Annotated in this window: 58 protein-coding genes and 3 pseudogenes (1 of these 61 running past the window's edge); 35 read left to right on the top strand and 26 right to left on the bottom strand. The window is 42.2% G+C overall.

From position 1 onward, the window contains the following. Positions 1-379: 379 nt before the first annotated feature. The 6 genes and pseudogenes from NBH15_RS29400 to NBH15_RS19570 all read left to right on the top strand — a co-directional run bounded on the left by NBH15_RS29400 (position 380) and on the right by NBH15_RS19570 (position 4,473). Positions 380-616: a GNAT family N-acetyltransferase gene (locus NBH15_RS29400; protein ID WP_350472287.1), complete on the top strand. Its 237-nt coding sequence runs from the start codon at positions 380-382 to the stop codon at positions 614-616. Further along, positions 613-1,545 carry a hypothetical protein gene (locus NBH15_RS19550; protein ID WP_250823338.1) on the top strand — a complete coding sequence of 311 codons (933 nt, stop codon included), beginning with the start codon at positions 613-615 and terminating at the stop codon, positions 1,543-1,545. The genes NBH15_RS29400 and NBH15_RS19550 overlap by 4 nt, the downstream gene beginning before the upstream one ends. Positions 1,546-1,547: 2 nt before the next feature. Continuing rightward, positions 1,548-1,967: a DUF6597 domain-containing transcriptional factor gene (locus NBH15_RS19555; protein ID WP_250823339.1), complete on the top strand. Its 420-nt coding sequence runs from the start codon at positions 1,548-1,550 to the stop codon at positions 1,965-1,967. Positions 1,968-2,147: 180 nt separating this feature from the next. Next, positions 2,148-2,510 (top strand): annotated as a pseudogene (locus tag NBH15_RS19560) (DUF6463 family protein); the annotation flags it as partial. Positions 2,511-2,647: 137 nt separating this feature from the next. Continuing rightward, on the top strand, positions 2,648-3,775 hold the full coding sequence (locus NBH15_RS19565; RefSeq protein WP_250823340.1) for a GyrI-like domain-containing protein: 1,128 nt from the start codon (positions 2,648-2,650) through the stop codon (positions 3,773-3,775). Beyond that, positions 3,772-4,473 (top strand): epoxyqueuosine reductase, encoded by a 702-nt coding sequence (locus tag NBH15_RS19570; protein WP_250823341.1) that lies wholly within the window; start codon positions 3,772-3,774, stop codon positions 4,471-4,473. The genes NBH15_RS19565 and NBH15_RS19570 overlap by 4 nt, the downstream gene beginning before the upstream one ends. Before the next feature lie 105 nt (positions 4,474-4,578). Here NBH15_RS19570 and NBH15_RS19575 read toward each other — a convergent pair whose 3' ends face one another. From NBH15_RS19575 to NBH15_RS29530, 4 genes are all read right to left on the bottom strand, one after another. Beyond that, positions 4,579-5,100 (bottom strand): DapH/DapD/GlmU-related protein, encoded by a 522-nt coding sequence (locus tag NBH15_RS19575; protein WP_250823342.1) that lies wholly within the window; start codon positions 5,098-5,100, stop codon positions 4,579-4,581. A gap of 15 nt (positions 5,101-5,115) precedes the next feature. After that, positions 5,116-5,676, bottom strand: a complete 561-nt coding sequence (locus NBH15_RS19580) for a flavin reductase family protein (RefSeq protein WP_244051067.1) — start codon at positions 5,674-5,676, stop codon at positions 5,116-5,118. Positions 5,677-5,682: 6 nt separating this feature from the next. Next, positions 5,683-6,219: a flavodoxin gene (locus NBH15_RS19585; RefSeq protein ID WP_128134264.1), complete on the bottom strand. Its 537-nt coding sequence runs from the start codon at positions 6,217-6,219 to the stop codon at positions 5,683-5,685. 158 nt (positions 6,220-6,377) lie between these two features. Beyond that, positions 6,378-6,626, bottom strand: a complete 249-nt coding sequence (locus tag NBH15_RS29530; protein ID WP_441342877.1) for an HU family DNA-binding protein — start codon at positions 6,624-6,626, stop codon at positions 6,378-6,380. A 233-nt stretch (positions 6,627-6,859) separates the two neighbouring features. Between NBH15_RS29530 and NBH15_RS19595 the strand changes: the two genes are divergently transcribed. From NBH15_RS19595 to NBH15_RS19615, 5 genes are all read left to right on the top strand, one after another. Then, a complete protein-coding gene (locus NBH15_RS19595; protein WP_128134254.1) occupies positions 6,860-7,501 on the top strand; it encodes a hypothetical protein in 642 nt (213 codons plus the stop codon). Positions 7,502-7,506: 5 nt separating this feature from the next. Further along, positions 7,507-8,241, top strand: coding sequence for a DUF3307 domain-containing protein (locus tag NBH15_RS19600; RefSeq protein ID WP_128134253.1), 735 nt, complete (start codon positions 7,507-7,509; stop codon positions 8,239-8,241). Between the two features lie 66 nt (positions 8,242-8,307). Next, positions 8,308-9,759 carry a sensor histidine kinase gene (locus NBH15_RS19605; protein WP_128134252.1) on the top strand — a complete coding sequence of 484 codons (1,452 nt, stop codon included), beginning with the start codon at positions 8,308-8,310 and terminating at the stop codon, positions 9,757-9,759. Positions 9,760-9,781: 22 nt separating this feature from the next. Beyond that, positions 9,782-10,465 (top strand): response regulator transcription factor, encoded by a 684-nt coding sequence (locus NBH15_RS19610; protein ID WP_028729143.1) that lies wholly within the window; start codon positions 9,782-9,784, stop codon positions 10,463-10,465. Positions 10,466-10,541: 76 nt separating this feature from the next. Then, positions 10,542-12,284, top strand: coding sequence for an SUMF1/EgtB/PvdO family nonheme iron enzyme (locus NBH15_RS19615; RefSeq protein ID WP_250823343.1), 1,743 nt, complete (start codon positions 10,542-10,544; stop codon positions 12,282-12,284). 30 nt (positions 12,285-12,314) lie between these two features. On the opposite strand, the gene NBH15_RS19620 is transcribed toward NBH15_RS19615, so the two are convergent. Then, on the bottom strand, positions 12,315-12,569 hold the full coding sequence (locus NBH15_RS19620; RefSeq protein ID WP_128134250.1) for a TIGR03905 family TSCPD domain-containing protein: 255 nt from the start codon (positions 12,567-12,569) through the stop codon (positions 12,315-12,317). Between the two features lie 80 nt (positions 12,570-12,649). Between NBH15_RS19620 and NBH15_RS19625 the strand changes: the two genes are divergently transcribed. The 6 genes from NBH15_RS19625 to NBH15_RS19650 all read left to right on the top strand — a co-directional run bounded on the left by NBH15_RS19625 (position 12,650) and on the right by NBH15_RS19650 (position 20,480). After that, a complete protein-coding gene (locus NBH15_RS19625; protein ID WP_128134249.1) occupies positions 12,650-13,957 on the top strand; it encodes a bifunctional folylpolyglutamate synthase/dihydrofolate synthase in 1,308 nt (435 codons plus the stop codon). A gap of 24 nt (positions 13,958-13,981) precedes the next feature. Further along, a complete protein-coding gene (locus NBH15_RS19630) occupies positions 13,982-15,418 on the top strand; it encodes an MFS transporter (RefSeq protein ID WP_186961004.1) in 1,437 nt (478 codons plus the stop codon). Between the two features lie 418 nt (positions 15,419-15,836). Continuing rightward, positions 15,837-16,346: an RNA polymerase sigma factor gene (locus NBH15_RS19635; protein ID WP_007656255.1), complete on the top strand. Its 510-nt coding sequence runs from the start codon at positions 15,837-15,839 to the stop codon at positions 16,344-16,346. Positions 16,347-16,590: 244 nt separating this feature from the next. Next, entirely contained in the window at positions 16,591-17,400 is an 810-nt protein-coding gene (gene ispE / locus NBH15_RS19640) for a 4-(cytidine 5'-diphospho)-2-C-methyl-D-erythritol kinase (RefSeq protein WP_128134248.1), read from the top strand. After that, positions 17,379-17,972 carry a class I SAM-dependent methyltransferase gene (locus NBH15_RS19645; protein WP_244051068.1) on the top strand — a complete coding sequence of 198 codons (594 nt, stop codon included), beginning with the start codon at positions 17,379-17,381 and terminating at the stop codon, positions 17,970-17,972. The genes ispE and NBH15_RS19645 overlap by 22 nt, the downstream gene beginning before the upstream one ends. A gap of 15 nt (positions 17,973-17,987) precedes the next feature. Then, on the top strand, positions 17,988-20,480 hold the full coding sequence (locus tag NBH15_RS19650) for a S9 family peptidase (protein ID WP_128134247.1): 2,493 nt from the start codon (positions 17,988-17,990) through the stop codon (positions 20,478-20,480). A 76-nt stretch (positions 20,481-20,556) separates the two neighbouring features. On the opposite strand, the gene NBH15_RS19655 is transcribed toward NBH15_RS19650, so the two are convergent. Beyond that, positions 20,557-21,558, bottom strand: a complete 1,002-nt coding sequence (locus tag NBH15_RS19655) for a malate dehydrogenase (RefSeq protein ID WP_128134246.1) — start codon at positions 21,556-21,558, stop codon at positions 20,557-20,559. Positions 21,559-21,740: 182 nt separating this feature from the next. On the opposite strand from NBH15_RS19655, the gene NBH15_RS19660 reads away from it, so the two are divergent. Further along, entirely contained in the window at positions 21,741-23,555 is a 1,815-nt protein-coding gene (locus tag NBH15_RS19660; protein WP_244051069.1) for a YgiQ family radical SAM protein, read from the top strand. 75 nt (positions 23,556-23,630) lie between these two features. After that, positions 23,631-25,193, top strand: a complete 1,563-nt coding sequence (locus NBH15_RS19665; protein WP_250823344.1) for a TlpA disulfide reductase family protein — start codon at positions 23,631-23,633, stop codon at positions 25,191-25,193. A gap of 116 nt (positions 25,194-25,309) precedes the next feature. Here the strand turns inward: NBH15_RS19665 and NBH15_RS19670 are convergent, their stop codons facing one another. The 14 genes from NBH15_RS19670 to rpmB all read right to left on the bottom strand — a co-directional run bounded on the left by NBH15_RS19670 (position 25,310) and on the right by rpmB (position 36,013). Further along, complete coding sequence (locus NBH15_RS19670) at positions 25,310-25,690, bottom strand: RidA family protein (protein WP_122327662.1); 381 nt, start codon at positions 25,688-25,690, stop codon at positions 25,310-25,312. Between the two features lie 13 nt (positions 25,691-25,703). Then, the gene (rlmB, locus tag NBH15_RS19675; protein ID WP_250823345.1) at positions 25,704-26,456 is read right to left on the bottom strand and encodes a 23S rRNA (guanosine(2251)-2'-O)-methyltransferase RlmB; all 753 of its coding nucleotides are present in this window, start codon (positions 26,454-26,456) and stop codon (positions 25,704-25,706) included. A gap of 55 nt (positions 26,457-26,511) precedes the next feature. Then, positions 26,512-26,937, bottom strand: a complete 426-nt coding sequence (locus NBH15_RS19680) for a hypothetical protein (RefSeq protein WP_128134244.1) — start codon at positions 26,935-26,937, stop codon at positions 26,512-26,514. A gap of 62 nt (positions 26,938-26,999) precedes the next feature. Further along, complete coding sequence (locus NBH15_RS19685) at positions 27,000-27,347, bottom strand: DUF1622 domain-containing protein (protein WP_250823346.1); 348 nt, start codon at positions 27,345-27,347, stop codon at positions 27,000-27,002. A 58-nt stretch (positions 27,348-27,405) separates the two neighbouring features. Further along, positions 27,406-28,167, bottom strand: a complete 762-nt coding sequence (locus tag NBH15_RS19690) for a hypothetical protein (protein ID WP_250823347.1) — start codon at positions 28,165-28,167, stop codon at positions 27,406-27,408. A 68-nt stretch (positions 28,168-28,235) separates the two neighbouring features. Then, complete coding sequence (recN, locus tag NBH15_RS19695; protein ID WP_250823348.1) at positions 28,236-29,900, bottom strand: DNA repair protein RecN; 1,665 nt, start codon at positions 29,898-29,900, stop codon at positions 28,236-28,238. Between the two features lie 9 nt (positions 29,901-29,909). Further along, positions 29,910-30,824 carry a type IX secretion system protein PorD gene (gene porD, locus NBH15_RS19700; protein WP_046147001.1) on the bottom strand — a complete coding sequence of 305 codons (915 nt, stop codon included), beginning with the start codon at positions 30,822-30,824 and terminating at the stop codon, positions 29,910-29,912. Beyond that, positions 30,821-32,023, bottom strand: coding sequence for a bifunctional phosphopantothenoylcysteine decarboxylase/phosphopantothenate--cysteine ligase CoaBC (gene coaBC / locus NBH15_RS19705; protein WP_250823372.1), 1,203 nt, complete (start codon positions 32,021-32,023; stop codon positions 30,821-30,823). The genes porD and coaBC overlap by 4 nt, the downstream gene beginning before the upstream one ends. A 113-nt stretch (positions 32,024-32,136) precedes the next feature. Further along, entirely contained in the window at positions 32,137-33,288 is a 1,152-nt protein-coding gene (locus NBH15_RS19710; RefSeq protein WP_128134241.1) for an iron-containing alcohol dehydrogenase, read from the bottom strand. A 4-nt stretch (positions 33,289-33,292) separates the two neighbouring features. Beyond that, positions 33,293-34,066 (bottom strand): 3'-5' exonuclease, encoded by a 774-nt coding sequence (locus tag NBH15_RS19715; RefSeq protein ID WP_007657182.1) that lies wholly within the window; start codon positions 34,064-34,066, stop codon positions 33,293-33,295. Between the two features lie 10 nt (positions 34,067-34,076). Then, positions 34,077-35,201: a DNA polymerase III subunit beta gene (dnaN, locus tag NBH15_RS19720; RefSeq protein ID WP_007657184.1), complete on the bottom strand. Its 1,125-nt coding sequence runs from the start codon at positions 35,199-35,201 to the stop codon at positions 34,077-34,079. 196 nt (positions 35,202-35,397) lie between these two features. Beyond that, positions 35,398-35,550 (bottom strand): DUF4295 domain-containing protein, encoded by a 153-nt coding sequence (locus NBH15_RS19725; protein ID WP_005638125.1) that lies wholly within the window; start codon positions 35,548-35,550, stop codon positions 35,398-35,400. A gap of 16 nt (positions 35,551-35,566) precedes the next feature. After that, positions 35,567-35,755 carry a 50S ribosomal protein L33 gene (rpmG, locus tag NBH15_RS19730; RefSeq protein ID WP_007657199.1) on the bottom strand — a complete coding sequence of 63 codons (189 nt, stop codon included), beginning with the start codon at positions 35,753-35,755 and terminating at the stop codon, positions 35,567-35,569. Between the two features lie 18 nt (positions 35,756-35,773). Next, a complete protein-coding gene (gene rpmB, locus NBH15_RS19735; protein ID WP_005638129.1) occupies positions 35,774-36,013 on the bottom strand; it encodes a 50S ribosomal protein L28 in 240 nt (79 codons plus the stop codon). Positions 36,014-36,278: 265 nt separating this feature from the next. On the opposite strand from rpmB, the gene NBH15_RS19740 reads away from it, so the two are divergent. The 7 genes and pseudogenes from NBH15_RS19740 to NBH15_RS19765 all read left to right on the top strand — a co-directional run bounded on the left by NBH15_RS19740 (position 36,279) and on the right by NBH15_RS19765 (position 43,081). Further along, positions 36,279-36,881 carry a nitroreductase family protein gene (locus NBH15_RS19740; RefSeq protein WP_010803279.1) on the top strand — a complete coding sequence of 201 codons (603 nt, stop codon included), beginning with the start codon at positions 36,279-36,281 and terminating at the stop codon, positions 36,879-36,881. 15 nt (positions 36,882-36,896) lie between these two features. Then, complete coding sequence (gene lpdA / locus NBH15_RS19745; RefSeq protein WP_128134240.1) at positions 36,897-38,246, top strand: dihydrolipoyl dehydrogenase; 1,350 nt, start codon at positions 36,897-36,899, stop codon at positions 38,244-38,246. Beyond that, entirely contained in the window at positions 38,246-38,986 is a 741-nt protein-coding gene (locus NBH15_RS19750; protein WP_250823349.1) for a lipoate--protein ligase family protein, read from the top strand. The genes lpdA and NBH15_RS19750 overlap by 1 nt, the downstream gene beginning before the upstream one ends. 114 nt (positions 38,987-39,100) lie before the next feature. Then, a pseudogene (locus NBH15_RS29535) lies at positions 39,101-39,605 on the top strand (biotin/lipoyl-containing protein); the annotation flags it as partial. Further along, entirely contained in the window at positions 39,593-40,471 is an 879-nt protein-coding gene (locus NBH15_RS29540) for a dihydrolipoamide acetyltransferase family protein (protein ID WP_443146951.1), read from the top strand. The pseudogene NBH15_RS29535 and the gene NBH15_RS29540, both read left to right, overlap by 13 nt. A gap of 18 nt (positions 40,472-40,489) precedes the next feature. Next, positions 40,490-42,523 carry an alpha-ketoacid dehydrogenase subunit alpha/beta gene (locus NBH15_RS19760; RefSeq protein ID WP_186960991.1) on the top strand — a complete coding sequence of 678 codons (2,034 nt, stop codon included), beginning with the start codon at positions 40,490-40,492 and terminating at the stop codon, positions 42,521-42,523. Between the two features lie 15 nt (positions 42,524-42,538). Then, on the top strand, positions 42,539-43,081 hold the full coding sequence (locus tag NBH15_RS19765; RefSeq protein ID WP_250823351.1) for a flavodoxin: 543 nt from the start codon (positions 42,539-42,541) through the stop codon (positions 43,079-43,081). A gap of 10 nt (positions 43,082-43,091) precedes the next feature. On the opposite strand, the gene NBH15_RS19770 is transcribed toward NBH15_RS19765, so the two are convergent. The 3 genes from NBH15_RS19770 to NBH15_RS19780 form a co-directional block, all read right to left on the bottom strand. Then, positions 43,092-43,532: a helix-turn-helix domain-containing protein gene (locus tag NBH15_RS19770; RefSeq protein ID WP_250823352.1), complete on the bottom strand. Its 441-nt coding sequence runs from the start codon at positions 43,530-43,532 to the stop codon at positions 43,092-43,094. Between the two features lie 233 nt (positions 43,533-43,765). Further along, positions 43,766-45,322 carry an alpha-L-fucosidase gene (locus NBH15_RS19775; RefSeq protein WP_250823353.1) on the bottom strand — a complete coding sequence of 519 codons (1,557 nt, stop codon included), beginning with the start codon at positions 45,320-45,322 and terminating at the stop codon, positions 43,766-43,768. Positions 45,323-45,535: 213 nt separating this feature from the next. Beyond that, positions 45,536-45,880 carry a hypothetical protein gene (locus NBH15_RS19780; RefSeq protein WP_443146950.1) on the bottom strand — a complete coding sequence of 115 codons (345 nt, stop codon included), beginning with the start codon at positions 45,878-45,880 and terminating at the stop codon, positions 45,536-45,538. On the opposite strand from NBH15_RS19780, the pseudogene NBH15_RS19785 reads away from it, so the two are divergent. After that, positions 45,867-46,070 (top strand): annotated as a pseudogene (locus tag NBH15_RS19785) (helix-turn-helix domain-containing protein); the annotation flags it as partial. The gene NBH15_RS19780 and the pseudogene NBH15_RS19785 sit on opposite strands and share 14 nt — an antisense overlap. A gap of 61 nt (positions 46,071-46,131) precedes the next feature. After that, entirely contained in the window at positions 46,132-46,638 is a 507-nt protein-coding gene (locus tag NBH15_RS19790) for a hypothetical protein (RefSeq protein ID WP_128134236.1), read from the top strand. An 84-nt stretch (positions 46,639-46,722) separates the two neighbouring features. On the opposite strand, the gene NBH15_RS19795 is transcribed toward NBH15_RS19790, so the two are convergent. The 3 genes from NBH15_RS19795 to NBH15_RS19805 all read right to left on the bottom strand — a co-directional run bounded on the left by NBH15_RS19795 (position 46,723) and on the right by NBH15_RS19805 (position 49,257). Next, a complete protein-coding gene (locus tag NBH15_RS19795; RefSeq protein WP_128134235.1) occupies positions 46,723-47,619 on the bottom strand; it encodes a helix-turn-helix domain-containing protein in 897 nt (298 codons plus the stop codon). A gap of 65 nt (positions 47,620-47,684) precedes the next feature. Beyond that, a complete protein-coding gene (locus tag NBH15_RS19800) occupies positions 47,685-48,197 on the bottom strand; it encodes a cupin domain-containing protein (RefSeq protein WP_250823354.1) in 513 nt (170 codons plus the stop codon). A 142-nt stretch (positions 48,198-48,339) separates the two neighbouring features. Beyond that, on the bottom strand, positions 48,340-49,257 hold the full coding sequence (locus NBH15_RS19805) for a cation diffusion facilitator family transporter (RefSeq protein ID WP_128134233.1): 918 nt from the start codon (positions 49,255-49,257) through the stop codon (positions 48,340-48,342). A gap of 557 nt (positions 49,258-49,814) precedes the next feature. Between NBH15_RS19805 and NBH15_RS19810 the strand changes: the two genes are divergently transcribed. From NBH15_RS19810 to NBH15_RS19840, 7 genes are all read left to right on the top strand, one after another. Further along, positions 49,815-50,927: an MraY family glycosyltransferase gene (locus NBH15_RS19810; RefSeq protein ID WP_250823355.1), complete on the top strand. Its 1,113-nt coding sequence runs from the start codon at positions 49,815-49,817 to the stop codon at positions 50,925-50,927. 137 nt (positions 50,928-51,064) lie between these two features. After that, complete coding sequence (locus tag NBH15_RS19815; protein WP_250823356.1) at positions 51,065-51,475, top strand: nucleotidyltransferase domain-containing protein; 411 nt, start codon at positions 51,065-51,067, stop codon at positions 51,473-51,475. A gap of 328 nt (positions 51,476-51,803) precedes the next feature. Further along, a complete protein-coding gene (locus NBH15_RS19820) occupies positions 51,804-53,354 on the top strand; it encodes a lipopolysaccharide biosynthesis protein (protein WP_250823357.1) in 1,551 nt (516 codons plus the stop codon). Next, positions 53,355-54,371, top strand: coding sequence for a glycosyltransferase family 2 protein (locus tag NBH15_RS19825; protein ID WP_250823358.1), 1,017 nt, complete (start codon positions 53,355-53,357; stop codon positions 54,369-54,371). 5 nt (positions 54,372-54,376) lie between these two features. Further along, positions 54,377-55,564, top strand: coding sequence for an O-antigen polymerase (locus NBH15_RS19830; RefSeq protein ID WP_250823359.1), 1,188 nt, complete (start codon positions 54,377-54,379; stop codon positions 55,562-55,564). Beyond that, complete coding sequence (locus NBH15_RS19835) at positions 55,564-57,549, top strand: hypothetical protein (protein WP_250823360.1); 1,986 nt, start codon at positions 55,564-55,566, stop codon at positions 57,547-57,549. The genes NBH15_RS19830 and NBH15_RS19835 overlap by 1 nt, the downstream gene beginning before the upstream one ends. A 90-nt stretch (positions 57,550-57,639) precedes the next feature. Beyond that, a protein-coding gene (locus NBH15_RS19840) for an IspD/TarI family cytidylyltransferase (RefSeq protein WP_250823361.1) crosses the window boundary here: on the top strand, positions 57,640-57,671 show its start. The gene runs 685 nt beyond the window's last position; 32 of the gene's 717 nt are visible here — the first part of the coding sequence; the start codon lies at positions 57,640-57,642; its stop codon lies beyond the right edge, outside the window.

Consider the following 57,671-nt stretch of genomic DNA (forward strand, 5'->3'; position numbering starts at 1 on the left):
CGCATTTACAAGAGCTGTTTAATAAGACTAATTTCAATGATGTCAAAGAACAATTTAATCCCCTTATTCCGGGATTATTTGATTAATTAATAACTCGTCCCGATTTTAACGGGACACTAGTGTTACAAAATATAAACCTAACTCCACCTGAGGATATACAGCAATTAGCAAATAATCACGCTATCGCTGTAAACTTACGGGATACTTTTCTATATCCTTATAAGATTGAAGATGCTACTACATTTCTTGATTTAGCTACAAATGGATCATTAGGAAACGTCTTCGGGATATATGAGAATAATACATTCGTTGGTTATTGCAGCCTAATACCAATACCACAGTATGATGTATATCGTATTAATGCAGAAATTGGATATGGATTGGAGAACCTTATTGGGGCAAAGGATATGCCACCGAAGCGGTAAGGTTATTGATAAAATTTGCTTTTGAAGAACTTGACTTATTGAGGATTTATGCGAAAATTTACGAGTATAATATAGGCTCAATGAAAGTTTTGGAAAAAACAGGTTTTGAAAAGGAAGCCATTATTAAGTCCTCGGTTATAAAAGAGGGACAAATAGTTGATGAACATTTATATAGTATTAGGAAAAAATGAAAAAAGATATAGGCGATCACATTATTAGTAAATTAGATTTGCAGGATATAGTTAAAGTGTTGTCTGATGAATTAAGCGGGTCGGAACTGAACACTGTTTTACTGGACGTGTTCAACAAGCGTGTTCAACAGGTAACTCCCTCGTCTTTACTAAGTAAATATGAGGGTAACAAGCTTGTTAAGCCCGCCTTATTAGAAGATGTTTTAGAATATAAAGAAAATGAATTATGGTGCTATAAATTAATAGCAGGTAGAGGATTTGAACCCATAGAACTTTCCCCGGTCGCTCAGTTTGGGACAAGTAGTGTTATAGCAACAGTAGATCAGAAAAAAGTCCTTACTTCTTTAAGAAACACAGAAGTACAGGCAGACCCGACGAATGCAATAGCATTACATTACGCATCGTTAAAGAAAAAAGGAGAATTAGATAACAAAACCTATAATTACAGTAACATTTCACGGGTAATAAGGACACAGGTATTTAATAATCCTAATTTCACTCCTCATTTTACTGTTCTCGCCCTTATTTCATGCGGTAGAGATACTGGTAGCTTTAATTTTGAGAAAGAAGAACTATTAAAACATTTAACTACATCGTATGAAATATGTAAAAGTTACGGTGTGGAGAAAATATATTATGAGATTATTCCATGCAAAGGTTATGACAGTCAAAGCCCGCTTATAATGGAATCAATATCGTATGTCCGGGAAAAGAATAGTAATCTTGAGGTCTTGGTTATAGCACCGGAACATGATAATAACTATTATCATGGTTTCAGAATAAAGCAGCAAATAGTGATCGGCGGCAATACTATTGAAATTGCTGACGGTGGATTGCTTGATTGGACACAACAGCTATTAACCAACAAAAAAGAGCGAATGATGACATTCGGGCTTGGTATTCAGGTATTATATCACCTAACTAAATAAACATGGTAAAGAGTAAAGTCATATTTGAAGATGAAGAACAAGTAGAAATTAAATATCCTTGTTTTGAATTAAAGAATATTGTTGAGTATTATTTTGAAATATGTACTCCTAACAATTCTATAACTCCATTTTCACTTGTGGCTTTGCCCAATGCTAATATCTTAGTTTCAATTTATATCTCCGATAGTAGTCAGACATTCAAAGCACATCGTGAACATGGTATAATTGATACATCGGGTGATAAGATATCTGGTAGCTTAACAGAAGCGATCACTGTAATACACGCTCCCGGAACCCATGAATTTTCAATAAAATTCAAGCCGGGAGTTTTGTACTCCTGTTTATCTAAAGATATTTCAACTTTGGTGGATAATCACCCAAACAATGCAGTTTTAAAGCGTAAAGCTTTAAAACTGCATTGAAGAACTATCGTGCAAATGGTAGTTATGATTTATACGACGAATTGGGATATACCGACTTTTCCCATTTTGTAAAAGAAGCTAAAAATTTGGCAAACACAACTCCATCAGAACTATAAGAAAAAGTAATAAAGACTATAAAAGCACATTAATAAAATATTATCTATGACAATGAATAAAAATATGAAACTTTGGAAATACAGTGGGACATTTCTTGTTATAACAGGAGTAATCCACACAGTATATGCACTATTACTTGGGAAAGAGGACTTTACGGACATGATAAAAGATGGATTAATAAACTCCACAGATGACAGTTACAGCCGTGCTTTCGCCCTTTGGTTTTTAGTATGTGGGATTATACTTATTCTTTGGGGGCTAACACTCCAATGCTATATCAAAAAAGAGCAGAAACCCGCACCTTTGGTTTTGGGGTATTGTATTTTGGCGTTTGCTGTGGTTGGATGTATCATAGAGCCGATTTCCGGTTTTTGGCTGTTTTTGCCGCAAGCATTGATAATAATTACTGCAAATAAGAAAATGGAAACATTAAATAAATACAGGAAATCACAGCTAAGAACTAACAAAAATAGATTCTTGCAGCTAAAAAACAAAAGAAGGCTATTTATGGTAACTTTTTGCATAACATATTGACTAACTTTGCACTCAACAATTAAAAGCTTATGAAAATCAATACTGAAACAAAATATTGCCAAACGTGTGGAATCCCTTTAGACATAGATTATACAAATCTTAAGGCAAGCCAAAATGTGGAGTATTGCGACTATTGTTTGCATAACGGGGTTAAACTCTATGATTTCTCAATGGATTATCTCATTTATCTTTGGGGGCTTTTCCCCGAAGAATATTATAAAGAGACAGGAGTCAACCTCACGTCGGAAGAATTGAGAGCGGAGATGTCCAAACGACTTCCAAATATCAAGAGATGGAAACAAAAGATCAATACGGCTCATGTACAATATGATTTGATTATAAGAGTTCAGGAGTATATCAACCGCCATTTGTTTGACGACCTTGATTCCGACAAGCTATCGTATGTTGCAGGTATCTCCAAATATTATTTTCGCAGGCTTTTCAAGGCTGTTTGTGGCGAAAATATGGGAACTTACATTCAACGACTGAGATTAGAGTACATTGCATTTAAGCTAATAACAACTGACGTAAGTGTACCGAAGCTTCTCGATCAAATCAATTATCAGAACAAACACACACTTTCGAGGGCATTCAAAAGTTATTTCAATTGTTCCATTCCGGAATTTCGCAAAAAGCATTCAAACGTCAATCCCGAAAGGAAAAATCCGATACGAATTGAACCAAGTATTGAAAAAATATCTGGTATCCGAATCGCATACTTGAAATTGGAAAGAACAAATAATGTCAGTCATAGCTACTCTGTTTTGTGGAAGCAGTTGCTACAATTTTTCGAAAAATATGAATTGTCTTCAAAAGGATGTAAATACGTGAGCTTGACTCTCGATTATCCGTATATCACGCCTGAAGAACAAAGTCGTTTTATGATTGGGGTTACATTGCCGCAATCATTTGAAGCGCCGAAAGGCTTTGGCGTTTATGAAATTCATGCGGGAGAATATGCAATCTTTCGTTTCAAAGGGTTTTATCATGAACTGAATAAAGTGTACTGTCATATTTATCTTGACTGGTTGCCGACAAGCGATTATACCCTGCGAGAACAGCTCACCTTTGAGACTTACATCAACACTCCCCAAAAAACTCCGGCTTCGGAACTTATAACAGATATTTATATCCCTATTACAAAAAAAGAAACATGAAATACTTAAACCAAGAGATAGAAAACGAATTAAAAAATCAAGGAGCAGAACTGATACGTTTTGTCAGTATATCGCATTTAGACGAAAAGCAAAACAGACAACTCCCGAACGCCATTGTTTTTGCACTTCCGCTAACCGCAGAATATGCTAAAATGGTATTTAATATTCCCGACTACGTACAAGCACGGATAGCGGATAATTACAATTTCGACGATGATGAATATTCGCTAACCGAACATAAAGCGGGAGAAATAGCAGACGAATTGGCCAAGTTCATCACCGGGAAGGGGTATAAAGCCATATCGCAATCCGATACAGGATTAGTGGCCGACGGCGTTTTCGATCATGAAACAAAAAAATCAGTATTGCCCCATAAAACCGTTGCACTACTTGGCGGATTAGGGTGGATTGGAAAAAACAACCTGTTAATTACCCCTGAATATGGCGCAGCGCAATGTCTCGGTACGGTTTTAACTGATGCTCCACTGGAAACGGTATTGCATGAACCTCTATCTCCAAAATGCGGTAATTGCATTACTTGTGTCAAGATCTGCGAGAGAAAAGTCCTTAAAGGTAAGATTTGGAGTAAATCTGTTTCAAGAGATGATATCGTTAACATACATGGATGTAGTACCTGTTTGAAATGCCTTGTGCATTGTCCCAGAACACAAACATATATAAAGAGGAATATTGTCTGAGTTTCTACAAGTGACAAACGAGGGTTCACAAAAATAAAAACGGAAGAGAAATCAATCCCTTCCGTTTTTATTCTTATATTTTTCCATAACCAATAATCGAAAAATCTAAATCTTCCGAATTACTCTGGCGGGATTACCTGCCACAATCGTGTTCGGTTCTACGTCCCTGGTCACAACACTGCCCGCCCCTACAACACTATTCTCACCGATTGTAACTCCCGGAAGGATCGTAGCCCCTGCTCCTATCCATGCCCTACGGCAAATATGCACTGGCTTACAAGTAATAATCGAGCGATTGTCGAGATCATGATTATTCGATATAAGTTGTACGTTGGCGGCTATCTGAACATCATCGTCAATCGTGATGCCACCGGCAGACATCATCAGGCAACCATTCATTATAATGACATGACGGCCAATCTTCACCTCATGGGGACGAACGACAGTAAGCGGGGTATTCACACGACTACCTTCTCCCATATCCGGGAAAAGACGATGAAGCAGCTCATCATATTCGTCCGTCATCGGCATAGTATGGTTCAGGCGGAATACCAATTGTGCCTGTTCTTTCGCTAAAGCAAGTTCCGCCTCACTCTGATGTGCGCAGTCTATTCTTATTTCTTTCATATATATTACTACTCCTTATTTCAATCTCTTACCATCCGAAAAGGCATTACCTACCTTTTTACCCACTTCCAGGTAATCGTTATTGAACGGGTCGAATATAATAGGAGACACTTTGGATACATCTACTTTTCCGTTTTCGTCAAGAGCACGTTCGTCTACACTTACGTTTATTATTTCGCCACGCAAAATACAGGTTTCTGAATTATAATCCTTCAATTTACATTCCAGCACTACAGATAATTCGTCAATCAACGGTGCATCTACAAACTCCGAACGGGTAGCATGGAAACCTGCACGAGCAAATTTATCCGGAACCTTATTACCGGAAACAATACCCACGTAATCACAGGCTATCACCTGTCCGACCTCTGCCATACTCACGGTAAAAGCCTTACGCTTCAGTATATTGGCTGTCGTTTTATGTCCCTCACTAATACAAATACTAATTTCATGCATCTCGCTGATACCACCCCAAGCCGCATTCATAGCGTTGGGAGTACCATTTTCATCATAAGCAGCGATAATAAACACCGGCTGCGGATAAGTAAAGGGCTTTGCCCCAAAATTCTTTCTCATAACAATTTATTTTTTAGTCCATTTCTTAATATCTTCCTTCGTCGCACCATTCAAAAGCCGGCCCTTTTGCCATTTCAGATCAGGATAGGTTTCCTGCAACTCTTTTTCCGCATTAGAAATACTGCTGCTACCCGATGTTGCAAACGGAATAATTGTCTTGCCGGCAAAATCACCGCTTTCAATAAAAGTATTGATGATTCTCGGAGCTGAATTCCACCAAATAGGGAAACCTATATAAATGATATCGTAATCTGCAAGATTCTCCGGTTTAGATTTTAATGCAGGACGTGATTTAGCATTTGACATCTCCACACTGCTACGTGAAGATTTGTCATGCCAATCCAAATCAGCAGTGACGTATTCTTTTTCAGGTTGTATTTCGTAGAGCGTTCCACCTGTAACTTCTACAATCAACTTCGCTGCTTTTTCCGTCGTTCCTGTTGCCGAGAAATAAACCACCAATGTCTTATCACTTTGCGTCTGTGCATTTATGGGGATACATAACATCATGATCACTACCATAATCATACCTTTAACCTTCATTGCTGTCATATGTAATTCTTATTTTTATTGTTATGACACAAAATTACAGAATAGTATTCAATATAAAAGTATATAAATCACTGATTATCTAACCCAAATTACTGATCGTAAACCGCCAGCATATACGATTGTATTATTATTTATTTTTCAATAGCTCTTCACCCTCCGCAAAACTCCACCACCGTCGTCTTCCCTGCCAACACCAGCACCTCTTCACAGGCAATCTCCCCTTTGCCGATATGCCAGGCCAACGTACCGATCTTTCCGCAAATCTGAAAACAAAACTTTCCGGGTTTGAACTTGACACTTGTACGTGCCGGTATTGCACAAGAGATACCGGTACGGGGATTACGGCCGATACGCTCTTTTTGCAACCACGGAATAAAAGTACCGAAAACTTGAAGCAAACAGGATTATTCTGTTTCATTGCAATCCGCAAAGGATCAGTTAGAAAGTAATAGAAAAGAGTATTTCCGCCTGGAACTTTCCATAATCGATCGTTTCAACAAGAATCAACCTATTCCGGTTGTTTTTCCAAAATCAACCCAAACAGGTTGTTTTTATTAAATCAACCCAAATAGGTTGTTCTTTTAATAAATATCAGTATATTTGCTTCCGGATAAAACCTTTCCATAAATATATGAAAATAAAAGGAGTAATTACAGGAGATATCATTCAGTCCACTCACATAAATCCAGCAGACAGAAATCTATTGCTGGACACTATTCAGGGTATTATACAATGCACCCGAAAATGGGGAGAGAACCGACTGGATATCTATCGCGGCGACAGCTTTCAAATACTAGTGGACAACCCCATACAAGCATTAAGGATTACTCTGTTGATACGAGCTGGATTGCAGGCTAAGTCACCCACCGCTTTCCGATGGGACGCACGGGTTGCATTAGGTCTGGGAACGATTGATTTTGAAAGAGAACAAAGTGTAATCGAATCCGATGGAGAAGCTTTCCGTAACTCCGGTTGGGAGTTTGATAAATTAGGTCGTTCAAAAAAGCTGGCAATCAGAACTCCCTGGGAAAACTTCAATGAAGAATTTATAGTCAGCACCGCTTTGGTTGACGATATTGTTTCGAATTGGACGATCACACAGGCTCAGGCAATATTTTTGTTTCTATCAACCGGTAAAACACAAAAAGAGATTGCCGATGATTTACAAAAATCATCACAAGCAATCAGTAAACTATTAATTGGGGGAAAAGTAAACTTAATAGAACTTTACCTGAATCGCTATGAACAATTGACAACAACCTTAATACAATAATAATTATGGAATTAACAGACCTGAATCTTTTACTAAAACTATTATTCTCCCATTTGATTGTAGATTTCATTTTACAAACAAATAAAATTGTAAGAAAAAAACGGGAAGGTAAATACCAATATCATATCATCCACAGCCTGACACAAGCCTTGGTTACTTATATTGTTGCAGGACTATGGAATTGTTGGTTCATCATTCCTGTTATTTTCATAACACATTTCGCCATCGACTTATGGAAAATCACTCAGAAAGAGAAACTATATTCATTTATCATAGATCAGGTCTTACACATCCTGGTACTTTGTACGTTATGGGTGGTAATAACCAAACAATATGCAGCTGTCGGAGATATACTTCAAAACATTATGAAATGTGACAAATGTTGGATATATCTGATCGGTTATCTGCTTATACTAAAACCTGCATCTATATTCCTCGGACTGTTCACCAAAAGATGGAGAGATAAAGGTAACGTATCTGAAAGTCTTCAAAATGCAGGTCAATGGATTGGCTATCTCGAACGAATATTGATTATAACTTTTATATTGATTGGAAAAATTGAAGCAATAGGATTTCTTCTAGCGGCCAAATCTATTTTTCGATTTGGAGAATTGAATAAAAGTAAAGAAATCAAAACTACTGAGTATGTTCTGATCGGGACACTTGCCAGTTTCACCATTGCCATAATTATAGGGCTTATTATGAATTGGCTTTCTACTCATCCGGGAAGTGTTATTTAGTCTTATCATACCCCCGAAACTCCCGAACTTATCCATTACTTTTGTCTGAAAGAAGAGGTTTTAGACATGAAAACAAAATTAAGCTTCAAGATTATAGCCGCATTGATCAGTATATCACTGGCGGCACTGTTGTTCTCGCAGGGATACTGGCTGAAAGGATTGTATGACTCGACCTGGATACAAATCAATGGTAACATAGAGGAAGCTATGCGTATGGCTGATTATAAGGAAATATTTATCCGCATCGACGAATTGACCCAAGGAGAAACCCATGGAGAGATAAGTCAAAGTTTTACCTTTTCAAAAGAAGAGGATGAAGAAACTGAAAAAGCAGGAATGATGGATACTTTTGCCGTCCATACGGATAAGAATCCATTCAAAAATAAGGATATATCTAAATCGCTGAATGAATATCTTAGTTTGCTTACCGACCTGGAAGGGCAAATACAACAAGCACTCCACATGAAAATAGATTCACTCATGCCAGTCAACTATAATAAATACGACAGCCTCCTTTCCATAGAACTCAAACAGCATGATATTTTTGTACCTCACAAGCTGGAAGTCGTACAATTGGTCGACAGCTTGCCGAAAGTAGTAATGAGCATCCAGTCCACCGACTCTGTTATTGCGACAGAGAACTGGGATAAAGCCTCCCAATTCAACTATCCGATCTCTACACAATCGGAGCAATATTACCGATTAACATTAAAAACTCCTTTTCAACTGGTATTCAAACAAATGGCAGGAATACTCATCTCCTCCCTCCTGCTCGTGATCCTGATCCTGATAGCATTTATCTATCTGATCCATACTATTCTCCGGCAAAAAACCGTAGAAGAATTGAAAACGGACTTCACCAACAATATGACACACGAACTGAAAACACCGATCTCCGTTGCTTATGCGGCCAACGACGTATTACTCAATTACGACAACAACGCCAACGAAAAACAAAAGAAATACCTCGGAATTATCCGTGAACAACTGACCCAGCTAAGCGGCCTGGTCGAACAGATCCTTACGCTTTCGGTAGAGAATCGCAATACATTCCGTCTGAAACAGGAATCGATTCCTATCACGGATATCATTCCCCCGCTCATTGAACAACATAAGTTAAAGGCCGGTAAGCCTGTCAACTTCACCGTAAATATCCCGAACAACATTGCAGTATTTGCAGACCGCACGCATTTCTATAATATGTTGGGAAACCTGATCGATAATGCCGTGAAATATTCGGGAGACAAACCTTATTGTAATATCTCCATACAAGCAGAGACACAGACAAACGGGATCCGTATCTCCGTTACCGACAACGGAATCGGTATCAGTGAAGCCAGCCTGCCACATATATTCGATAAGTTTTACCGGGTACCCAGCGGTAACCTGCATAATGTAAAAGGATTCGGCCTGGGACTTTATTACGTAAAGGACATGATGAGCAAACACGGAGGATCGGTATCTGTAAAAAGCCAACCGGGCAAAGGAACCACATTTACCCTCCATTTTAAAAACTGAAAAAGAAAAGAAAAGAAAGACTATGGCAAAAATAAAAGTATTACTGGTTGAAGACGAACCGACCCTTGCAATGATCATCAAAGATACATTGGATGGCGAAGAGTTCGACATCGTGTTGGCAGCCGACGGCGAAGAAGGCCTGGCTCTTTACAAAGAAGTAAAACCGGATATCATTGTAACAGATATCATGATGCCGAAGATAGACGGCTTCACCCTGATACGCCATATCCGCAAGACCGACAGCCAGATCCCTGTCCTTTTCCTTTCGGCCCGTTCAGCAGCGAATGATGTGGTCGAAGGCTTCGAACTGGGCGGTAACGATTACCTCAAAAAGCCCTTCGGCATGGCCGAGCTGATCATCCGTATCAAAGCCCTGCTGAATAAGATCACCGTCCGTAAAGAAGAAAAGTCGACCTTCAACCTCGGACAATACACATTCGACTCCATCACGCAAACCCTGCAATACTGTGGAGAAAAGCAACTGTTAAGCAACCGCGAGTCGGAAATACTCAAACGTCTTTGCGAAAACAAGGATCATGTATTACCGATGAAAGATGTCCTACTCGACCTTTGGGGCGACGACTCTTTCTTTAATGCCCGCAGCCTTCATGTTTTCATTACAAAGCTGCGTCATAAACTATCGGACGATCCCAGTATAAAGATACTGAATGTACGGGGAATCGGTTACAAACTTATTATTGACTAAAAGTGCATTACCTATGCCAAGACAGTGGCATAAGTAAGGAATAACTATAAATGAACCATAGAATATACTGATAAATATGAAAATACTGATAAGCTTGTTACTTCTCTGCTGTACCTCATGGCTAACAGCAAACGACCGGTACGTAATACAAGCGCATATAACAGGCGTAAAAGACGGCACTGTCTTCTTTCTGAAACAATTCGATAACCAGCGGATCATCAACTCCATGCGAATCGAAAAAGATGCTTTCCAAATGAGAGGGACCTTATCGGATATTCCCCAGCATTTATGGTTATGTACAACTATTGAAGATGAATTTTATTACTGTGACCTCCTAATCGATAAAGACACTCTATACATCGAAGGTAACCTCTCCGACTTCCCGCACAATCTCAAATACAGGGGAGCTGAAACACATATGGGATATACAGATTATTTAAATAAGACCAGCCAGGTTAACCAAAGAATAGATAGCCTCAACATTATTTCCATGTATTTACATGATTTGAGAGCAAAAAAAGACAAACGTCTTGGTAATAAGAAAATGGCAAAAGCTGCCTTGGAATCTATCAAGAAAGAAATGGCTGCCAAAACTTTCGAACCCCAGACTGACTTGAGGTTACGTATAGCCCAACAAGAACGGGATTCCATCCGTATTTCATTTATTGAGCATAATATGGACAAATATGCCGGCCAGTTCCTCCTTACCCGTATCATGAAAAAGTTATCGCCAGACTCATTACGTCAGTTCTATCGCCTGATCCCGGTAGAGATGAAAAAGACGAAATTCGCCCGCCTCATCAGTAACCAGATCAATCCCTATGCAGATGACTGCATCCGGCAGGCAGACAACCTGCTGTCATTAAGCGGCAGTGCTATTCAAATCAATAAATACACGGAAGAAGCATATAAACTATATGAACAGGGAGTGCGCCTGGACCCGGAACGAACCGACGGATATATTGCCCTGTCAACGATGTACGAACGCCTGCTTCCGCTAAAAGGGGATGAAGCATACGACATATCCATCTCTTACCTCAACAAATTCATCGAAAGTGATGTCAGGGAGGAAGATCGTGAAGAAGCCCGGAAACGGATAAAAGATATAGAATTTCGCAAATGGCTGTCGACCAATATCAATCCGGAAATGATTGAAGTGAAAGGCAGTACATTTACAATGGGATCAACCTATAAAGAAGACAATAATCCACCCCATAAAGTAACGGTTAAAAGTTTTTCCATCAGTAAATACGAAATAACCAATTTCCAGTTTGCCGCTTTTTTAAAAGCTTACGGAAGTCAGGTGGTAAAAGAAGGGCCGGATGCAGGACAACCCTTATATTATGAATGTAACTGGGGAATCGGACAAGGGAAACCGATCCCCGGGTATGAAGCACATCCGGCCATTTATATTACCTGGTACGGAGCACAAGCTTATTGCCAATGGGCGGGCGGACGTCTGCCGACAGAAGAAGAATGGGAATATGCTGCCCGCGGCGGATTATACGGTAAACGCGATCATCTGTACAGCGGAGGGATGGAACTCGACAGTCTGGGATGGTATGCCGGAAACTCGGAAGGCAAACCGCATCCGGTCGGCATGAAGAAACCGAATGAACTGGGCATCCATGATATGAGCGGAAATGTATGGGAATGGTGTTCCGACAGTTTTGAAAAGGATGGCAGACTATATGCCGTCGTACGGGGAGGCACCTGGTTCAACGAACGGGCGAGCTGCCGTCCTACCTGTCATTATTATATTTACCCGGGAAGTAAACATTTCAACAACGGATTCAGGATCGTGAAAGATATCCCTTAATCCGTCGGAAATAAAACCTGGCAACAGGGTTCAACTCAATTTCTTTAAAGCCTGTGCCAGTTGGTCCGGGCAAGAAGTACCCCGTTCACGGCAATCGATGCCCTCCAATCGTTGTATGGCGTCCTGTACTTCCATGCCGACCAGTAATTTTGATAAACCTTGTGTGTTTCCCTGGCATCCGCCTACAATCTGAACTCCGGTAATCACATTGTCTTCAGCGTCAACAATCATCATTTTAGAACATACCCCTCCTGTAGGAGTGTAAGCTATACGTTGTTTACTCATCTCTTTGTACTTTTATATTCACGGGGTGCAAAGGTATAAATAAAATTAAGTACTTTTGCCAATTATAAAAAACTAACAGCATGACTTACGAAGAAACGCTTCACTATCTATATACAAGCATTCCGGTATTTCAGCACAGCGGAGCATCCGCTTACAAGCCGGGACTGGACACCAGTATTGCACTGGACAATTATCTGGGGAATCCCCATAAAGCCTATAAGACAATCCACGTAGCAGGGACAAACGGAAAAGGTTCCGTCAGCCATTTACTGGCAGCGATCCTTCATCAGGCGGGATATAAAGTCGGACTTTTCACATCTCCCCACCTGATCGATTTCCGCGAACGCATCCGTGTCAACGGTAAAATGATACCCAAAGAATATGTAATAGATTTTGTAGAGCGCCATCGTACCACTTTCGAACCACTTCACCCTTCCTTCTTCGAACTGACTTCTACCATGGCTTTCGATTATTTCCGAGCTGAAGAAGTTGATTTTGCCATTATCGAAGTAGGCATGGGCGGACGGTTGGACAGCACCAACATTATCACTCCTATCCTGAGTATTATCACGAATATCAGTCTCGACCATACCCAGTTTCTGGGCGATACGGTAGAAAAGATCGCCTTTGAAAAAGCAGGGATCATCAAACCCAAAGTTCCGGCACTGGTAGGTGAAATATATACCCAAAGCGTTGCACAGGTATTTGCCGATGCAGCTCACAGGAATGAGACACTGGTTTATTTTGCTTCACAGGAAGACCTGCTAAACGAATCATATCTGATGGATACCGGCGAATGGTATTTTGATTCCGTCGAGTACGGACAACTATTCGGTGAATTGGGCGGAGTGGCGCAAGTAAGAAATGCCAAAACTGTACTGGCTGCTCTCAATCTGCTTTACACTCAGGGAATCGATATACCTCAGGAAGCTGTACGCGAAGGATTCGAGCATGTAGTTGAATTCACCGGACTAATGGGACGCTGGCAGGTTTTGCAGGAAAAACCAAAAGTGATATGCGATACAGGCCACAACACCGGCGGATGGCAATATCTGAACATGCAGCTGAAAGAAGTAATGAAGCGTTCCCGTCATACTTATATGATCGTCGGCATGGTAAACGACAAAGATATTAACGGTGTGCTGGACCTGATGCCCCAGGATGCTTTCTACTTTTTTACACAGGCATCCGTTCCACGGGCAATGCCGGCAGCCGAAATTGCCGCCATGGGTATGATGCACGGTCTTAGCGGCGTCACATGCGACTCTGTCGCCATTGCTGTTGAACGGGCGTTAGCCAGAGCCGGCGAAGAAGATACGATCTTTATCGGAGGAAGCACGTTCATCGTAGCCGATGCCCTCCCCCTTTTCATGAAAGAAGACAAATAATACAACTTAATAAAAACAAATATCATGGTAAAACAAATTCAAATGAAATTGAGCGAATCCAAAACGGCACGATGGTCGGTTTTGGCACTCGTTGCATTTACAATGCTTTGCGGTTACTTCATTACAGATATGATGGCTCCGCTTCAGGATTTATTACAAACCCCCGTCATGAGCGGCGGCCTTGGGTGGAGTGGCGATGACTACGGTAAATTTACAAGTGCATACGGCTGGTTCAATGTTTTCCTGTTAATGCTTATTTTCGGCGGTATGATCCTTGATAAGATGGGAGTACGTTTCACTGGTTTAATGGCCACCGGTATCATGCTGGTCGGTGTTTTCATTAAATGGTTCGGTATCTCTCATGATTTCGGTGGTGAAACAGTTTCTGTTTTCGGAACCGAATGGGGTTATCCTCTACTCATTGCCTCTTTAGGCTATGCACTCTTTGGCGTAGGCATCGAGATTGCCGGTATAACCGTATCGAAAATCATTGTCAAATGGTTTAAAGGTAAGGAAATGGCATTAGCAATGGGACTTGAAATGGCGTGTGCCCGTATCGGAACAGGTTTAGCAATCGGTATAACGCCTATTCTGAGCCGGGCTTTCAATAATTCTATCAGTATACCTATTTTTATCGGACTAATCTTATTATGCATCGGATTCCTGTCATTCATCGTATTCGTTGTAATGGATAAAAAACGGGATCAGGAAATCCTCGACGAAGGTGAAGAAGAGGAAGAAGCTCCTTTCCGTGCCAAAGATATCCTGGATATTATTACCCTTAAAGGCTTTTGGTATGTCGCCCTTTTATGCGTATTGTTCTATTCCGCCGTATTCCCGTTTCTGAAATACGCACCCAGCCTGATGATTAACAAATTCGGTATTGAACCTACTCTTTCCGGAATCATCCCCTCGATCCTGCCGTTTGGTACTATCCTGCTGACTCCGTTCTTCGGCAACCTGTACGATCGGAAAGGGAAAGGTGCCACCATCATGATGATCGGTGCAATCATGCTTGTATGCATCCATTTCACATTCTCTTTACCATTCCTGGATAATTGGTTGGTAGCACTTGTACTGGTTATCCTGTTAGGAATTGCTTTCTCGCTTGTACCTTCAGCCATGTGGCCTTCTGTTCCAAAAATTATTCCGGAAAATAAGTTAGGAACAGCATATGCCCTTATTTTTTGGGTACAAAACTGGGGATTAATGGGTGTGCCTTACCTCATAGGTAAAGTACTCGATAAATACTGTATAACCGGTTATGTCAATGAAAAACCGACTTACGATTATACCATTCCAATGATTATCTTTACCTGTTTTGGTATACTTGCACTTCTCATTTCATATCTCCTGAAAAGAGAAGACCGTATAAAAGGTTACGGTTTGGAATTACCTAATATCCAAAAAGATGCAGATAAATATCTGGCTGAAGAGATGATCGGTGAAGGTCAGAGATAAATTCATTATATAAAAAAGACAATCATAAAGAGAGCGATGTCGGTAAATTACATAAATTACTGACATCGCTCTCTTTATTTATAAAAACCCGCATTCGATTTACTCTTGTTTCTTTTAATGATAATTACTATTCTTATCCGATAATTTTCTATATTTGTATTGATTGCTCAAGATTCATTTTATGCCTTGTTGAATAAATCAACACCAAACTTGTAAATGTTAAACATATACAAGCTACAAACTTGCAAATCCTACTCAGTATCAGACGTTTTTAGCCTATAAATATTAAGATTGAGCGTTAAGTATTAATATTATGCAAAGAATTAGTCTCATTGATTTAAATTACATATTTTTGTATTGTGCTTCAGTATTGAAACACAGCACATAACCGACAATAAACATTCAAAAAGTTAGTAATATGAATGGGATACAATTTCAACAAAAATTATTGAGCTTGCAAGAAAACATGATGAATTTTGCACTTATGCTCACTGCAAACCGGGACGATGCTCAGGATTTGCTACAGGATACTACATTAAAGGTACTAGATAATCAGGATAAATTCGTTGACAATGTTAATTTCAAAGGATGGGTTTTAACTGTCATGCGTAATATTTTCATAAACAATTACCATAAGATTGTGCGTGTACAGACAGTTGTTGACTCAAGTGCAGATTTATATAATCTGGATGTTGTCAATGATTCCGGATTTGATTCACCGGATAAAGCGTATCAAATTAAGGAGATCACCAAAGCGATCAACGGATTGAACGATGATCTGAAGGTTCCCTTCTCCATGTTTTTAAGTGGCTATAAGTATAACGAAATAGCAGAAAAACTTAATGTGCCCTTAGGAACAGTGAAGAGTCGTATCTTCTTTGCTCGTCAAGAATTACAGAAAAGGTTAAAGGACTTCCAAAATATGTAATCCCTCTTCCCTTTCCCAGTATAACATAAAAGCGACTACTATTCATTTGGTAGTCGCTTTTGCTATTTTCAAACAAATGTTTAGCGACCGATAAATTACATGACAACTATTTAATTGAAAAATAAATAAGTTCTTTTCTTTAGATTTATGACAGCTTCGATTATACAAGCTATACGTTACGTTTGTTTATCCTAATTATTTTGCCTACGTTTGTCTAAAAAACATAATTTAAAGGATCTATTCTATGATTTGTTTTCCTAATGCCAAAATAAACCTGGGACTAAACGTTGTTAGTAAACGGACAGACGGTTATCATAACATCGAGACTGTATTCTATCCTATCCCTGTGAAAGATGCACTTGAAATAGTGAATGCTGAAAAACTATCTTTCACCCAGACAGGAATACAGGTGGATGCTCCCATGGAAAAAAACCTTGTGATAAAAGCACTGAACCTGCTGAAAACACAATATGAAATACCGCCTCTGGAAATCCATCTCCTTAAAGCTATCCCTTTCGGAGCCGGACTGGGTGGCGGATCGGCTGATGCCGCTTTCATGCTGAAATTGCTGAATGATTTCTGCAAACTGGATATCCATGCAGACGAACTGGAAAAAATCGCAGCTTCCATCGGTGCTGACTGTCCGTTCTTTATCCGCAATACACCGGTATTCGCTACCGGAACAGGAAATATATTCGAACCAGTCGAATTATCATTAAAAGGCTATCATTTCTGCCTGATAAAACCGGATGTTGCCGTTTCCACTCCGGAGGCCTATTCATTAGTCACCCCAAAAGTTCCGGCAATCTCACTAAAAGATATTATAAACAAACCGGTTTCCGAATGGAAAAACTTAATGGTAAATGATTTCGAAAAGAGCGTCTTCAGCAAACATCCGGTTATCGGTCGGATCAAAGAAACACTCTACCAGGCTGGGGCCATCTACGCTTCTATGTCTGGGTCAGGTTCCTCCGTATTCGGATTGTTCGAAGCACCGACTCAGTTCAAAGAGCAATTCACCGATTGTTTTGTATGGGAGGGACAATTACCATGAATGTTATAGCCGGTTTCTTTGATGCATTAGCAGATCGCTGGGACGAACTTTGCTATCATGCACCAGAAAAAATCAATCAGATACTGGAACAGACCACTCTGCATAAAGGACTTCGCATATTGGATGTCGGATGCGGAACCGGTGTACTCGAACAGTATCTGTTAACTTATTCACCAGCCCATATTACAGGAATAGACATTTCGCCGCGGATGATTGAAGCAGCACAAAACAAATATGCTACCCCGATAGTCGATTTCCGTTGCATGGATGTTATGGAACTGAAAGACGAACAGTTCGATTTTATTATTGCCTATAGTGTTTTTCCTCATTTCGAACATCCGGATGAGATAATCGGCCATCTGGCAGAATTACTTGTCCCGGGAGGTGAACTTGTGATCTGCCACAGCGAAGGGAGGGAAAACATAAACGGACATCACAATAAACAAGCAAACAGAATATCGTTCGGCCTGCCTACGGCTAGGGAAGTTGCCGCCTTGATGGAACCTTATTTTCATATCGAGGCAATGGAAGATACCCACGAACTTTATATGGTCAGCGGAATTCGCTATTAATTAATACAAGATAACATGAATAAATGTACCTATTTACTTTCTGCATTACTTCTCTCCGCCTTTACTCTACAGGCAGCAGAAGATATAAAAGTGATGCAATTTCTGCATACCGGTCCTGTTCCGGTTAATAAACCGATCATGGCAGACAGCCTGAATGTAAACGGAAAACCTTTCGAGATCAAAAATCTGTTAAAATCGACAGTCCCTTTCGACAAAGCATTCGCCAACGCGACCATTCTGGATGCAGATACAGCTGGAATAATCAGTTTCCAGGCTCCGGAAAAAGGATATGCCCTGCATCTTTTCTCCTTTTATCTGAACAGTGACCGTTATACCAAAGGAACTTTAGAAGTTTCCGGCCCCGGTTCTTTCGATGTGTATATAAATAACAAACCGGTGAGTGCAACTTCTGAACTGACAATGGAACCGCACCGGTATGAAGTGGTTGTGAAATACCTGACAGCCGACAACGATACCTGTCCGCCTACATTAAAGGCAATCTATAAAAGTAAGGAAGAAGCGAAAGTCGTTGCTTCACTTAATCCGGATAAAAGATATACCTCACGGGATATTCTGGAAGGAACAAACTTTCGTGGCGTTAGCCTGTCTCCCAACGGCAAATATGTATTAGTGAAATATTATACACGCCTGGAAGGTGGAAAAAGCGAATCATACGCTCAATTGCGTGAAGCCGCCAGCGGACGCATCCTTTTGCAGGATAAAGGATTTATCATGAGTGCCAGCTGGATGCCGACCAGTAATAAAATGTATTTCACCCGTACCGGCATGAATGGAAAGGAACTGGTGACAGTCGATCCGGCCAACATGCAGGAAGAGATACTGGCAGATAACCTGCCGGAAGGTAGCTTCAACTTTACCCCGGATGAAAAGACACTCCTCTTCACCATACAGGAGGAAGGTCCGAAGGATGGCCCCGACATGCTCCGTATCCTCGAACCGAACGACCGTCTGCCGGGATTCCGTAACCGTTATTTCATTTGGCGCTACGATCTGCAATCCGGACTATACGAACAACTGACATTCGGACATAACAGTACATATATTAATGATGTCAGCCCGGATAGCCGTTACCTGTTGTTCAGTACCAGTGAAACGGATTATACATCTCTACCTCATTCCAGCAACTCGTTATACAAACTCGACTTGCAAACGATGGCAGTCGATACCCTTTGGGAACATGCCAAATATGTGAACGGCGGAACTTTCTCTCCCGACGGAAAACAATTACTGGTTAGCGGATCGGGAAATGCTTTCGGTGGAATCGGTTTAAATATCAGGGAAGGACAAATCTCAAATACATACGACGGCCAGTTATTCCTGTATGATCCGACTACCCGGAAAGCAACGGCACTAACCAAGGATTTCAATCCGAATGTAACTGGTGCACTCTGGAACAAATACGACGGTCAGATTTATATGATGACGGAAGACCAGGACTATCTGCGTATCTATACCTGTAATCCGGCAAACGGAAAAATCAAACAGATCAATACTTCTGAAGACGTCGTTTATAATTACTCATTGGCAGAAACAGCTCCGGTAATGTATTATTACGGACAAAGTACTTCAAACGCAAATCGTTTATACGCTTATGACTTGAAAAGTGGAAAGAACCGTCTGATCTACGACCTGTCTGCAGAAAAACTCAAAGACGTTAAACTTGGAGAAGTTCATGACTGGAACTTCACGGCAGAAGACGGAACAACCATACAGGGACGTTATTATCTGCCACCAAATTTCGATCCGGACAAAAAATACCCGATGATCATCTATTACTATGGAGGAACTTCGCCGACGAACCGTGCTTTGGAATTCAGCTACTCCATGCATATGTATGCCGCCCAGGGATATGTAGTCTATACGCTCAATCCCAGCGGAACAACCGGATTCGGACAAGAATTTGCTGCCCGCCACGTAAATGCCTGGGGAGAACCGACTGCCGATGAAATTATCCGCGGCACAGAATTGTTTTGTAAAGAACATTCCTTTGTAAACCCTAAAAAGATCGGTTGTGCAGGTGCCAGCTACGGAGGGTTTATGACACAATATCTGCAAACCCGCACCGATTTATTTGCTGCTGCTGTCAGCCATGCCGGTATCAGTGCACTGAGCAGTTATTGGGGAGAAGGATATTGGGGATATGGTTACTGTTCCGTAGCCAATACCGGAACTTATCCCTGGAATAACCCTGAGTTCTTCACTAAACACAGTCCGTTGTTCAACGCTGACAAGATCAAAACTCCGTTATTGCTGTTACATGGCAATGCCGATACAAATGTCCCGGTTGGCGAAAGTATCCAGATGTTCCTGGCATTGAAACTACTCGGCAAGACAGTGGAATTTATCCAGGTTGACGGAGAAAACCACGGTGTAGCTGATTACAAAAAACGCCTGGAATGGCAGAACACGATTTTTGCCTGGTTTGCCAAATGGCTAAAAGATGAACCGGAATGGTGGGATGCCCTGTATCCGGAAAGAACATTATAAATAAAATTACAAAGAAAGAAAGGGAGTGCCGATTAACGGTCGCTCCCTTCTTCGTATATAACATATAAGAAACGGCTTATTTCATGTGCGGATTCAATGTATGCCACAGATGGATTTCAGGAATAATACCCATGCTGATCACTTCATCACGCAGTTTACTCAGATGAACATAACTTTCTGCCAGTTCTGCATTTTCTTTCGGTGTTCCTTCTACTTCTTTATAGAAAATACCGTCTTTAGTGATTTCTGTTTCCATCGCCATCATGATATGGTCGAATTTACCGGAGTGAACATATGTTCCGGCAGGCCAGCGGAATGCTTCGCCACCCATAGCGGCACGGATCATTTCGATTGACAGGTAAGACGGACTCTGGAAAGAAGAACGACCGCGAAGTTCGATGATACGTTTTCCACCCTGTATAACTTTCACTTTCAGGTCTTCCCATTGTTCGTCTGTCAGTTCCGGAGTACCGATCAAATCCAATAACGGTTTACCGTCGACAGTTGCAGTAGAAGCAAAAACAGCCATCTGTTCGCCATGACCTCCATAAGTACGGCAACCTTTTACCAGGTTCTGACGGATTCCGAAATGCTGTGCCAAAGCTGTTTGCAGACGGGTGCTGTCAAGTGCAGCCAAAGTACTTACCTGGGAAGGTTTCAATCCGGAATACAGCAATGTGATCAATCCGGTAATATCGGCCGGATTAAAAATAACTACCACATGTTTTACGTCCGGACAATAAGCACGGAGATCCTTTCCGAACTGAGCAGCAATTTCAGCATTACCTTTCAATAAGTCCTCACGGGTCATACCGGCTTTACGGGCTGCACCACCGGATGAAACAACATATTTGGCACCTCTCAGCGCTTCGCTGATATCGGATGTATAGGTTATGTTTGCATATTCAAATCCGGACTGGAACATTTCTTCTGCAACACCTTCCAAAGCCGGAGCAAAAGGGTCGTAAAGACAAATATTAGAAGTTAACCCCATCATTAAAGCTGTCTGGGCCATGTTTGAACCGATCATACCTGCTGCACCTACGATAGTGAGCTTTTCGTCTGTTAATGCTTTCATACTGTATTATTTTTTAATAATTATGTTTATTAAGAGAACACATATCTTATTGATAATGTTTACCGTTTCGCCTATATTTTTCTTTTCGGTTACAAAGGTAAAACATCCTTTCCTTATATGCCAATCATTAAAATCTATCCACTATAAGCTAAAGTTATAGCTCAAATTCCTACCTTTGCAACATGAAAACATTCAGACCGGAAGCATGGTTGCCCACCACCAAGAAAGAAGTTGAAGCGCGTGGATGGGATTATATAGATGTAATTCTTTTCAGTGGGGATGCCTATGTGGATCATCCTTCGTTTGGTGCTGCCGTTATCGGACGTACCTTGGAAGCCTTGGGGCTTCGGGTGGCTATTGTTCCGCAGCCGGACTGGCGCGGAGATTATCGTGATTTTAAAAAACTGGGCATTCCCCGCCTCTTCTTCGGAGTCTCACCCGGAGCAATGGATTCGATGATCAATCATTATACGGCCAATAAACGGTTACGTAGCGATGATGCCTATACTCCGGATCGCCGGGCAGGAATGCGCCCGGATTATCCCAGCATTGTCTATACCAAAATACTGAAAGAGCTTTATCCCGACGTACCGGTCGTACTCGGTGGAATCGAGGCTTCTTTACGCAGGCTGTCTCATTATGATTACTGGCAGGACAGGTTACGACCAGGTATCCTGATCGACAGTCCGGCAGATCTCCTGATCTATGGAATGGGAGAACTACCCATAAATGAATTAGTTACCCGCCTGAAGGCCGGAGAATCTTTTAATTCATTAAAAGATATTCGCCAAACAGTTTATCTGACAGGAAAGGAAGAGATAAAGCCCGATGACATCGTGCTTTTCTCACATGAAGAGTGTCTTCGCGATAAATTAAAACAGGCCAAAAACTTCCGTCATATCGAAGAAGAATCGAACAAATATAATGCATCGCGTATTCTCCAGCAGGTTGGAAAGCAGACTATTGTAGTGAATCCTCCTTTCCCTCCTATGACGGAAGCCGAAGTCGATGCTTCGTTCGATCTACCTTACACCCGCTTGCCGCATCCCAAATATAAGGGAAAAGTCATACCGGCATTCGAGATGATCAAGTTTTCAGTAAATATGCACCGGGGATGCTTTGGTGGCTGTGCATTCTGTACAATCTCCGCCCACCAGGGAAAGTTCATCGCTTCCCGGAGCAAAGAGTCTATCCTGAAAGAAGTAAAGGCTATCACGGAAATGCCAGATTTCAAAGGATACCTGAGTGATTTGGGAGGTCCTTCCGCCAATATGTACCGGATGAAAGGTAAAGATCAGAGTATTTGCGCCAAATGTAAAAAACCGTCCTGCATCTCTCCTGCCATCTGTAAGAATCTGAATGCGGACCATACTCCGTTGCTGGACATTTATAAAGCAGTGGACAGTATGCCACAGATCAAACGCTCATTTATCGGTAGCGGCGTACGTTATGATCTGCTGTTACACCGTTACGACGATGAAATCGTGAATAAGTCGGCTCAGAACTACACGGAAGAGTTGATCGCCCGGCATGTATCGGGCCGTCTGAAAGTGGCTCCCGAACATACGGAAGACAATGTTCTGAAAATGATGCGCAAACCTTCTTTCGATCAATTCGGACAATTCAAAAGAATATTCGACCGTATCAACAAACAGCAGGGACTTAACCAACAATTAATTCCATACTTCATTTCCAGCCATCCCGGCTGTACGGAAGAAGATATGGCAAAACTGGCTATCGAGACCAAGAAACTGCATTTCCAACTGGAACAGGTACAGGACTTCACTCCTACACCCATGACACTGGCTACGGAGATATATTACACAGGTTATCATCCTTATACATTAGAAAAAGTATATACAGCCCGTACAAAAGAACAGAAACTGGCACAACGGCAATTCTTCTTCTGGTATAAACCGGAATTTCGCAGGCAGATAACCCAGGCATTACAAAAAATAGGGAAAAAAGACCTGCTTACTAAATTATTCGGCCGGTAAACAATAATATTTCACCTATCCTGCTTGTTAATTACGAAAAAATCGTAATATTGCATTTACTTAATTCATATAAATATGGTAAAAGCACTTTTAGCAGGTATATCGCTTATATTCGTTATATCTGCACAAGCACAAAACGAATTCACGATAAAAGGCAAAATCTCCGGACTGGAGGACAGTACCCAGATTGTCCTTTATCGTAGTGACGGACAAGTCATGAGCCAGATCGCTCAGGATACGGTCATCAATGAATGTTTTACCTTCAAAGGTGAAACCGTCGACAATGCTCCCGAAGCATTAATGGTCTCCAGCCATGACAAAGGGTTTCCAAACACCTGGCTCGATGTATGGGTGGCTCCCGGCAAAGAGACAACCGTTACCGGTAATAATAAACTTATCAGGACATGGAATGTATCGGCCGATATCCAGGAACAGCAGGATTTAAACCGGTATGCCGACGCTTGCCGGGAAGAATGCAATAAAGAACAGGAAATCTATATACAGTTAATGGATTTGTTCTCCAAAGGAAGGACGGGCAATCCTTCCGAAGAAGAAAAGAATGCGATCAGGAATGAAATGAAAGAACTTCAGAAAAAAACGGATTCATTACGACTGATCTCCTCCCAAAAAGAAATCGAAATAATGCAGCAAACTCCTAAAGGAACAGTCTGGATGGATAAATTGCTTGGCCAATGCAAGCAAAGTAAATACATGGAAAACTATCCTTATAAGGAAGATTTGATTGCTTTATACAACAAGTTATCCGATAATGAGAAAAACTCTCAGGCTGGTAAGGAAATCACGGTATGTCTTTATCCTCCCGTTACAGTGAAAGAAGGCGATGAAATGGCGGATACCGACCTCTACGACCTGCAAGGCAATATTCATCATCTGGCCGACTATAAAGGTAAATATCTCCTGGTCGATTTTTGGAGCCGCGGTTGTGGTCCTTGTATGATGGCTTTGCCGGAAATGAAAGAAATATCCGAAACCTGGAAAGACAAAGTAACTGTCATTAGTCTGAGCACAGACACAGAAAAAGGATGGAAAGAGATTTCTAAAACGAAAGACATGTCATGGGTAAACCTGAATGATTTTGGAGGAATGAGCGGACTGGCAGCTAAATATAATGTAAGAGGAATACCTCATTACGTCATTATCTCACCGGAAGGAATCATTCTGCATAGCTGGAGCGGATACGGAAAAGGATTACTTAAACGTAAGCTTAACAAATGGGTAAACAAATCAGACCGTATTATGTCTGTGAAAAAGGAAGGAAACACGACCATTGTTGATTTTCCTATCGAAAAATCAAGCAATACGGAAACTGTAGAGATCAACAGAATAGAGTTGACCGGTTCTGAAACGATTTTCCATATGAAAGCCTTTAACTCTCCCGGATACTGGGTAAGTATCGGTAAGGACACTTTCCTGAAAACAGAAGACGGTACTCATTATCCGCTAACATCAGCAGACGGCATCACACCGGACGAACGCTTCACAATGCCGGAATCAGGTGAGTACTCTTTTAAGTTGCACTTCCCCGCTTTGCCGGCCGGAACAAAAACAGTCGATTTCATCGAAGGTGATTGCGATTCCTGTTTCAAAATAGTAGGTTTGTCACTGACTCAAGAATAAAGATACGGGCTTGTCTGAAAAAAATAAGGGACTTTTGAAATGTTAAGACAGGACTTTTAAAAACGAAAGTCCTGACTTTTAACTTCAAAAGTCCCTTATTTTTTTGACAGTGATTATCAAGCCTTTACAGCGATCACTTCAATCTCTACCAAACCATTCTTCGGCAAAGTCTTTACAGCAACAGCCGAACGTGCCGGAAAAGCACCTTCAAACTGAGAGGCGTATACTTCGTTCATCGCTCCGAAATCACCCATATCAGCAAGAAATACAGTCGTTTTGACTACGTCGCTGATATCAAGACCGGCTTCTGCCAGAATAGCCTTCACATTCTTGAAAGCCTGAGCTGTCTGTTCCTTTACAGCTCCTTCTACGAAATTACCGGTTGCCGGATCGATACCCAGCTGTCCGGAAGCGAAAAGCATATTTCCTACTTGTATGGCCTGGCTGTAAGGACCGATGGCGGCCGGTGCATTTGTTGTTGCAATAACTTTTTTCATTGTGTTTATCTTTTTAGTTGTTTTGTTCTTCATTCATACGCTGGCGGACAACCTCATAAATCAGGATGGAGCTGGCTACCGAGACGTTCAGGGAACCGATCGTTCCAAACTGCGGTATTTTCACCATGCTGTCGCAGATTCGCAGGTTATCCATAGAAACTCCTTTATCCTCTGCTCCCATTACGATAGCAACCGGACCGTCATATTTGATAGAAGTATAGTTCTCGTAAGCTTTTTCGCTGGCTGCATATACCTTGACACCGCTTGCTTGTAAAAAGCGGATGGATTCTTCAATGCTTTTCTCTTTACAAACAGGCAATACATGCAACGCTCCGGCAGATGTTTTGATGGCATCCGCATTCACCGTCACGCTTCCTTTGGCCGGAATAACAATGGCATCCACACCGGCACATTCGCAGGTACGGGCAATTGCCCCGAAATTACGGACATCGGTTATACCGTCCAAAAGTACGATGAAAGGATTCTTTCCCTGTTCATAAACGAAAGGAATAATATCTTCCAGACGCTGATAAGTAACAGCTGGAATAAAGGCGATCACTCCCTGATGATTCTTCCGGGTCAGGCGGTCAAGACGTTCGCCCGGTACACGCTGTACAGGAATATCACGTCCTTTCAGCACCTCGAACAATTCACGGGAAAGTTCTCCCTGCAACTCGCGCTTAACAAGTATTTTATCTATTTCCTTATCGGCCTGAATAGCCTCGATTACGGCACGTATGCCGAACACCATTTCGTTTTCCTTCATCAAATATATATTAACTGTATGTTCTCTTTTAAATACGAATGCAAATATACAAACATTATTTACTGTTTCGCCATTCCTTCACGCCTTGAATAAGAAATAATACTCCTGTTATGATCAGTGCAGATGACAAACCTGTATAAAAAACGGAAATAAAAGAGTCCGGCAATATACGGGAATGACGGATTCCCACTCCTAAAGTGATCATAAAAAACATTACAATCCAACCTTTGGCATCAAAGAAAGAAAAAGGACAATTCTTTTCTCCTTTTTGGGCAATACGACGGCTATGCTTTCTGAACAAACGTAAAAACACAAAATTAAGGAATAACAGAAACACAATAACTGCTTCTCCTACCTTTAACACCGAGTAATGGGCATCATGCATCCACGTAAGAATTCCGATCCGGAGAATATTGACTCCGGCTATAATCCATACGCAACCTGCTATAAATAATAATATCCGCTTATTGACTCTGAACATCCGTCTACTTTTACTGAAATGCAAAAGTACGATTTTTAACGACATATCCTAATCCTGACAGTTCATGAGGCCTCCTTTTCACTATCCAACTCCTTGATCTCCTTATTCAGAAAAACGGAAAGGATGGTCCTTAAAACAACAATACCGCCAAGGATAGCCAGTTCGTCCAAACTGGGCTCCAAGACGGTTTTAAGAATATCTGAAGCGATCAGCAACTCCAATCCCAATAATAAATAAGTACCTAATTCCGCTCGCAGCCGACGGATATTGATTGTTGAATATTGTCCGGTAAATCGCTTGAGTTCGTTTCCGAGAAAAGAGATAAAAGCGACCAGTGCCCCGTAAGTAACGATCAGCAGGCTTACCACGCTGATAACCGTAGCCAGAATATTTAGAAAATGCGTGAACATGAGTTTATTCTTTATACTAGGAACAAACTCATGTTCCGGAAAGTTCAATCAGTAATTTTCAGCTTCTGCAGTAAACTTCAGAGCGTTTACTTTCCTGCCGTTTATTGTCTTTTTCCTTTTTATCCTTTTCTTTTCTGTCTTTGTCTTTCCTGTCTCTATCACGGTCGCGGTCTCTCCGGTTGTCCGGTCTTTTGTCCTTATCGTAGCGATCATTTCCCGGTCTGGACGGTTTATTGAAATGCTGGTTATTATTGGGACGATTATGATTGTCCGGACGCCACTGTCCGTTATCATGATGACCGGGACGATCATATTTACCCCGATACCACTTGCCGTCATCAAAACGCCCATTCCATCGTCCGTTTGAATATTCCCATTGATTATGCCAGTAATGATCTTCATAACGCCAGCAAATATCGGAGGGACGATAATTCGGATAGTGGGGGTTATTATACCATCCCTGATAATCATGGATACGCTGCGGACGTTCGCGAACAAAACGAACATACAGACGGAACTGCGAAGGGGAAAGAACTCGTTGTAACTTACGGTCACGTTCCATACGCAGATTAAATATCTTCTTGGCAGACTGGTCCCAATAGCGGTAATGCTTACGGGCTTCCTTTTCTATTCTCTGACCGTACTTATGTACGATATTATGATAATCGGCAGCTTGTCTTCCATTCAGACGCATGGCCTGTTCCATCCAGAGACAACTCTGGCAATGTGGCTCATTCCAACCAAAACTGATCCAAAACTGAGCTTGTCCCGGCAAACTGCACAATAAAATCAACAAACATATAAAGCTAATCCGTTTCATGACTGTTCATTTTTAGTTAGTAATTACATCTATGACCGTTCTGAGAAGAAAAGGTTTAACAGACATAATCAACGTTTGGTTTTCAATAACTCTTTTGCATTGGCTATCGAAGCACCGGTTAGTGACGCACCGCTCAACATGCGGGCAACTTCTTTAACACGTTCTTCTTTATTCAATTTCTTAATGCGGGTTATCGTACGTTCCGTTGTATCTTCCTTATAGACAAAGAAATGATCTTTACCTTTCGCAGCAATCTGTGGCAAATGAGTAATGGTTATTACTTGCATCTTTGTACCCAGATCCTGCATAATATCCCCCATTTTATCGGCGATATCACCGGAAACTCCTGTATCCACTTCATCAAAAATAATAGCGGGAAGAGCTGTGAAGCCGGCAATCATTGCCTTGATGCATAACATAAGACGGGATATTTCACCACCGGAAGCAGTTTGGGCAACCGGTTGCAGTTCGCCACTCTTATTGGCAGAGAAAAGGAAACGAATATCGTCCATTCCATCGCTTTCCGGCTCCGGACGAGCCACAAAGTCTACGGCAAACCTCACATTCGGCATCCCCAGCGGAATAACCATTTTTACCAGTTGAGAGGCAATAGCTTTGGAAGCGATCTTACGTTGCTCACTCAAAACAGCAGCCTGCTGAAGTAACTCCTGATATGATATTTCCAACTGGGCTTTTATCCCCTCGATCTGCTCGTCGAAAGAGTCTATATCATGTAGCTGTTCCGTATATTTATCCTGAATGGCAATCAATTCTTCCACAGTCGGAACCCGGTGTTTCTGTTCCAATGTGTACAAAGTGTTCAGGCGTTCGTTCACCCATTCGAGACGTTCAGGATTGAACTCGACATCTTCTTTGAGAACATCGGTTTCTGAGGCCAGATCGTTCAGATCAATATAGGCAGAACGCAGACGTTCGGCAATCTCCCTGGCTTTCGGATAAAACCTTTCCAACGAATCGGCGGTCGAAAGGGCCTCTTTGATAAGCTGCACGCTTCCCTGTTCTTCGCCGTTCAGCAATTCGGTTATTTTATATAAGGATCCTTTAATATCTTCAGCATGCGACAATGTCTCCAATTCCTGCTCCAGTTCTTCCTGTTCACCGGCGACCAGATGGGCATCCGTCAGTTGTTCCAGTTGAAAACGGATATAATCTTCTTCCTGCCGGTTCTGATCAGCCTTCTCCGTCAAATCTTTCAACTCCCGTTTCAAAGAGAGATAACGCTGGTATTCTTTACGATACAGGATCAGAAGGATTTCGTTTTCCGCCATTACATCGATTACCTTCATCTGGAAACGGTTATCTCCGAGCAACAGGTTCTGATGTTGCGAATGAATATCGATCAGTCGGCTTCCCAGTTCCTTCATGACGGTAAGCGGCACAGGTGAATCGTTGACGAAAGCACGCGACTTGCCGGATGCAAACAGTTCCCTGCGAAGAATACATATTTCCGGATCATACTCCAGATCATTCACATGAAAAAATTCTTCCAATTGATATTTGGAAACATCAAATGTTGCTTCGATCACACATTTATCCGAACCGTTCTTGATACTTTTCCCGTCGGCCCGTTGGCCCAATACCAACGACAAAGCTCCTAAAATAATAGACTTCCCGGCTCCCGTTTCACCAGTTATCACCGAAAAGCCGTTATCAAACTGAATATCCAGACTATCTATTAAGACAAAATTCTGTATGAATAAAGATCTCAGCATAATTCTCTTTTACTTTTTAAGTGGCTCCAAACGAGTTGTCATTGCCGGATACAGGTTGGAAAGCATTTTGTATCCTTCCTGCTTTTCGGTCGTTGTCGCTTTGGAATATATGGCAACAACTTCATCCAATTTGGAATCGGCAAACATTTGTAACAGGACAGATGTCGGACGGGTTTTCTTCAATTCCTCCAATGTCGGCAATAAAGACAAGATCGTAGTACGTCCGCGATCCACATTAGCAGCCATTTCATCGAGTCCTTTCCGGTGGTAATTGTACCACATGTCACGATATCCTTCCGAAGCATTTTCATTCAATGCTGTTGCTATTGCATGTCGGTTACGGTCACTGTCAAAGGCTTTCCAACCGTTCCACGACATTTGAGACTGTGCCAAAGTGACAACCTGTTGCGCTTGTTGGAAAAAAGCTGTTCCGCCTCTAGGTGAAAAGCTATCGAAATCGAGTCCCAGAATCGTATATAAATAGAAAACAACAGTAGCGATCAGGTTACTGTTTAACGTATTCTCCGTATATTCCAACTGTTCGAACTCTGTGTAATCAAAGTCTAATTGTGTATCACGGAAATTCAGCAAAGTCGTTACATAACTTGAGTTGTACACCGGACGACTAGCCTGAATCTGCAATTCAGCCTTATAACTGTTATCGGTAGCCTCGTTGATAATGATATTAAAAGTACAGTCAATCCGTTCGTTGATACCAAAGGTTGCATCCGTCCATTTCCGGGTATTGATAAACTGAGTCAAAGCGTCCTGCAAAGTAGTATATACCTGCTTATTAGTCCCCTGGATCTTATCACTGTTGATTTTGACCTGGGCATTAAACTCGTTTGCTCTATCTTGCGCATAACCGATAAAGGATGTAGTTCCCAACAGGAACAGGAATAACAGTCTTTTAATCATTTTCATTTCAATAATGTTGCCAACTTGTTTACGATATCAACAGCTACCCCTTGTTTTGATTTCAACGGATAACCGGTTGTTTCTCCCTGACGGTCGATAATGGATATCTTATTGGTATCGCAACGGAAACCAGCGCCTGCGTCACGAAGCGAATTCAACACGATGAAATCGAGATTTTTCCGCTTCAGTTTACTTTCGGCATTCGTTGCTTCGTTGTTTGTCTCCAAAGCAAAACCAACCAAAACCTGTCCTTCCCGTTTGATTGCCCCTAAAGAGGCAGCAATATCTTTGTTCGGAATCAGGTGAAGCATCATTTCCCCTTTGCTTTCGCGTTTGATCTTTTCGTCTGCCTGTATCTCCGGACGATAATCGGCTACAGCCGCACATAATATACCGGCATCCGCTCCGGGAAAAGCCGTCATGGCCGCCTGATACATTTCTTCGGCAGATTCCACATCAATCCGTTGTATATTCGGATGCGTGGTCGTCAACGATACCGGGCCGGCTATCAATGTAACTTCGGCCCCTTGCTGTGCACAGGCCTCTGCCAGTGCAAATCCCATCTTCCCGGAAGAATAGTTACCTATAAAACGTACGGGATCAATCTTTTCGTACGTCGGACCGGCTGTTATTACAATCTTTTTTTTTTCAAGGACGGTGCGGGAAGCGAAAAACTCTTCCAGAACTACTATAATCTTGTCTGGTTCCTCCATCCTGCCTTTACCTACCAGATGGCTCGCCAATTCACCTTCAGCTGGTTCGATGATATGGTTTCCGAATGAACGGAGACGGTCCAGATTCTGTTGTGTAGAAGGATGGGCAAACATATCCAGGTCCATTGCCGGAGCGATGAAAACGGGCGCTTTGCAAGACAGGTAAGTTGTCACCAACATGTTATCGGCTATTCCGTTAGCCATCTTGCCGATTGTCGACGCTGTTGCCGGAGCAATCAGCATGGCATCTGCCCACAGCCCCAAATCGACATGACTGTGCCATGAACCGTCGCGGTTAGAGAAAAACTCACTGATAACGGGATTACTACTTAAGGCAGAGAGTGTTATCGGTGTAATAAATTCTTTCCCTGCGGGTGTTATTACAACCTGTACCTCGGCACCTTTCTTTACCAATGCACGGATAATATAAGCAGCTTTATAAGCAGCTATACTTCCTGTAATTCCTAATATGATATGTTTACCTTTCAGCATCATTCTTATTCATTCAAATAAATATTCATCCGAAAGGGATTTTAGTTTCATCCGGAAGAAATTTGGTTTTCTCCCGGATGGAATTAATTTTCCTCCCGGATGTATCTTTTTCCTTATAAACGCAACAACAGGATATCGCGCGTTACCTTACTGTCAATATTGTGATGTTCACCCAGATGCCAGCCTTGTCTATCCACCGGAGCAGCCAATGCATCCAGGTCGTTTTCTGTAATGCCACATTCACTCAAACGGGTCTTCAACCCCATCCGGCGGAAGAAATCTTCGCAGGCCGTGATTGTTCGACGGGCACGTTCTTCTTCCGTTCCGCCGGTTATACCGAAAACCACTTCACCCATACGGGCCAGTTTTACCTGTTTCTCCTTAAACATATATGTCATAACGCCCGGCAAAAGTATTGCCAACGTCTGTGCATGGTCCAGGCCGAATTGGGCAGTCAGTGCATATCCCATACGGTGAGACGACCAATCCTGAGGAACCCCTTGTCCGATCCATACGTTCAAAGCATTGGTAGCTGCCCACATCAGATTGGCACGGATATCATAATCATGCGGATTATCCAACACCTTGAGCCCCTCCTCATAAATCACTTTCATCAGTCCCTCGGAGAAAGCATCCTGTACCTTGGCATTAACCGGATAAGTAAGATATTGTTCTACGACATGAATAAATGAGTCGACAACACCATTGGCAACCTGTCTCGCCGGTAATGAATAAGTTACTTCCGGATCAAGTATTGCAAACTGCGGAAATACCAACGGAGATGCAAAATTCAGTTTCTCACGGGTTTCGGCGCGTGAAATAACAGAACGCTCGTTCATTTCGGAACCGGTAGCCGATAATGTCAATACGACACCCAGTGGCAATGCCTTCTTAATCACACCGCCTTTGGATAAAATATCCCAGGGTTCGCCTTCATAATAATAAGCTGCGGCAATGAACTTGGTGGCATCGATAACCGAACCGCCTCCTACTGCCAGCAGAAAATCAATATTTTTCTTTTTAACGACATCAACGGCCTTCATGCAGGTTTCATAATGCGGATTGGCTTCGATTCCTGAAAATTCAGTTACTTCAAAACCATTCAATGCATTTGTCACCTGGTCATAGATTCCGTTTTTCTTAATACTTCCGCCTCCATAGACCATTAACACTCTACTTCCGGCAGGAATCAAGGCGGATAAACGTGCAATTGTACCTTTCCCGAATACAACTCTTACAGGATTAGCAAACTCAAAATTATTCATTGCGTTATTTCGAATTAAAACCTCTCAATTTGATTTCGGTAAGAATCTTCTTCGTATTCAGCGGGAAGTCTCCATTCATAATCCAGGAATAATATCCGGGGTCTGTTTTCAGAACTTCTTCCACCAACTTTCCTTTGTATTTACCAAAGTTAATGACTTCTTTGCCATCTTCATTGTAGATCATGCGGCCGGCAAAATCAACATTGTTGGTAAAACTGGAATATTTGGATAAGAAGTCAATATCATTCTGCAAATCGTCCGGATAACGGTCTAACTGAGCTTTCAGAATCTCATAAGTCGCCATTGTATCGGCCTCTGCCGTGTGAGCATTTTCGAGGCTTTTGTCACAATAAAACTTATAGGCTGCAGATAATGTACGTTGCTCCATCTTATGAAAAATGGTCTGCACATCGACAAATTTACGTTTGTTCAAATCAATATCTACTCCGGCACGAAGGAATTCTTCTGCCAGTAGAGGGATATCAAAACGGTTGGAGTTATATCCGGCCAGGTCACAGCCTTCAATCTGTGCTGCCAGCGATTTGGCTATTTCTTTAAAGGTCGGGCAATCTTTTACATCTTCGTCCGTAATACCATGAATCGCTGTCGACTCCGGTGGAATGGGCATTTCCGGATTGATCCGTCTCGTCTTTGATTCTTCCTTGCCGTTAGGGTGAACTTTTACAAAAGAGATTTCAACGATACGGTCTTTTACTATATTTATACCCGTAGTCTCCAAGTCGAAAAAGACTATCGGGTTTTTCAGGTTTAATTGCATTTCTTATTTATTAGTCATTCAACATCATTGGCATAAGCAGCATCAGCTGGTCCTCATTCTCTTCGTTTTCAGCAGGAACAATTAAGCCGGCACGTGAGGGATCTGCCAATTCGAGAATTACTTCTTCCGAATTGATGTTACTTAATATTTCAATAAGGTAAGTTGCCTTGAAACCGATGTTCAATTCTGTTCCGTCAAACTGGCAAACAATCTTTTCTTCAGCAGAAGTGGAGAAGTCGATATCCTGTGCGGAAACCACCATTTCACTTTCCTTCAACTGCAATTTAACCAGGCTGCTTGCCGGATTAGAGAAAACAGATACACGTTTCAATGCATTCAGGAAAGAGATGCGGTCGATAGTAACCTTAAACGGATTTTCCTGTGGAATAACGCTGTTATAATTCGGATAACGACCTTCGATCAGACGACAAACCATTTCAAAGTTCGCACAGTTCACATAAGCATTGTTATCGTCAAACTTGATATTAACCATTTCTGTTTCCTTACCCAGCAGGTTCTTCAATAGGTTAGCCGGCTTTTTAGGCAAAATGAAAGAAGCCCTTTCCGGTGATTTCACTGAAAGGTTACGCAAACGAACCAGCTTATGTCCGTCTGATGCGACAAACGTCAAATCGTCTGTATGGATATCAAAATAGATACCGTTCATCACCGGACGAAGTTCGTCGTCGGCAGTTGCAAAAAGCGAGCGGCTGATGCCGTTCAGCAACATTTGTGAATCCACAATGATTGCAATTGCATTATCATTCAACGGCTTTTGGAGCGGATAAGTATCCCCTTTCTGTCCGATAAAATTATATTTACCGTTCTGGAAATGGATAAAGATTTCCAGGTTTTCGTCATTGATATCAAAAGTAAGCGGTTGTTCCGGCAGTTCCTTCAACGGATCGAGCAGGATCTTGGCAGAAACAGCGAAAAGTCCGGTACCTTTTGAATTCATCACCTCAACAGAAGTAACCAGACGTGTTTCAGCATCCGAAGCTGTTATAGTCAGTTTATTACCATCAAGGTCGAACAGGAAACTGTCGAGGATCGGTAAAGAGTTCTTAGACGCAATAACTTTGCTGATAGACTGCAAACGGGATAACAGCGCAGTGCTGGATACATCAAATCTCATGGTTCTTAATTGTTTATATTATTAATTTTATTATTTGACAATATAGTCAGGGCATATCGCAAACGCCCATACAAAAGTAAAAAAATATTTGATTAGTGAGGCAATCTTTATATGTTCTTTTCAGCAGAAAGGAAAGAACAAAAAAAGAGGCCCTTCATATCGAAGAACCTCTTTTCTATATCTTTATTAGGAAAGATTATTTCGCGAAATAATCTTTTACAGCTTCATTAGGAATCATTTCTTCCTGGAAGATGTAAGCACCAGTCTTCGGAGACTTAACCATCTTAATTACTTTTGAGTAAGTACGACCGTCACCTTTCTTAAATGTTGCAACTGCTTTTTTTGCCATCGTTTAAAATCTCCTATTACTTAATTTCTTTGTGTAAAGTCATCTTCTTCAGGATCGGGTTGTATTTCATCAACTCCAATCTCTGAGTAGTATTTTTTCTATTCTTAGTAGTAATATATCTGGATGTACCCGGCATACCACTTTCTTTGTGTTCAGTACATTCCATGATTACCTGAACTCTGTTACCTTTTGCTTTCTTTGCCATTTCTTATTTTCCTCCAAATTAAGCGTTTAAATAACCTTTTTCAGCTGCTTTTTTAATTGCTGCATCTAAGCCCAGCTTATTGATAGTACGCAAGCCTGCGGCTGAAATATTCAGGCTAACCCAACAATCCTGTTCTACCCAGTAGAACTTTTTAGTAAACAGGTTAACATCAAACTTACGTTTCGTTCTTCTCTTAGAGTGAGAAACGTTGTTGCCAACCATTGCTTTCTTTCCGGTAATTTGACAAATTTTAGACATTGCTATCTTCTTTTTTTATTAACGCAATAAATTAATTACAACTCCTGCTATCTGTCTTCCCTTTCCGAACTAGCATCATGATCAGAACGAAGATTCTAATAGAGTTTCTCTCTTTACAGGGCGCAAAGGTAAAAATTATTTTTGATTATTCCACACAAAACGCCAATAAATTTCACTTATAAATACATACAGACTTCCGTACAACAAAAATACAACTTTATTGGTTTTAGTAATAATAATAAACATAAATACTTACGTAAAAATTATGACTAGAAACTTTAAGGAAGCAGTAGAACACAGGAGAACCTACTATAACATCACCAACAGCTCTCCTATTTCGGACCATGAGATTAAAGAACTCATCGCATTCGCAGTGAAAAACGTACCTTCTGCTTTCAATTCGCAGTCGACACGAATCGTTCTTCTTTTGGGCAAAAATCATAAGAAGTTCTGGGACATCACCAAAGAAGCATTGAAAGCTATCGTTCCGGCAGAAGCTTTTGAAAAGACACTTGCCAAAATAAATACCAGCTTCGATTGCGGATATGGCACCGTCTTGTTCTTTGAAGATATGGAGGTGGTTGAAAATTTGCAGAAAGCATTTCCCAGCTACAAGGATAATTTCCCTGTCTGGTCGCAACAGACTTCTGCCATGCACCAGTTCGCTATCTGGACGATGCTGGAAGATGCCGGTTTAGGTGCTTCCCTTCAACATTACAATCCTTTAATCGATGAAAAGGTGCAAAATGAATGGAAACTCAATCCGAACTGGAAGCTTATCGCACAAATGCCGTTCGGAACACCGACCCAAAAGCCGGGTGAAAAAGAATTCAATCCCATCCAGGAACGTTTCTTTACTTTTGAATAATTTAATTTGCAGGTTATGAAATATGACATAGCCATTATCGGAGGAGGACCGGCCGGCTATACAGCTGGTGAACGGGCCGCCGAAAATGGATTAAAAACAATCCTCTTTGAGAAGAATGCCATTGGCGGGGTTTGCCTGAACGAAGGGTGTATCCCGACTAAGACATTATTATATTCAGCCAAAATACTGGATAATATAAAGAGTGCCGCCAAATACGGAATCCAGGCAGACAATGCCCCAGGCTTCGACTTGGGCAAAATTATCGCACGTAAAAACAAGACCGTCAAAAAACTGACACTGGGTGTCAAAGTCAAGCTGAACGGCAACGGCGTGACAATCATACAGGGAGAAGCTGTAATCCGGGGAGAGGAAGACGGATATATATTGATTCAGTGCGGCGAGGAAGTTTTTGCGGTAAAGAATATTTTGCTCTGTACCGGTTCGGAAACCGTCATTCCACCGATAAAAGGATTGTCGGAGATTGCTTACTGGACTTCGAAAGAAGCACTGGATGTGAAAGAACTTCCCCGGTCGATTGCTATTATCGGCGGCGGAGTAATCGGAATCGAATTCGCCTCTTTCTTCAACAGCATGGGAGTTAAAGTGAAGATTATCGAGATGATGCCCGAGATACTCGGTGCGATGGATAAGGAGATATCTGCAATGCTGCGGTCCGAATATACCAAAAAGGGCGTCGAATTCTTTCTTGAAACTAAAGTCATCGAAGTCACCCCCGATAGCGTGATTGTGGAAAAGGACGGAAAGACTGAGACAATCGAGGCCAACAAGATACTGGTCAGTGTCGGGCGAAAAGCCAACACGAAAAACCTGGGCATCGAAACACTGGGCATCGAACTTCTCCGAAACGGCATAAAGGTAAATGAATACATGCAAACCTCCCACCCTAACGTCTATGCCTGTGGGGACATCACCGGTTTTTCCATGCTGGCCCATACTGCATACCGGGAAGCGGAAGTTGCCATCAACCACTTACTGGGACACGATGACCGGATGAGCTATAAGGCTGTCCCGGCCGTGGTCTACACCAACCCGGAAGTTGCCAGCGTAGGAAAGACGGAAGAGGAATTACAGGCTGCCGGTATTATATATAATGTAGTAAAGATACCGATGACCTACTCCGGACGCTTTATGGCCGAAAACGAATCGTTCGCCGGACTGTGCAAACTAATAACGGATACCGACGACCGTATTATCGGTTGCCATCTTCTGGGAAATCCGGCTTCCGAAATCATTATTGCCGCCGGCATAGCCATCGGGAACGGCTTTACCACCGAAGAATTCAAAAAGAACATCTTCCCCCACCCGACAGTCGGGGAAGTCATCCACGAAAGCTTATATTTATAATGCTTTGCATTCATAACACCCATACAGACGCCTGGTTCAATCTTGCCGCAGAAGAATACCTCTTAAAGAATTTCTCAGAAGATATCTTCATGTTGTGGCAGAATGAACCGGCTGTCGTTATCGGCAAATACCAGAATATCCGGGCAGAAACGGATATCGAATATGCCCGGCAAAAACGAATCAGGCTGGCACGCCGTTATTCCGGTGGCGGTGCCGTTTATCACGATATGGGAAACCTGAATCTTACTTTCATCGAAAACAGCAATCAGATACGTTCTTCCGTATTCACCGAAAGTATTATCCGCTTTCTGGAACATTACGGACTACATGCCCGTTCCGATGAAAGGCAGGGGCTGACAATCGACGGCCTGAAAATTTCCGGCAGCGCGCAAGCTATCCATAAACGGAGAATGCTGCATCATGCCACGCTCCTTTTCTCCACAGACTTGGAGATACTCGACCGGGCCCTCCAGCCTTCTCCCGAATATACCGGCGGGGAAGTTACGACACATCCTTATTACGTTCCATCAGTAAAAAGTCCGGTAACCAACCTGTCAGACAAGCTGCCTATCCCCGTTTCCATCGACGAATTCAAACTGTCTTTGTCCGATTATTTCTCCAACGAAAACACCTCTTGCGACCGATACGAATTCACCTGCCACGACCTGGAAGAAATCCGGTTGTTAAGGAATAAAAAATATGCTGACGTAAACTGGATTTTCAATACTTACACCCTGTAATATAGAACTTTCACCCACCCTTCCTTGTTCCATTATAACAATAGAATAAACCCGGACACGTCCGTTTGATTTATTCATCCGGCGGTAAACAAAAAGATAAAAGTTAATTATATTATGGCTACATTTGAAATAAAAATGCCCAAACTGGGCGAAAGCATTACAGAAGGAACGATTATCTCCTGGTCTGTAAAAACCGGCGACTCTATCAATGAGGACGACGTACTCTTTGAAGTAAGCACAGCCAAAGTCAGCGCGGAAATCCCCTCTCCCGTTGCCGGGAAAGTCCTTGAAATATTATTCCAGGAAGGCGACACCGTTGCGGTAGGCACAACCGTTGCCATCATCGGACTCGAAGGCTCGGAAGATGATACGGATAATGATACAGCCGGTCATACGACCATTCCCGAAAAAGAATCTGCTGAAACACCGGCAAATAACAAGAACATTCCTTCCGCCGCTCCCGTCCCTAAAGCACAGGCCGCCAAAGAAGACGAAAGATGGTATTCACCCGTCGTACTTCAGATGGCCCGCGACGCTAATCTGTCGCAGGATGAACTGGACCGGATTCCCGGAACCGGCTATATGGGGCGCCTGAGTAAAAAAGACATGAAAGATTATCTCTCGGGAAAGAAAGGTGCGACAATGATAACGCAATCCCAACCAGCCTCACAGACTGTAACTGAAAGTAAACCGGCTCCGGCTTCACAGGCCAAACCGGCACAGACAAGTCCGGCATCTTCCGCTCCCGCTTCACAAGTAATATCTTCCGCCCCGGTATCAGCCGGCAGCGAAGACAAGGTAATGGAAATGGACCGTGTAGGCAAGATTATCGCCGACCATATGGTTATGTCGAAGAACGTATCGCCCCATGTGACAACTGTCGTGGAAGTAGATGTCACCAAACTGGTTCAATGGCGCTCACGCAACAAGGAGGCATTCCGGAAACGGGAAGGCATCAGCCTGACCTATATGCCGGCCATTACGGAGGCAACAGCAAAAGCCTTGTCCGAATTTCCTCAGGTAAACGCCTCCGTCAACGGCTACCAAATCATTCTGAAGAAACATATCAATGTAGGAATCGCAGTCTCGCTGGATGACGGGAATCTGATTGTCCCGGTTGTTCGCGACGCCGACAAGCTGAACCTGAACGGCCTGGCTGTCGCCATAGACACTCTGGCAAACAAGGCACGCGACAACAAACTCGCGCCGGACGACATTCAGGGAGGCACTTTCACAATCACGAACTTCGGAACATTCAAGAACCTGTTCGCTACACCAATCATCAACCAGCCCCAGGTTGCTATCCTGGGAGTCGGTTATATAGAGAAAAAGCCGGCGGTCATCGAAACACCGGAAGGCGACACCATCGGAATCCGGCATAAAATGTACCTGTCCCTGTCATACGACCACCGTCTTATCAACGGTGCTCTGGGAGGTGCTTTTCTCCGCCGCATTGCCGATTATCTGGAAAACTGGAGTCTTTAATAATTAAATCAATTAAACATGAAAAAGTACGATATAAAAAATACGGATAAAGAAACACTGCAAAAGTGGTTCTATCTGATGACACTCGGCCGGGCTCTCGACGAAAAGGCCCCTGCCTACCTGCTGCAATCGCTAGGCTGGTCGTATCATGCTCCCTACGCCGGACATGATGGGATTCAGCTTGCGGTCGGGCAGGTTTTCAAAAAGGGAGAAGATTTCCTGTTCCCTTATTACCGGGACATGCTCACCGTTCTATCGGCAGGAATGACTCCCGAAGAAATTATACTCAACGGCATCTCCAAGGCGACCGACCTGACAGGCGGAGGCCGCCACATGTCCAACCATTTTGCAAAAACAGAATGGAACATCGAAAATATATCCTCCGCAACCGGTACACATGATTTGCATGCTGCCGGCGTCGGGCGTGCCATGGTTTACTACGGGCACAAGGGGGTTGCCATCACTTCCCACGGTGAATCGGCCACTTCCGAAGGCTTCGTCTATGAAGCAATCAACGGCGCCAGCACTGAACGCCTGCCGGTCATTTTCGTTATTCAGGATAACGGATATGGCATTTCTGTCCCGAAAGAAGACCAGACCGCCAACCGCAAGGTTGCCGACAACTTCTCGGGGTTCAAGAACCTGAAGATTATCCATTGCAACGGCAAAGACGTCTTCGACTCCATGAATGCCATGACGGAGGCCAAAGAGTATGCCCTCAACCGTACGCCGGTCATCGTACAGGCCAACTGCGTACGTATCGGTTCGCATTCGAACTCGGACAAACATACGTTATACCGCGATGAAAACGAGCTGAATTATGTAAAGGCGGCAGACCCTCTGTATAAGTTCCGCCGCATGCTTCTCCGATATAAACGTTTCACCGAAGAAGAGTTAAAGGAGATAGAAGACAAAGCAAAGAAAGACCTGTCCGCAGCCAACCGGAAAGCGCTTGCCGCTCCCGACCCTGATCCTGCCACGGTTACCGATTTTGTCTTGCCCGAACCTTATATTCCCCGGAAGTATACAGATGGCATACCACACGATGAAAAGGGAGAAAAAGAAACATTGGTCACCGCCATCAACAAGACGCTGAAAGCGGAGTTCCGGTACAATCCGGACACGTTCATCTGGGGGCAGGATATTGCCAATAAAGAAAAAGGCGGCGTCTTCAACATCTCGAAAGGGATGCAGCAGGAGTTTGGCGACGCCCGCGTCTTCAACGCTCCGATTGCCGAAGACTATATCGTCGGCACGGCCAACGGCATGTGCCGTTTCGACCCTAAAATACATGTCGTGATAGAAGGTGCCGAATTTGCCGATTATTTCTGGCCGGCAGTCGAACAGTATGTGGAATGTACCCATGAATACTGGAGAAGCTACGGACAGTTCACGCCCAACATCACGCTCCGTCTGGCTTCGGGCGGATACATCGGCGGCGGCCTGTATCATTCGCAAACGATAGAAGGGGCACTGACGACCTTGCCAGGTGCACGAATCGTTTACCCTTCATTTGCCGATGATGCCGCCGGCCTGCTCCGGACAAGCATGCGTTCGAAAGGGTTTACCCTCTTCCTCGAACCGAAAGCTTTATATAATGCGGTGGAAGCCTCGGCCGTGGTACCCGATGACTTCGAGGTTCCTTTCGGCAAAGCACGCATCCGCCGCCCGGGAGACGACATGAGCATTATCACTTACGGCAATACCACGCATCTCTGCCTGAACGTTGCCGAACGGTTACAACGGGAACATAACCGGAATGTCGAAGTTATCGACCTCCGCTCCCTGATACCGTTAGATAAAGAGACTATTTTCGAATCTGTCAAGAAGACAAGCAAAGTCCTGATTGTGCATGAAGACAAGGTCTTCTCCGGTTTCGGGGCGGAAATTGCCAGTATGATTGGTGCCGAACTGTTCCAATACCTCGATGCTCCGATACAGCGCGTCGGCTCCCTCTTCACCCCCGTCGGATTCAACCCGATACTCGAAAAGGCAATCCTGCCGAATGAAGAGAAGATTTATAAGGCGGCTAAAGAATTGTTGGATTACTAAAAAAGCAAACGAATAATGAAAAAAATAGGATTATTTTACGGAACTGCGACAGCTAAGACTGCTGCTGTCGCCCAAAAGATAAAGGAAGCGTTCGGAGGAGATATCGTCGATATCATTCCTGTCGAACAATCCGATGAAAAGGAGTTTAATGCATATGATTATATTATCGCAGGCTCTTCCACCTGGTTCGACGGAGAATTGCCGACCTACTGGGACGAGACGCTCCCCGAACTTACCGGTCTCAACCTGACCGGCAAGAAAGTCGCCCTCTTCGGATTGGGAGACCAGAAGAAGTATCCGGATAATTTCGCCGATGGAATCGGCATTTTAGCAAAAGCCTTCACCGACCGGGGAGCCACCCTGGTTGGAAGAACGTCGTCGGAAGGATACCATTTCAACCGATCCGGTGCACTGCAAAACGGGCAATTCCTCGGATTGATACTGGACATAGAGAACCAGTCCGATAAAACCGATGAAAGAGTCCGGAAATGGGTCGGACAGCTAAAAACCGAGTTTGAGAAGGGTGCCCCTTCTTCCGACGAAGAATTTAACTGCTGATCGTTCCTCGTCAAGAAGTACGATAGTTCCACCGCCAATCTTCCGGCGACATCTTAAAGCGTCGCCGGAAAACCCGGAACAGACCGCTGGGACTATAACCACAACGCTGTGCCACCGCCCGTATTTCAGATTTACTATGCGCCAGCATGTATTTGGCCATCTCCAGCGAATAGTCTTCAATGAATTGCGCGACCGACGTACCGGCCAGCACTTTTATCGCACCATTTAAATCGGAGACGCTCACTTCAAGTTCCTTGGCATAATACTCCACTGGAAGCGCCCCTCCGGCATGAAGCAACGGCATCAGATGGTCGATAAACGTATTGCCGCTCGGACGATAACCGGGAACAATAACAGGAAGGCCCATCCAGCGCTCTTCTTCGGTTGCCGGACGAGGGTCGATGCTTACAAACAGTTTGGTGACTGATATGGTAGGAAATTTATGGCTCATGTGTTGTTCTTTTAAAGTTACGCAGGTAAAGATAAGGGATAAAAAGCGGAGAAACAAGTCCGGACAAATAAAAATATTGCCAAGCTGATTAGCGCGGCAATTTCGGAGTCCTACAATAGTGCCAACTTATTTAAAAAGGCATTTCCTCCAACTACAAAAATGCCAAATTATTTAGCGAGGCACTGTCGTAGACCTTCAATATTGCCGCGCTAATCAGCCTGGCATTATATACATTATATTTCTTCTTCTGAAGCCTTATAAAAGCCTATCTCCGATAGTTGCGGAACATCCCTCGCCCCATTTATAATGATCCGGGCCTTATTGCAACGTATGGGAGCAAAGCGGAGAATCCGTTTATATCCGACCGTAGTCCCTTCTGCCACCGTTTGCCATCCGTCACTTGTCAGGCATTCCAGCGCAAAACGTTCGATACGTTGTCCTTCCGTGATATTCTCCTGCAAAAGGAGCCGGTCGAATATCTGTTCGTCCTTGAAAGAGATTTCGAGCGTATTGGCTTCTCCGGAACTCTGCCAGTAAGTCTTCAGGTCGTTATCCGTCAGTTCGGTAGTTTTGCCAGAAGACAGGATGGCATTCTCCAGCAGGTTCTTTTCAAACGTCTTTCCCAATATCCGTTGCATATTCTTCAGGGAGGAAATATCGTTTTCGTGGATCAGACCGCGTTTGTCGGGAGGCAGGTTCAGGAGCAGCAGGGAGTTCTTCCCGACCGAACTATAATAAATGTCTATCAACTTCTGAGGCGTTTTCACCGAAGAATCTTCCGAGGTATGGTAATACCAACCCGGGCGGATGGAGACATCGACTTCCGAAGGATACCAAATCGCTCCCTTCGCATCCGTCAGTAAAGAACGGCTTCCCAAATCCTGCGCCATTTTATCTCCTTCCGGTAAGAATGTACCGCTACCCGCCTCTTGCTGCGAAGATTCGGCAATGGCATTCAGGCTGGATACAGCGGCAGGCAAAACGCTCCATTCGGTATCGCGACCGTAACCGCTTTCCGTCCCGACCCATCTCACGTCAGGTCCCATAACGGCAATGACAGCCTGCGGCTGCAAGCGTCGAATCTCTGTATAATAGCGCATAAAATCATACTCCTGCTTTTTCCCGTTCGGGCCTTCACCACAGGCACCGTCGAACCAGACTTCGTCTACACGGCCATATTGCGTCAGCAGTTCCGTCAGTTGGTTGACAAAATAATCATTATATTTTTCCGTGCCATAATCCGGATGATTCCTATCCCAGGGAGACAGATAGACGGCAAACTTCAATCCGTATTCCTTGCAGGCATCCGCCACATCGCGGACAAGGTCTCCTTTCCCCTCTTTCCAGGGAGTGGAAGCCACCGAAAAATCGGTATAGGCCGAGGGCCACAGGCAGAATCCGTCATGATGTTTACAGGTCAGCAGGATCATCTTCATTCCGGCCTCTTTCGCCGTCCGTGCCCACTGTCGGGCATCCAGTTCAGTCGGGTTGAAGACGGAAGGGTCTTCTTTCCCCGTCCCCCATTCCACATCGGTAAAGGTATTCACGCCGTAACAGATAAAACAGGTAAATTCCATCTTCTGCCATTCCAATTGCCGCTCGGAAGGTACGACATGGGCCGCCAGACGTGCTTTTTCATCTGCGGAAGCATTTTCTGGAAATAAACAGGAAGTTATATATATTTCTTTTTGCCCGTCGGCATTGCTCCCGCCCTGCTGCCGTCCGCAACCGAGAAACAACAAAGATAGCATCACGCATCCGGCACACAGATTTCCTACTATTGTTTTCATGATATTACAATTAGATTAAGTGAAGGCAAAAATAGATATTCTTTTTCACACCTTAATTGTACAATCAGAGACTATTATTGTATAATCTTATTACTGAAGGGCATAAAAACGGGCTGCCCTAAAATCACTTTCCAGGCAACCCCTCCTTTGTTGTACGAAAAATAAAAAACAGTGGGCTATTCTCTTCCGCCCCCCAAGCCCTGTAGAGATTAATCACGCTTTGTATCTCAGTAACTGCTTCCAGGGACGTGATTTGCTTGTCCAGCAAGAAACTCTTTTCGCGGCTGGACAAGCAGTCAGGGCGTCATTTACCTCGCTTCCGGCATTCAGCAACGATTGCTGGAAGGCAAGAGCCGCCTCTTCCTGTTGCAGCTTGGTAATCTTGTACTGGGCGATAATCTCCCCACGGGCAAACAGTGGCTGTGTCAGCGAACCTACTGCCAAAGCCAGGAACTTGCCCGGGTTTACAATCATCGAACCGGCATTGTTCGTCCATCCCGCGTAATAAGCCGCCTCCATCTGCGATACGGCTGATTCGTTGGACAAGCCGGCTTTCATCAGGGCACCATTGGAACTAATCAACGAAACAGCCATCGAGCATATCAAACACCGCCTGAAACACTCCGACAAATCCATCAAAGAGATAGCAGAAGAGTTCAACTTCCCCAACCAATCCTTCTTCGGCAAGTTTGTAAAAGCTCACACCGGCATGTCCCCCGCACGTTATCGTGATGCGAGGGTAGAATAGTTTGTTGTTTTTTCTTATATTTGCTGAGTAATAACCTTTGAACACTATTAAACAGAAAATCATGAAAGAATTTGAAGAAGCACTAGTTTGCAAATGTAAGAATGAGAGAATACCGGAAGAATTCAATTACTTCGGAAAAGTCATTGGCGAATGGGACCTCGACTGGAATGACCGCCTCAATACCTCCACCCCACGCCGTGTGAAAGGCGAATGGATATTTTCCTGGGTACTTGACGGTATGGCCGTACAAGACGTTTTCATTGTCCCTTCAAGAGCCGAGCGGCTCATTGATATTCAGCCCGACGCCGCCTACGGAACCACCATCCGCCTGTTCAACACCGAAAGACAAGTCTGGGAAATATTCTACGGATGCCCCGAAGAATGCGCACGTCTCGAAGCACGCAAGGAAGGTGACGAAATCATCCTCACTGAAATAACCTCAAAAGCTATGAAATGGATTTTCTCCGATATCACCGATAATTCATTCACCTGGCGCAGCATCGCTAAAAGCCCTGCAGGAAATTGGATTACACTCGCAAGAGTCTACGCTACCCGCAAAAAGAAATAAAAACAGTAATCTTTCATAATAACGAATGGCATGCAAATTAAAATTATTTATTCAATCTGCATGCCATCCATTATTTCTCATACTTTAGTTCTGCGCCCGGTACTCGTTCGGAGAAGTTCCTACGCATTTCTTGAAAAGACGGGTGAAATGCTGCGGATACTTAAATCCCAGTTCATAAGCTATTTCGCTGATAGAACGGCTGGTGTCGAGCACCTTTTCCTTCGCCATGTCAATCAACATCAACTGTATATGTTCCTGAGCCGATTTGCCTGTTTCCTTTTTAATCAGGTCGCCTAGGTAATTTGCGGAAAGATGTAACTGGTCTGCACAATATTGCACGGACGGCAACCCAATCTCTTGTGGCTTATCCGACAGAAAATAGTCGTTCAATATCTTCTCAAACTTCGACAATGTATCTTTATTTACGTTCTCGCGGGTAATGAACTGGCGGTCATAGAAGCGCAAGCAGTAGTTGAGCAACAGTTCGATATTGGAAACAATCAGCATCCGGCTGTGTTTATCGATCCCCCTAGAAAGTTCCAGTTCTATATTCTTCAGGCAATCGATTACGATTTGCCGCTCCTGTTCCGACAAGTGGAGAGCCTCATATACTTCATAGGAGAAGAAATTATAATTCTTTATATTGCGTCCGAGTGTCGTCCCCCGAATCAAATCCGGATGAAACAACAACGCCCATCCTTTCGGCTTTATCACCTCTCCGTCATTCGACACACCGACTACCTGGCCCGGACCCGTGAAAACCATCGTGCCTTCCTGGTAATCATAATAATTACGTCCGTATTGCAAGTCGCCGCATTTTACCTCTTTCAGGAAGACTGCATAAAAGCCGTAACTCATCCGGGCACGTTTTATACCCGCTACTTTCGAGAAGTCGATCACGCTAACCAGCGGGTGCAACGTTTCCTGCCCTATCCGGTCATTATACTGGCAGATATGATCCATTTTTTCTATTTCAGCCATAGTCTTTCCTTTTAAATGTTTCAGTACAAAGTTAATAGATTTTTGTTATATCAGTCAAACTTCGACTATTTTACAGCTTCCGTATATTCCTCATCAGTCACTTCGCCAAGCCATTCCGCACTGTTTTCGCTTACCTTCGGAGTGATTCCGATATGTGTAAAACGGCTGTCGGGTGCAGCACCATGCCAGTGGACGGTATTGGCCGGAATATTTACCACATCGCCCGGTTGCAGACGTTGGGCCGGTTTGCCTTTTTCCTGGTAATAGCCGACTCCTTCAGTACAAAGCAGGATTTGTCCTACTGCGTGGGAATGCCAGTTGTTGCGGGTACCGGGGGCGAAAGTTACATTATAAATGTTACAATCATATTCCGGTTGTGTGGAAAGCATCTTCAGCCAGGCATCGCCGCTGAAGTTAGCAGTAATAGGATTGCCCAGTCCCAATACCGGTTCTTTTACCTGAGTTTTATCTTCCATTGTTTCTACTGTTTGATTATTTCCGTTATTGTTTTTACTGTTGCACACATTCACTGCAAAGAGTGCCATGCAAATCAGGATAATTACTGAATTATTTTTCATACGCTTCCTTATTTGGTATTTTATCATCTTCCTTTCGATGTTGCAAAAATAAGGAAACAGTGACAACCAGACTGTAGACGGATTACAGATATTTATACCCAAATTACGGATTACCATTGGGATAGTAACACACGTCGACAGATTATTCTACCATCCCCTTGTCGATACCAAACTTCTCATCCGTCTGGCATTTCCCGGCAGGTTCCACATGTACTAGAATATCATATACATTATCTATCGAGTTTTCAATACTTTTCTCTACGGCATCGGCAATTTCATGGGCTTGCATAAGTGTCATCTGTGGATCCACTTCTATGTCGAGGGTAATATTATACAGGTTTCCTATCATCCTCGACCTAACCCGGTGTGGATTACCTGCACCAGGCACCTTCTCTACAGCTTCAAATATCTTATTATATACATTGACATCTTTCACGCCATCCATCAGTTCCACATTCGAATCCATAAAGATGCTGACAGATGATTTAATAATGAAGAGACTTATTATCAACCCGGTAATTGAATCAAGTATCGGCAGTTTAAATATAAAAGTAAATATCAACCCCAATAAAACCCCGGATGAAATAACAACATCATTACGCATATTGATAGCATTTGCCGTCAGCATGGAACTATTGATTTTCTTCCCTTGTTTATACTGATATAACGCCAGCAGAAGTTTGCCGGCAATAGAAAAAACAGTAACATATATAGCAATAGCAGACGGTATCTCTTTTGCCTCGTCCGAAAAAATACTTTCAACAGACGACAACAGCATCTGTACACCGGCATAAAATATCACGAGTGACAGAATCTTCGTCGCAATACTCTCCGCTTTCTCATAGCCGAACACATACTTTTTAGAAGGTGGCCGACTCATAATACGCGCCGTAAAAATCATCACAACAGAAATAATTACATCTGTCGCCGAGTCAATGCCGTCCCCCAATACGGCTAAACTGCCAGCCAATAAACCTACAATAATTTTCGATACGGAAAGTACAGCGTTACCAATCGTGCTTATCCATGATGTTCTTATCAATATTTTCTCCCGTGACATATCTTAGCCTTATTAAGTAAATAGATTTTACAAACAGGGGATAAATATAAGCATAATATATCTGTCCGCACAGCCAAACGAAACAACTATTTTTCCTTATTGGTTTTAATTTACCTCAATTTTTCAACACATCCTGTTTCCCAGCTACTTATCAGGTATAAAACCTTATGAAAACCCATTCCTGCATTCTTTACCTTTACAAGGTTATTGTATTTTTTATATCATTAGATAAGAGAAAAGATTCAAATAAAATCAGCCATAAAACAAATCGGGATATAGTATATAAACAAATAGCTATCAATATATTACAATAAAAACGAATGACTAAAATAATCGATCGTTTATTTTAGTCTGCGCAAAGGTATGAATAATTTTTATATCCACAAGACATATATTTTTTTTAAATTTTGATTTTCAAAGCACTAAATATTTATTAACACAATGTTAAAAAGCACAGAATGATGACTAGAAAAAACGATCGTTTTTTCTAGTCATTTTTCGTTAGCTCACATATGTGACTGACGAACTTTGTCATGTCAATAACTAGTATTAATGTAATGGCTTACCTACTTATAATTTTATCCTTACTTATATCAATAATTCTCTCAGCGCTTATTATTCCGAGGATTCTCGTAGTAGCTTTTCGAAAAAAGCTATTCGACATCCCCGATGAACGAAAAGTCCATAGCGGAATAATACCTCGCCTGGGCGGCATATCTTTTGTCCCCACCATCCTCTTTTCATTAGCTTTCACCACCGGATTAAGGTATCTAATCGGCTATGAAATCCCTATAAACAGGCTTCATTTTATAATTCCCGAATTTTATTTTCTAATCTGTGGTTTAACGTTATTGTATTTATCAGGAATAAAAGACGACTTAGTCGGATTGCGTTACCGAAGCAAATTCGTTATACAGATTATTGCAGCCTCTCTTATCCCTCTGTCCGGTCTATGGATCAATAATCTGTATGGTCTTTTCGGAATTGATGAACTCACCCCCTGGCTGGGAATCCCCTTTACCATTTTACTAACAGTATTCATTGTCAATGCAATCAATCTGATAGATGGCATTGATGGATTAGCGTCTGGGTTAAGCAGCATATCGCTTTTAACTCTCGGAAGTTTATACCTTTATTACGATCAATGGATCTATGCCATGCTTGCTTTTTCGACATTGGGAGTACTACTCCCCTTCTTCTATTACAATGTATTTGGTAAAGTAAATCGTTGCAAAAAGATATTTATGGGAGATACCGGTAGCCTGACATTAGGCTACATACTTGCCTTTTTAGCTATCGCTTATACCAACAACAATTCCGAAAGAGTTCCTTATACCGAAGGAGCCATCGTTGTCGCCTTTTCAACATTGATTGTTCCCATGTTCGACGTAATCCGGGTTGTATTGGTACGCGCCCGTAACCATAAAGGTCTGTTCCGGGCAGATAGGAACCATATCCACCACAAATTCCTTGATATGGGCTTTACCCCGCGCAAAGCAATGATCAGCATATTGGCGATGGCATTATCTTTCAGCACAATCAACATGATACTCGTATCACAAATAGACAACACCGTCCTATTCATCACCGACATCGCAATCTGGATCCTGTTGAACCTGTGGTTCGACAGGATCAGAGACAGGAAGCAAAAACTGAAGAAAAGAATTTAAGCCACCAGAATTTAATTCAGATGGTAGAAAAACGGGAAAGGTTATGTTGAATGAAATTAGGTGAACATTTATGCGCAAGTTTGGTATACATTGATTTATCTTTACGTCAAGTGAAAAAATATAATGCCATAGAATTTATGAGAACGGATGTGTTAAATCGAATAAAAGAGACCTTGCGTAAAGTCGTACCGGCTGGAGGGCATGCTTTTTTGTATGGCTCGCAAGCAAGAAACGAGGCACGTCCGGATTCGGATTGGGATATATTGATCTTGTTAGACAAACCGAAAATCGAAGCGGAGGATTATAACGAGGATTATAACAATGTATCTTATCCTTTGGTGGGGCTAGGCTGGTCGTTAAACGAGTGCGTCAGCCCGGTACTTTACACCTTGAAAGATTGGATGAAATACCATTTCTCCCCCCCTTATACACAACATAAAAGACGAGAGGATACGATTGCTATGAGTATAAGTATGGAAGATATAACAGCGGTTGTCGCTCATCGTAAAGAGAAGGCGGATTCAAGGCACAAACCCATAACGGGGTAGTCGGTCAATTAGAATTGAATTATGTCTCTAAAGGCCTATTGACGAAAGATGAAGGTCGATTATATTCTCGTTTGTTGCAATACCGCATTACCGGAGATTATAACGATTTTTTTGATTTTGAGTGTGAGGATGTGTTGTCTTGTTGGAACCCACACGTAAATTATTTGTCAAACTTGAAAGCCTGATTGCTCACCCATAATAATTATGTAGAGATACGACAATTTTAGCTTATAGGAGCCATGGTATAAGGAGTTCCTATGAGGAATACTTTTCTCAGGCTTGGGAGTACGCTGTCCCATGTCTTGGGACAAATAGATCTGTAAAAAATATGGTAAAATCAGATTCACGAACATCCAAGAGTATAAAAAACAGTTCGATAGCGTTGGTGTTTTATTTCATCAACCTGATTCTCCAATTCTTTTCAAGGAAGATTTTCTTGGATTATTTGGGAGCAGAGGTACTGGGGTTGAATACTACGGCGCAGAATTTACTGGGCTTCCTCAATCTGGCGGAGTTAGGCATCGGCACGGCGGTAGCGTACAGCCTTTACAAGCCTTTGTTCGAGAGAGATCATCAGGCGATCAATGATATCGTGTCCATCCAAGGCTGGCTATATCGCAGGATCGCTTTCATTATCATGGCGGGATCCGTGATATTGATGTGCTTCTTCCCGTTACTGTTCGCCAAAGCACAAGTGCCGTTGTGGTATACCTACGGCTCGTTCGTAGCGTTGTTGGTCGCTGCGTTGTTGGGATATTTTGTCAACTATCGCCAAGTCGTGCTATCCGCAGACCAAAAGGAGTACAAGATAACGCAAAGCGTACAGGGAGGTAAGGTCGTAAAGGTGATATTACAATTGCTTGCCATTCGGTATTTGTGGAACGGTTATCTGTGGTGGATGGTATTTGAGGTATTGATAGCTATCATCACCTCTTATGTACTCGACCGAAGTATTCGGGAAGAATATCCGTGGTTGAAATCGCGGATATCAGAAGGAAAGCGGTTGAAGAAGGCTTATCCAGAGATAGTCCGGAAAACCAAGCAACTCTTTTTTCATAAGATTGGTGTTTTTATTTTAACGCAGACCAGTCCGCTGGTGATTTATGCCTATGCATCTTTGACATTGGTGGCGATCTATGGCAATTACCTGTTGATTACGTTAGGAGTCACAGCCCTGATGAATGCTTTGCTTAATGGCTTGAACGCGAGTATAGGCAACTTGGTGGCTGAGAATGATAAGTGGCATATCAAGGAGTTGTTTTGGGAGATCACCTTGTTACGTATGTGGCTAGCGTCTATTGTTTGTTTCGGCTTATACATGTTGGGAGACTCTTTTGTCACGTTGTGGGTGGGTGAGGAATATATTTTACCGTCTGTGGCTTTTGTCATTCTGATTATTAATACATTTATTGGGTTGACGCGTACCAATGATTCCTTTTTGGCCGCCTATGGCCTGTTTCAAGATGTATGGGCACCAGTGACGGAGGCTTCCTTGAATCTGGGTCTTTCTATCGTATTAGGACATTTTTTTGGTCTGAATGGCATTTTGGCGGGAGTGATGATTAGCCTGCTGGTCATCGTATGTGGTTGGAAACCTTATTTCCTTTATCATAATGGCTTTAAGGAAAGTGTTTGGGAGTATGTGAGGCGATACTCAAAATATGTGGTGATACTTGTGTCACTCTTTGTGTTTTGTTCCAAGATCTCATGCGGTTTCTTCACGTATTCCGTAAGCACCTATTGGGATTGGAGTGTTTATGGGTTAAAATCTATTTCCCTATACGCGTCGCTAAGTGCGTTGGTGTTGTGCCTGACCGACGCTTACGCCATAAGTTTGCTTAAACGAGTCTGTTGTATAATCATTAATTTGCGAAAATAAATGCTAGAAGAATCAATTCATCCCAAGATCAGCGTATTAATACCTGTCTATAATGTGGAGAAATACGTGAAGCGTTGCCTATCTTCCGTATTGAATCAAACCATGCAAGAAGGCGTGGAGGTCATTATTGTCAATGACTGTACCCCGGACCATAGTATAGAGGTAATTTTCGAGACGCTTCGCGCCTATTCGGGGAATGAAAAGGGAGAAAAAATGTTAGTTCGTGTCGTGAACCACGACACGAATCGCGGTCAGGCTGCGGTTCGTAATACTGCTATGAATTATGCTACGGGGGATTATGTTATTCATGTGGATAGCGATGACTGGATAGAACCGGACATGCTGGAAGAAATGTATAGAAAAGCTATAAGCACTGATGCGGATGTTGTTATATCAGATTATTGGGAATCAACATTGCAAGGAGAAATCTATAAATCCCAACCTCATTATATCTCAGCCCCAAACTGTATTTGCGGTTTTTTAGATGAAAGTTTGATTGGTACGAACTGGAATAAGCTAGTAAAACGCTCCCTTTATACAAATAATGATATACATTTTCTCGAAGGAATTAATCTTTTTGAGGATAGGATATGTAACATTCGTTTATTTTTACATGTACAAAAAATAGCTTATGTGTCAAAAGCATTTTATCATTATGTCCAGTATAATACTACTTCTATTACAAAACATGTTACACGGAAAAATTTAGAGAACTCCGTATCGTATTTAAATTTTATAGAAAACAATTTAAGTGAAGAATATCAAGATGCAAAAGGTATCAGTAAAGTAAAAGTCCTTTGTCATCTTTTATATAACAGCACAGGTGTACTTCAAAATGAATATTATCGATCGTTCCAAATAAGACTAAAAGATGTATTGAGATGTTCTACTATCATATGGCATCTCAAAGTGCAAATGGTGTTTATCGTTTTAAGAATGCCATACATGTTTAACTTAATACGAAGAATGAAGAGACTCGTTATACGGCGTAATCATCATTTCCTTTATGATAAATAAGAAAGATGCTATTTTGGGCTATTTTCATATTGTTCCTTATCCTTCTTCTTACCTTCAGAGAAGATAAATCTTTCATACATCCTACGATTGTAACCTGTTTTATTTGGTTGTTTTGTATAGTGGGGTATAATATAATAGACCATGACTTATACCCATTGAGTGATGAATTTTATGGTATCCTTTTGCTGTGGGTGGTTCCCTTTTCTTTATTTTGTAAAATATCCAGCATATTTGTTCGAATAAAAAAAATATCTTTAGCCCACTATCGTCCCGATTTTGTCTTTTCTAAATGGTTTATCCTGTTTTTTTTATTTGCACCTCTTATAACTTTAATAATAAAGTTTAAAGAGGTGCAAACGTTTGGTTTGTACAATGGTTTATATGCATCCATTAGAGATTTGGCCATAAGTCGGGCAAGAGGAGAGGAAGAGCTTCCATCTCGTTTATTTGTCTTTTTTAATCGGTTTGCAGCAATGTCTCCTGTAATATGTTCAATTTACTTATTAAATGACTTCAGAAAAAAATATATTTGGCTTTTCTATTTGATTACCATTACTTATATATTTTCCGGTGCAAATAAAGGAGTACTATTACATTGGTTCATGGCCATTATAGTTATCTTAGAATATAAAGGGAGATTAAAGTTTTCCCAAATGTTAACATTGTTTTCTTTTGTACTGATAGCGGTAATTCTAGTTGAAGTATTTAGAGCATCTACAGATACTGGAGATTTTAGTTTTGTTAATTTTTTATATAGTTATTTATTTTCACCTCTTACAGCTTTTGACAGTTTTATATTGCATTCTGGAACTGATTTTCAAACATCCTTAAAAGGCGGGTTTGTTTTTGGTCATTTTTTTAATGATGAGTATCCCATTTATTTTGACAATAACAATTTTGTATATGTTCCGTCACCGACAAATGTATTTACTGTGTTATGCTCATATTATGCCTCTTATGGTTATTGGAGTGTGCCTTTTGTGGCATCTTTATATGGGAGTTTTTGGGGGTATATTTACACAAGTTCTAAACGACAAGAGGTGTATAAAATATTGTATGCGTCTATGTTTCATATCCTTGTTTTCCAGTTTTTTTATGATTATCTAATAACAGCGGGGCTGAAAGGTAATATTTTAACAATGATATTTTTGTTTTTTATCATGTATCCAATATTTTACAAAAAGAAATTATAATGATCTATTCTTTTGATGTTTTCGATACCTGTATTGTTCGTTCTTGCGGAAAACCTGATAATATATTTCGCTTGCTAGCAGAAGAAGTTGTGCAAGATAAAGACGAATCCCGCTTGCGAGCTTTTGTTATAGAAAGGAAGAATGCCGAAAAAACGGCCATACTTTCGCTCGGTAAAGAGGCTGTTACATTAAATGAAATTTATGATGTATTCGACCTTTCACTCTTTACGAATATGCCTAAGGCACAAATCAAAGAGTTGGAAATTGCTCTGGAACTATGTTCTTTCGCCCCGATTAAAAGAACGATCGAAAAGATAAACTCACTACGTAGCAAAGGACGTATTCTCTTTATCAGCGATATGTATTTACCGGATAAGGTAATTCAAGAAGGGTTGACTTCATTAGGTATTATGCAGGAAGGAGATTGTCTATATGTATCTGGTAGTATAGGTTTCTCCAAATATTCCGGACAGCTGTTTGACTATGTGGCACAAATGGAAGATATCAAGAATAGTGTTTGGGTACATCATGGTGACAACCTACATAGCGACTACTTCATGCCAAGGCGTAAAGGTATTAAGGCTCGGTTGGTATGTTCCGGCTATTCAACATATGAAACCCTCATAGAGAACGAGGCGAAATTTTTTTCTTCGTCATTGGCTGCTTCTGTTTTTGCCGGACTGATGCGTGCGGAACGGTTGAGAGGCAGAAGTGATGATGGAGGATTTGTTGCCAATATTATGGCTCCGTTGCTTGTACCCTTTGTCGATGCTTTGTTGAAAGATGCGACAGCAAAGCATATCCGCAGACTTTATTTTGCATCAAGGGATACATATGTGATGTATCTCGTGGCAAAGGAGTTTTCGTTACAATATAAAGATTTGGAAATCCATTATTTGCACATCTCCACCAAGTCTGTTTACCCATCTAGCATTTATCGGGCTGATAAATTGGAATTGTCGCATATATTAGAGCATATAGGTCGCTTCTCTCCCTACAAAATCATGCAAATGTTTGGCTTCACAGACGAAGAAATAAGCGATATGAGGCATTGGTTCCGCTTGGACGAAGAGTTATGTTACGGAAGCATCCAGGCAAATGCGTTCATGGAAAAACTGCTGGAAAGTGGTAACCGTGCCAAACTACAAACACGATGCGCTGCCAAGCGAAAATTACTTATAGATTACCTGCAGCAAGAAGGTTTTTGCGGAGACGATCATGTTCCTGTAGGCTTGGTGGACGTGGGCTGGCGGTGTTCTACGCAAGAGATACTTCAGAAAATAACAGACGTGCCCGTGAGATATTACTACTGGGGAGTATCGTCTATGCGTGTCCGTATAGGACTAAGTGGACCATTCATTTCATTTTATTATGCAGAAGACTTTGGGAAAGTGCATGGTAACAACAAGTTTATTGAATATTACATTTGTCGAAATTGTGAAGGAACTACGCTCGGCTATAAATTGGCGGACAATGGCATTGAGCCTATATTGGGTGAACGTAAAAATACTTTGATGGACGAAGAAATTCACCAAAACCATGAGACCATACAGCATTTCGTCCATCAATATCGCCAATATAAATGTCTAAGTGAACATTCAAAAGAGTTATTCCATTCACTTTTCCTCAAAGTCATGTATCACTTCATGCAATACCCTAATAAAGACATGGTGGTATTCTTAAGTAAATATTTACGTTGGGGAAATTTTTTTGAAAAAAAAATGCCTGTTATTATTAAACTCTACCCATGGACTATGACTTACATTGTCGTGACTTATTGTTTAAAAAATGTCAGTAACCATGTGTTCAAATACCGTGCAATATGGCTAGAAGCATCTTTTGTATATACATATGGAAAATTTGGAACATGGTTGTCGCTATGTATGCATAAAACAATGGCCAATCCGCAAATAAAATACCAAATAAAAAGGCTATTGAGTACTTTGAAAGGGGGAAAAATGAAAGTATCTCGTTCTAAATTGTAAGTGCATTTCTTAAGAATAAGATAATAATACTCTTAGAAAGGCTTCCTATACTGTTGCAGAAACAAAATAGAAATTAAAAAAATCAAGATCATGAATATAGCCGTTATTTTTGCCGGAGGTTC

This window comes from Parabacteroides caeci (genome assembly GCF_023656795.1).
Lineage (GTDB): Bacteria > Bacteroidota > Bacteroidia > Bacteroidales > Tannerellaceae > Parabacteroides > Parabacteroides segnis.

Excerpts from the sequence above, each read along its gene's own strand:
- NBH15_RS19550 (WP_250823338.1), top strand. The coding sequence starts at position 613 with ATGAAAAAAGATATAGGCGATCACATTATTAGTAAATTAGATTTGCAG.
- NBH15_RS19555 (WP_250823339.1), top strand. The coding sequence starts at position 1,548 with ATGGTAAAGAGTAAAGTCATATTTGAAGATGAAGAACAAGTAGAAATT.
- NBH15_RS19565 (WP_250823340.1), top strand. The coding sequence starts at position 2,648 with ATGAAAATCAATACTGAAACAAAATATTGCCAAACGTGTGGAATCCCT.
- NBH15_RS19570 (WP_250823341.1), top strand. The coding sequence starts at position 3,772 with ATGAAATACTTAAACCAAGAGATAGAAAACGAATTAAAAAATCAAGGA.
- NBH15_RS19575 (WP_250823342.1), bottom strand. The coding sequence starts at position 5,100 with ATGAAAGAAATAAGAATAGACTGCGCACATCAGAGTGAGGCGGAACTT.
- NBH15_RS19580 (WP_244051067.1), bottom strand. The coding sequence starts at position 5,676 with ATGAGAAAGAATTTTGGGGCAAAGCCCTTTACTTATCCGCAGCCGGTG.
- NBH15_RS19585 (WP_128134264.1), bottom strand. The coding sequence starts at position 6,219 with ATGAAGGTTAAAGGTATGATTATGGTAGTGATCATGATGTTATGTATC.
- NBH15_RS19595 (WP_128134254.1), top strand. The coding sequence starts at position 6,860 with ATGAAAATAAAAGGAGTAATTACAGGAGATATCATTCAGTCCACTCAC.
- NBH15_RS19600 (WP_128134253.1), top strand. The coding sequence starts at position 7,507 with ATGGAATTAACAGACCTGAATCTTTTACTAAAACTATTATTCTCCCAT.
- NBH15_RS19605 (WP_128134252.1), top strand. The coding sequence starts at position 8,308 with ATGAAAACAAAATTAAGCTTCAAGATTATAGCCGCATTGATCAGTATA.
- NBH15_RS19610 (WP_028729143.1), top strand. The coding sequence starts at position 9,782 with ATGGCAAAAATAAAAGTATTACTGGTTGAAGACGAACCGACCCTTGCA.
- NBH15_RS19615 (WP_250823343.1), top strand. The coding sequence starts at position 10,542 with ATGAAAATACTGATAAGCTTGTTACTTCTCTGCTGTACCTCATGGCTA.
- NBH15_RS19620 (WP_128134250.1), bottom strand. The coding sequence starts at position 12,569 with ATGAGTAAACAACGTATAGCTTACACTCCTACAGGAGGGGTATGTTCT.
- NBH15_RS19625 (WP_128134249.1), top strand. The coding sequence starts at position 12,650 with ATGACTTACGAAGAAACGCTTCACTATCTATATACAAGCATTCCGGTA.
- NBH15_RS19630 (WP_186961004.1), top strand. The coding sequence starts at position 13,982 with ATGGTAAAACAAATTCAAATGAAATTGAGCGAATCCAAAACGGCACGA.
- NBH15_RS19635 (WP_007656255.1), top strand. The coding sequence starts at position 15,837 with ATGAATGGGATACAATTTCAACAAAAATTATTGAGCTTGCAAGAAAAC.
- ispE (WP_128134248.1), top strand. The coding sequence starts at position 16,591 with ATGATTTGTTTTCCTAATGCCAAAATAAACCTGGGACTAAACGTTGTT.
- NBH15_RS19645 (WP_244051068.1), top strand. The coding sequence starts at position 17,379 with ATGGGAGGGACAATTACCATGAATGTTATAGCCGGTTTCTTTGATGCA.
- NBH15_RS19650 (WP_128134247.1), top strand. The coding sequence starts at position 17,988 with ATGAATAAATGTACCTATTTACTTTCTGCATTACTTCTCTCCGCCTTT.
- NBH15_RS19655 (WP_128134246.1), bottom strand. The coding sequence starts at position 21,558 with ATGAAAGCATTAACAGACGAAAAGCTCACTATCGTAGGTGCAGCAGGT.
- NBH15_RS19660 (WP_244051069.1), top strand. The coding sequence starts at position 21,741 with ATGAAAACATTCAGACCGGAAGCATGGTTGCCCACCACCAAGAAAGAA.
- NBH15_RS19665 (WP_250823344.1), top strand. The coding sequence starts at position 23,631 with ATGGTAAAAGCACTTTTAGCAGGTATATCGCTTATATTCGTTATATCT.
- NBH15_RS19670 (WP_122327662.1), bottom strand. The coding sequence starts at position 25,690 with ATGAAAAAAGTTATTGCAACAACAAATGCACCGGCCGCCATCGGTCCT.
- rlmB (WP_250823345.1), bottom strand. The coding sequence starts at position 26,456 with ATGAAGGAAAACGAAATGGTGTTCGGCATACGTGCCGTAATCGAGGCT.
- NBH15_RS19680 (WP_128134244.1), bottom strand. The coding sequence starts at position 26,937 with ATGTTCAGAGTCAATAAGCGGATATTATTATTTATAGCAGGTTGCGTA.
- NBH15_RS19685 (WP_250823346.1), bottom strand. The coding sequence starts at position 27,347 with ATGTTCACGCATTTTCTAAATATTCTGGCTACGGTTATCAGCGTGGTA.
- NBH15_RS19690 (WP_250823347.1), bottom strand. The coding sequence starts at position 28,167 with ATGAAACGGATTAGCTTTATATGTTTGTTGATTTTATTGTGCAGTTTG.
- recN (WP_250823348.1), bottom strand. The coding sequence starts at position 29,900 with ATGCTGAGATCTTTATTCATACAGAATTTTGTCTTAATAGATAGTCTG.
- porD (WP_046147001.1), bottom strand. The coding sequence starts at position 30,824 with ATGAAAATGATTAAAAGACTGTTATTCCTGTTCCTGTTGGGAACTACA.
- coaBC (WP_250823372.1), bottom strand. The coding sequence starts at position 32,023 with ATGCTGAAAGGTAAACATATCATATTAGGAATTACAGGAAGTATAGCT.
- NBH15_RS19710 (WP_128134241.1), bottom strand. The coding sequence starts at position 33,288 with ATGAATAATTTTGAGTTTGCTAATCCTGTAAGAGTTGTATTCGGGAAA.
- NBH15_RS19715 (WP_007657182.1), bottom strand. The coding sequence starts at position 34,066 with ATGCAATTAAACCTGAAAAACCCGATAGTCTTTTTCGACTTGGAGACT.
- dnaN (WP_007657184.1), bottom strand. The coding sequence starts at position 35,201 with ATGAGATTTGATGTATCCAGCACTGCGCTGTTATCCCGTTTGCAGTCT.
- NBH15_RS19725 (WP_005638125.1), bottom strand. The coding sequence starts at position 35,550 with ATGGCAAAAAAAGCAGTTGCAACATTTAAGAAAGGTGACGGTCGTACT.
- rpmG (WP_007657199.1), bottom strand. The coding sequence starts at position 35,755 with ATGGCAAAGAAAGCAAAAGGTAACAGAGTTCAGGTAATCATGGAATGT.
- rpmB (WP_005638129.1), bottom strand. The coding sequence starts at position 36,013 with ATGTCTAAAATTTGTCAAATTACCGGAAAGAAAGCAATGGTTGGCAAC.
- NBH15_RS19740 (WP_010803279.1), top strand. The coding sequence starts at position 36,279 with ATGACTAGAAACTTTAAGGAAGCAGTAGAACACAGGAGAACCTACTAT.
- lpdA (WP_128134240.1), top strand. The coding sequence starts at position 36,897 with ATGAAATATGACATAGCCATTATCGGAGGAGGACCGGCCGGCTATACA.
- NBH15_RS19750 (WP_250823349.1), top strand. The coding sequence starts at position 38,246 with ATGCTTTGCATTCATAACACCCATACAGACGCCTGGTTCAATCTTGCC.
- NBH15_RS29540 (WP_443146951.1), top strand. The coding sequence starts at position 39,593 with ATGAAAGATTATCTCTCGGGAAAGAAAGGTGCGACAATGATAACGCAA.
- NBH15_RS19760 (WP_186960991.1), top strand. The coding sequence starts at position 40,490 with ATGAAAAAGTACGATATAAAAAATACGGATAAAGAAACACTGCAAAAG.
- NBH15_RS19765 (WP_250823351.1), top strand. The coding sequence starts at position 42,539 with ATGAAAAAAATAGGATTATTTTACGGAACTGCGACAGCTAAGACTGCT.
- NBH15_RS19770 (WP_250823352.1), bottom strand. The coding sequence starts at position 43,532 with ATGAGCCATAAATTTCCTACCATATCAGTCACCAAACTGTTTGTAAGC.
- NBH15_RS19775 (WP_250823353.1), bottom strand. The coding sequence starts at position 45,322 with ATGAAAACAATAGTAGGAAATCTGTGTGCCGGATGCGTGATGCTATCT.
- NBH15_RS19780 (WP_443146950.1), bottom strand. The coding sequence starts at position 45,880 with ATGAAAGCCGGCTTGTCCAACGAATCAGCCGTATCGCAGATGGAGGCG.
- NBH15_RS19790 (WP_128134236.1), top strand. The coding sequence starts at position 46,132 with ATGAAAGAATTTGAAGAAGCACTAGTTTGCAAATGTAAGAATGAGAGA.
- NBH15_RS19795 (WP_128134235.1), bottom strand. The coding sequence starts at position 47,619 with ATGGCTGAAATAGAAAAAATGGATCATATCTGCCAGTATAATGACCGG.
- NBH15_RS19800 (WP_250823354.1), bottom strand. The coding sequence starts at position 48,197 with ATGAAAAATAATTCAGTAATTATCCTGATTTGCATGGCACTCTTTGCA.
- NBH15_RS19805 (WP_128134233.1), bottom strand. The coding sequence starts at position 49,257 with ATGTCACGGGAGAAAATATTGATAAGAACATCATGGATAAGCACGATT.
- NBH15_RS19810 (WP_250823355.1), top strand. The coding sequence starts at position 49,815 with ATGGCTTACCTACTTATAATTTTATCCTTACTTATATCAATAATTCTC.
- NBH15_RS19815 (WP_250823356.1), top strand. The coding sequence starts at position 51,065 with ATGAGAACGGATGTGTTAAATCGAATAAAAGAGACCTTGCGTAAAGTC.
- NBH15_RS19820 (WP_250823357.1), top strand. The coding sequence starts at position 51,804 with ATGGTAAAATCAGATTCACGAACATCCAAGAGTATAAAAAACAGTTCG.
- NBH15_RS19825 (WP_250823358.1), top strand. The coding sequence starts at position 53,355 with ATGCTAGAAGAATCAATTCATCCCAAGATCAGCGTATTAATACCTGTC.
- NBH15_RS19830 (WP_250823359.1), top strand. The coding sequence starts at position 54,377 with ATGCTATTTTGGGCTATTTTCATATTGTTCCTTATCCTTCTTCTTACC.
- NBH15_RS19835 (WP_250823360.1), top strand. The coding sequence starts at position 55,564 with ATGATCTATTCTTTTGATGTTTTCGATACCTGTATTGTTCGTTCTTGC.